This is a genomic window from Bradyrhizobium icense (genome assembly GCF_001693385.1).
GTDB lineage: Bacteria > Pseudomonadota > Alphaproteobacteria > Rhizobiales > Xanthobacteraceae > Bradyrhizobium > Bradyrhizobium icense.
Map to the genome: position 1 here is coordinate 2,262,435 of NZ_CP016428.1, position 57,671 is coordinate 2,320,105.

At 59.2% G+C, this 57,671-nt stretch carries 49 protein-coding genes and 1 pseudogene (2 of these 50 cut by a window edge); 24 read left to right on the forward strand and 26 right to left on the reverse strand.

The window, feature by feature from the left end:
- The 5 genes from LMTR13_RS10655 to LMTR13_RS10675 form a co-directional block, all read left to right on the forward strand.
- Nucleotides 1–1,349: the 3' portion of a M10 family metallopeptidase C-terminal domain-containing protein gene (locus LMTR13_RS10655; RefSeq protein ID WP_065727833.1), read on the forward strand. It extends 1,039 nt beyond the left edge of the window; only the last 1,349 of its 2,388 coding nucleotides appear in the window; the start codon falls outside the window, past its left edge; the stop codon is at nt 1,347–1,349.
- Between the two features lie 228 nt (nt 1,350–1,577).
- Complete coding sequence (locus tag LMTR13_RS10660) at nt 1,578–1,889, forward strand: hypothetical protein (RefSeq protein ID WP_156795549.1); 312 nt, start codon at nt 1,578–1,580, stop codon at nt 1,887–1,889.
- Nucleotides 1,890–1,913: 24 nt separating this feature from the next.
- Nucleotides 1,914–2,213, forward strand: coding sequence for a hypothetical protein (locus LMTR13_RS10665; protein WP_065727835.1), 300 nt, complete (start codon nt 1,914–1,916; stop codon nt 2,211–2,213).
- A 139-nt stretch (nt 2,214–2,352) separates the two neighbouring features.
- The gene (locus tag LMTR13_RS10670; protein WP_065727836.1) at nt 2,353–3,354 is read left to right on the forward strand and encodes a glycosyltransferase family 2 protein; all 1,002 of its coding nucleotides are present in this window, start codon (nt 2,353–2,355) and stop codon (nt 3,352–3,354) included.
- Between the two features lie 58 nt (nt 3,355–3,412).
- Nucleotides 3,413–4,060 carry a class I SAM-dependent methyltransferase gene (locus LMTR13_RS10675; protein ID WP_083218975.1) on the forward strand — a complete coding sequence of 216 codons (648 nt, stop codon included), beginning with the start codon at nt 3,413–3,415 and terminating at the stop codon, nt 4,058–4,060.
- 11 nt (nt 4,061–4,071) lie between these two features.
- Here the strand turns inward: LMTR13_RS10675 and LMTR13_RS10680 are convergent, their stop codons facing one another.
- The gene (locus tag LMTR13_RS10680) at nt 4,072–4,740 is read right to left on the reverse strand and encodes an acetyltransferase (RefSeq protein WP_065727837.1); all 669 of its coding nucleotides are present in this window, start codon (nt 4,738–4,740) and stop codon (nt 4,072–4,074) included.
- A 525-nt stretch (nt 4,741–5,265) separates the two neighbouring features.
- Here LMTR13_RS10680 and LMTR13_RS10685 point away from each other — a divergent pair.
- Nucleotides 5,266–6,333, forward strand: coding sequence for a class I SAM-dependent methyltransferase (locus tag LMTR13_RS10685; protein WP_197521068.1), 1,068 nt, complete (start codon nt 5,266–5,268; stop codon nt 6,331–6,333).
- Nucleotides 6,334–6,345: 12 nt separating this feature from the next.
- Complete coding sequence (locus LMTR13_RS10690; RefSeq protein WP_065727839.1) at nt 6,346–7,158, forward strand: phytanoyl-CoA dioxygenase family protein; 813 nt, start codon at nt 6,346–6,348, stop codon at nt 7,156–7,158.
- Between the two features lie 4 nt (nt 7,159–7,162).
- Here LMTR13_RS10690 and LMTR13_RS10695 read toward each other — a convergent pair whose 3' ends face one another.
- From LMTR13_RS10695 to LMTR13_RS39060, 4 genes and pseudogenes are all read right to left on the reverse strand, one after another.
- On the reverse strand, nt 7,163–7,918 hold the full coding sequence (locus tag LMTR13_RS10695; protein ID WP_236843346.1) for a glycoside hydrolase family protein: 756 nt from the start codon (nt 7,916–7,918) through the stop codon (nt 7,163–7,165).
- Between the two features lie 164 nt (nt 7,919–8,082).
- A complete protein-coding gene (locus tag LMTR13_RS10700; protein WP_065727841.1) occupies nt 8,083–8,796 on the reverse strand; it encodes a WbqC family protein in 714 nt (237 codons plus the stop codon).
- A 262-nt stretch (nt 8,797–9,058) separates the two neighbouring features.
- Nucleotides 9,059–10,150 carry a dTDP-4-amino-4,6-dideoxygalactose transaminase gene (gene rffA, locus LMTR13_RS10705; protein WP_065727842.1) on the reverse strand — a complete coding sequence of 364 codons (1,092 nt, stop codon included), beginning with the start codon at nt 10,148–10,150 and terminating at the stop codon, nt 9,059–9,061.
- 494 nt (nt 10,151–10,644) lie between these two features.
- Nucleotides 10,645–11,305: pseudogene (locus tag LMTR13_RS39060) on the reverse strand (IS630 family transposase); the annotation flags it as partial.
- Between the two features lie 181 nt (nt 11,306–11,486).
- Between LMTR13_RS39060 and LMTR13_RS10715 the strand changes: the two are divergent.
- Together LMTR13_RS10715 and LMTR13_RS10720 are read left to right on the forward strand one after the other, a co-directional pair.
- Nucleotides 11,487–13,403 (forward strand): SDR family NAD(P)-dependent oxidoreductase, encoded by a 1,917-nt coding sequence (locus LMTR13_RS10715; RefSeq protein WP_065727843.1) that lies wholly within the window; start codon nt 11,487–11,489, stop codon nt 13,401–13,403.
- 57 nt (nt 13,404–13,460) lie between these two features.
- Entirely contained in the window at nt 13,461–14,684 is a 1,224-nt protein-coding gene (locus LMTR13_RS10720; protein WP_065732593.1) for a glycosyltransferase family 4 protein, read from the forward strand.
- 191 nt (nt 14,685–14,875) lie between these two features.
- On the opposite strand, the gene LMTR13_RS10725 is transcribed toward LMTR13_RS10720, so the two are convergent.
- Nucleotides 14,876–16,477, reverse strand: a complete 1,602-nt coding sequence (locus LMTR13_RS10725) for a hypothetical protein (RefSeq protein ID WP_065727844.1) — start codon at nt 16,475–16,477, stop codon at nt 14,876–14,878.
- Nucleotides 16,478–17,039: 562 nt separating this feature from the next.
- On the opposite strand from LMTR13_RS10725, the gene LMTR13_RS42365 reads away from it, so the two are divergent.
- On the forward strand, nt 17,040–18,839 hold the full coding sequence (locus LMTR13_RS42365; protein WP_065727845.1) for a hypothetical protein: 1,800 nt from the start codon (nt 17,040–17,042) through the stop codon (nt 18,837–18,839).
- Between the two features lie 344 nt (nt 18,840–19,183).
- Here the strand turns inward: LMTR13_RS42365 and rfbA are convergent, their stop codons facing one another.
- Complete coding sequence (rfbA, locus tag LMTR13_RS10735) at nt 19,184–20,080, reverse strand: glucose-1-phosphate thymidylyltransferase RfbA (RefSeq protein ID WP_418219766.1); 897 nt, start codon at nt 20,078–20,080, stop codon at nt 19,184–19,186.
- Entirely contained in the window at nt 20,077–21,144 is a 1,068-nt protein-coding gene (gene rfbB / locus LMTR13_RS10740) for a dTDP-glucose 4,6-dehydratase (protein ID WP_065727846.1), read from the reverse strand. The genes rfbA and rfbB overlap by 4 nt, the downstream gene beginning before the upstream one ends.
- A gap of 543 nt (nt 21,145–21,687) precedes the next feature.
- Between rfbB and LMTR13_RS10745 the strand changes: the two genes are divergently transcribed.
- On the forward strand, nt 21,688–23,142 hold the full coding sequence (locus LMTR13_RS10745) for an O-antigen ligase family protein (RefSeq protein WP_065727847.1): 1,455 nt from the start codon (nt 21,688–21,690) through the stop codon (nt 23,140–23,142).
- Between the two features lie 9 nt (nt 23,143–23,151).
- On the opposite strand, the gene LMTR13_RS10750 is transcribed toward LMTR13_RS10745, so the two are convergent.
- Together LMTR13_RS10750 and LMTR13_RS10755 are read right to left on the reverse strand one after the other, a co-directional pair.
- Nucleotides 23,152–24,165, reverse strand: coding sequence for an ABC transporter substrate-binding protein (locus tag LMTR13_RS10750; RefSeq protein ID WP_065727848.1), 1,014 nt, complete (start codon nt 24,163–24,165; stop codon nt 23,152–23,154).
- Between the two features lie 10 nt (nt 24,166–24,175).
- The gene (locus LMTR13_RS10755) at nt 24,176–25,525 is read right to left on the reverse strand and encodes a hypothetical protein (protein ID WP_065727849.1); all 1,350 of its coding nucleotides are present in this window, start codon (nt 25,523–25,525) and stop codon (nt 24,176–24,178) included.
- A 391-nt stretch (nt 25,526–25,916) separates the two neighbouring features.
- On the opposite strand from LMTR13_RS10755, the gene LMTR13_RS10760 reads away from it, so the two are divergent.
- Genes LMTR13_RS10760 through LMTR13_RS10805 form a run of 10 tightly spaced genes read left to right on the forward strand, consistent with a single transcriptional unit; the run spans nt 25,917 to nt 36,568 of the window.
- On the forward strand, nt 25,917–26,921 hold the full coding sequence (locus LMTR13_RS10760; RefSeq protein WP_236843347.1) for a Gfo/Idh/MocA family protein: 1,005 nt from the start codon (nt 25,917–25,919) through the stop codon (nt 26,919–26,921).
- The gene (locus tag LMTR13_RS10765) at nt 26,918–27,382 is read left to right on the forward strand and encodes an acyltransferase (protein ID WP_065727851.1); all 465 of its coding nucleotides are present in this window, start codon (nt 26,918–26,920) and stop codon (nt 27,380–27,382) included. The genes LMTR13_RS10760 and LMTR13_RS10765 overlap by 4 nt, the downstream gene beginning before the upstream one ends.
- A gap of 12 nt (nt 27,383–27,394) precedes the next feature.
- The gene (locus tag LMTR13_RS10770; protein ID WP_065727852.1) at nt 27,395–28,492 is read left to right on the forward strand and encodes a DegT/DnrJ/EryC1/StrS family aminotransferase; all 1,098 of its coding nucleotides are present in this window, start codon (nt 27,395–27,397) and stop codon (nt 28,490–28,492) included.
- Between the two features lie 40 nt (nt 28,493–28,532).
- Entirely contained in the window at nt 28,533–30,086 is a 1,554-nt protein-coding gene (locus tag LMTR13_RS10775; RefSeq protein WP_065727853.1) for a lipopolysaccharide biosynthesis protein, read from the forward strand.
- 23 nt (nt 30,087–30,109) lie between these two features.
- Nucleotides 30,110–31,924, forward strand: a complete 1,815-nt coding sequence (gene asnB, locus LMTR13_RS10780) for an asparagine synthase (glutamine-hydrolyzing) (protein WP_236843348.1) — start codon at nt 30,110–30,112, stop codon at nt 31,922–31,924.
- Nucleotide 31,925: 1 nt separating this feature from the next.
- A complete protein-coding gene (locus tag LMTR13_RS43230; RefSeq protein ID WP_065727855.1) occupies nt 31,926–32,516 on the forward strand; it encodes an acyltransferase in 591 nt (196 codons plus the stop codon).
- Nucleotides 32,517–32,519: 3 nt separating this feature from the next.
- A complete protein-coding gene (locus tag LMTR13_RS10790) occupies nt 32,520–33,587 on the forward strand; it encodes a glycosyltransferase family protein (protein ID WP_065727856.1) in 1,068 nt (355 codons plus the stop codon).
- A 25-nt stretch (nt 33,588–33,612) separates the two neighbouring features.
- The gene (locus LMTR13_RS10795) at nt 33,613–34,470 is read left to right on the forward strand and encodes a class I SAM-dependent methyltransferase (protein ID WP_065727857.1); all 858 of its coding nucleotides are present in this window, start codon (nt 33,613–33,615) and stop codon (nt 34,468–34,470) included.
- The gene (locus LMTR13_RS10800) at nt 34,467–35,396 is read left to right on the forward strand and encodes an NAD-dependent epimerase/dehydratase family protein (RefSeq protein ID WP_065727858.1); all 930 of its coding nucleotides are present in this window, start codon (nt 34,467–34,469) and stop codon (nt 35,394–35,396) included. The genes LMTR13_RS10795 and LMTR13_RS10800 overlap by 4 nt, the downstream gene beginning before the upstream one ends.
- Nucleotides 35,393–36,568, forward strand: a complete 1,176-nt coding sequence (locus LMTR13_RS10805) for a glycosyltransferase family 4 protein (protein WP_236843349.1) — start codon at nt 35,393–35,395, stop codon at nt 36,566–36,568. Before LMTR13_RS10800 ends, LMTR13_RS10805 begins: the two co-directional genes overlap by 4 nt.
- Before the next feature lie 30 nt (nt 36,569–36,598).
- On the opposite strand, the gene LMTR13_RS10810 is transcribed toward LMTR13_RS10805, so the two are convergent.
- The 4 genes from LMTR13_RS10810 to LMTR13_RS10825 form a co-directional block, all read right to left on the reverse strand.
- The gene (locus LMTR13_RS10810) at nt 36,599–37,564 is read right to left on the reverse strand and encodes an NAD-dependent epimerase/dehydratase family protein (RefSeq protein ID WP_065727859.1); all 966 of its coding nucleotides are present in this window, start codon (nt 37,562–37,564) and stop codon (nt 36,599–36,601) included.
- A gap of 141 nt (nt 37,565–37,705) precedes the next feature.
- Nucleotides 37,706–38,665, reverse strand: coding sequence for a GDP-L-fucose synthase (fcl, locus tag LMTR13_RS10815; protein ID WP_065727860.1), 960 nt, complete (start codon nt 38,663–38,665; stop codon nt 37,706–37,708).
- On the reverse strand, nt 38,646–39,731 hold the full coding sequence (gene gmd, locus LMTR13_RS10820; RefSeq protein WP_156795550.1) for a GDP-mannose 4,6-dehydratase: 1,086 nt from the start codon (nt 39,729–39,731) through the stop codon (nt 38,646–38,648). The genes fcl and gmd overlap by 20 nt, the downstream gene beginning before the upstream one ends.
- A 132-nt stretch (nt 39,732–39,863) precedes the next feature.
- Nucleotides 39,864–40,397: a D-glycero-alpha-D-manno-heptose-1,7-bisphosphate 7-phosphatase gene (locus LMTR13_RS10825; protein WP_065727862.1), complete on the reverse strand. Its 534-nt coding sequence runs from the start codon at nt 40,395–40,397 to the stop codon at nt 39,864–39,866.
- A gap of 1,704 nt (nt 40,398–42,101) precedes the next feature.
- Between LMTR13_RS10825 and LMTR13_RS10835 the strand changes: the two genes are divergently transcribed.
- Nucleotides 42,102–42,290: a hypothetical protein gene (locus tag LMTR13_RS10835; protein WP_065727864.1), complete on the forward strand. Its 189-nt coding sequence runs from the start codon at nt 42,102–42,104 to the stop codon at nt 42,288–42,290.
- 79 nt (nt 42,291–42,369) lie between these two features.
- On the opposite strand, the gene LMTR13_RS10840 is transcribed toward LMTR13_RS10835, so the two are convergent.
- On the reverse strand, nt 42,370–43,593 hold the full coding sequence (locus tag LMTR13_RS10840) for a phenylacetate--CoA ligase family protein (protein WP_065727865.1): 1,224 nt from the start codon (nt 43,591–43,593) through the stop codon (nt 42,370–42,372).
- Nucleotides 43,594–43,685: 92 nt separating this feature from the next.
- On the opposite strand from LMTR13_RS10840, the gene LMTR13_RS10845 reads away from it, so the two are divergent.
- Nucleotides 43,686–44,846: an AGE family epimerase/isomerase gene (locus tag LMTR13_RS10845; RefSeq protein WP_065727866.1), complete on the forward strand. Its 1,161-nt coding sequence runs from the start codon at nt 43,686–43,688 to the stop codon at nt 44,844–44,846.
- A gap of 100 nt (nt 44,847–44,946) precedes the next feature.
- Here LMTR13_RS10845 and LMTR13_RS10850 read toward each other — a convergent pair whose 3' ends face one another.
- The 6 genes from LMTR13_RS10850 to LMTR13_RS10875 form a co-directional block, all read right to left on the reverse strand.
- Nucleotides 44,947–45,786 carry an ABC transporter ATP-binding protein gene (locus tag LMTR13_RS10850; RefSeq protein ID WP_065727867.1) on the reverse strand — a complete coding sequence of 280 codons (840 nt, stop codon included), beginning with the start codon at nt 45,784–45,786 and terminating at the stop codon, nt 44,947–44,949.
- A 135-nt stretch (nt 45,787–45,921) separates the two neighbouring features.
- Nucleotides 45,922–47,202 (reverse strand): ABC transporter substrate-binding protein, encoded by a 1,281-nt coding sequence (locus LMTR13_RS10855; protein WP_065727868.1) that lies wholly within the window; start codon nt 47,200–47,202, stop codon nt 45,922–45,924.
- A gap of 58 nt (nt 47,203–47,260) precedes the next feature.
- The gene (locus tag LMTR13_RS10860) at nt 47,261–48,334 is read right to left on the reverse strand and encodes a branched-chain amino acid ABC transporter permease (protein WP_065727869.1); all 1,074 of its coding nucleotides are present in this window, start codon (nt 48,332–48,334) and stop codon (nt 47,261–47,263) included.
- Nucleotides 48,335–48,437: 103 nt separating this feature from the next.
- Nucleotides 48,438–49,331 (reverse strand): branched-chain amino acid ABC transporter permease, encoded by an 894-nt coding sequence (locus tag LMTR13_RS10865; RefSeq protein ID WP_065727870.1) that lies wholly within the window; start codon nt 49,329–49,331, stop codon nt 48,438–48,440.
- A 148-nt stretch (nt 49,332–49,479) separates the two neighbouring features.
- Nucleotides 49,480–51,411, reverse strand: coding sequence for a long-chain fatty acid--CoA ligase (locus tag LMTR13_RS10870; RefSeq protein WP_065727871.1), 1,932 nt, complete (start codon nt 51,409–51,411; stop codon nt 49,480–49,482).
- Complete coding sequence (locus LMTR13_RS10875) at nt 51,408–52,229, reverse strand: ABC transporter ATP-binding protein (protein WP_065727872.1); 822 nt, start codon at nt 52,227–52,229, stop codon at nt 51,408–51,410. Before LMTR13_RS10875 ends, LMTR13_RS10870 begins: the two co-directional genes overlap by 4 nt.
- 301 nt (nt 52,230–52,530) lie before the next feature.
- Between LMTR13_RS10875 and LMTR13_RS10880 the strand changes: the two genes are divergently transcribed.
- Nucleotides 52,531–53,205 carry a Crp/Fnr family transcriptional regulator gene (locus tag LMTR13_RS10880; RefSeq protein WP_065732596.1) on the forward strand — a complete coding sequence of 225 codons (675 nt, stop codon included), beginning with the start codon at nt 52,531–52,533 and terminating at the stop codon, nt 53,203–53,205.
- Between the two features lie 53 nt (nt 53,206–53,258).
- Here the strand turns inward: LMTR13_RS10880 and LMTR13_RS10885 are convergent, their stop codons facing one another.
- The 5 genes from LMTR13_RS10885 to LMTR13_RS10905 all read right to left on the reverse strand — a co-directional run.
- A complete protein-coding gene (locus tag LMTR13_RS10885) occupies nt 53,259–53,954 on the reverse strand; it encodes an ABC transporter ATP-binding protein (protein WP_065732597.1) in 696 nt (231 codons plus the stop codon).
- A complete protein-coding gene (locus tag LMTR13_RS10890) occupies nt 53,954–54,703 on the reverse strand; it encodes an ABC transporter ATP-binding protein (protein WP_065727873.1) in 750 nt (249 codons plus the stop codon). The genes LMTR13_RS10885 and LMTR13_RS10890 overlap by 1 nt, the downstream gene beginning before the upstream one ends.
- Nucleotides 54,700–56,001: a branched-chain amino acid ABC transporter permease gene (locus LMTR13_RS10895; RefSeq protein ID WP_065727874.1), complete on the reverse strand. Its 1,302-nt coding sequence runs from the start codon at nt 55,999–56,001 to the stop codon at nt 54,700–54,702. The genes LMTR13_RS10890 and LMTR13_RS10895 overlap by 4 nt, the downstream gene beginning before the upstream one ends.
- Nucleotides 55,998–56,945, reverse strand: a complete 948-nt coding sequence (locus LMTR13_RS10900) for a branched-chain amino acid ABC transporter permease (protein ID WP_065727875.1) — start codon at nt 56,943–56,945, stop codon at nt 55,998–56,000. Before LMTR13_RS10900 ends, LMTR13_RS10895 begins: the two co-directional genes overlap by 4 nt.
- 70 nt (nt 56,946–57,015) lie before the next feature.
- A protein-coding gene (locus tag LMTR13_RS10905; protein ID WP_065727876.1) for a branched-chain amino acid ABC transporter substrate-binding protein crosses the window boundary here: on the reverse strand, nt 57,016–57,671 show its 3' portion. Its footprint extends 580 nt past the window's final position; the window shows 656 of its 1,236 coding nt (coding positions 581–1,236); the start codon falls outside the window, past its right edge; the stop codon is at nt 57,016–57,018.

Genomic DNA, 57,671 nt, shown 5'->3' on the forward strand with positions numbered 1-57,671 from the left:
TGACGGCAAGCGACACGGGCTGCACGCTAGCGGGCGGCGGCGGCAATGATACGTTGATCGGTGGAGCTGGCAATGACAGGCTGATCGGAGGGTCCGGGGTCGACACTTTGGTCGGTGGTGCCGGCGGCGACACGTTCGTGTTTGCGTTTGCCGAAAGCTCGGCTGCGAGCGGACAGCATGACCGCATCACAGATTTCACTACCGGTGTTGACTATATCGACCTCAGCGGGATCGCTGCGATCAGCAGCACGGGCGGATTTGACCTCTTCAGCTTCATCGCGACCGCAGGCTTCAACGGCTCGGCCGGGCAGCTCAACTACTTCTACAACAACTCGCTCGGGATCACCACGCTTCAGGGCGACACCAACGGAGACATGATCGCCGATTTTGCGATCGATATTGCGGGTAACATCACCTTAACCATCGCTGACTTGATCGGAGTGTGGCGCGCCTTCGCAGACGTTCCCCAGATCGATTTCAATGGTGACGGCAAGTTCGACATCCTTTGGCAGAATGACAATGGCGCGGTGTCAATTTGGGATAGCGGTCAGATCGGTGGAGCGCACTGGATTTCCAATCCTGGTGTAGTCCCAGCCAGCTCGCATATCGTAGGCAGCGGCGATTTCGATGGAAACGGTCAGGGCGATATCTTGTGGCGCGACGACAATGGCTCAATGTTCATCTGGGATAATGGCCAAGCAAGTGGCGCCCATACGATTGCTGCTGCGGGCAGCGTCCCAAGCAGTTTGACGGTCGCGGGCACCGGCGACTTCGACGGAAACGGCAGTGACGACATTCTCTGGCAGGACAACAACGGTACGGTGTCCATTTGGGACGATGGACAGCTCGCCGGCGCGCACACGGTTGCCGCCGCTGGGGTCGTGCCATCGAGCTGGGAAATCGTCGGCGTTGGCGATTTTGACGGCAATGGTCAATCAGATATCCTCTGGCAGAACGACAACGGTGCCGCGTCCATCTGGGACAACGGGCAGATCGCGAATGCTCATTGGATCGTCAACGCGGGCGTCGTTCCGAGCAGCTGGCACATTGCCGGCGTCGGCGATTTCGATGGAAACGGGCGATCGGATATTCTCTGGCAGAATGATAATGGTGCAGTGTCGATTTGGGATAATGGGCAAATCGCAAGTGCTCACTTGATCGTCAACGCGGGCGTCGTTCCGAGCAGCTGGCACATTGCCGGCGTCGGCGATTTCGATGGAAACGGGCAGTCGGATATTCTCTGGAACAATGATAACGGGGCGGTGTCGATTTGGGATGATGGGCAGATCGGAGGTGCTCATTGGGTTTCCGGTCCCGGCAGCGTCTCCAGTGACTGGCATATCGCCTGAGTTAGCGGCGACACGTACAAACGTTGGATTTGGATTTTCCGATGCGCCTAGCCCGAATCGGTAAAGAGCGTTGGGATGTTTTAGACGAGCAGCTTGCGAAGCTGGCCGTCGGTCGCGAGGGTCCGGCCGAGCGCGCTTGGCAGATCGGTTGGCGTGTTCTACTAAAGCTGAAACGCACTCAGCTGCCTAACACAGGTCATTCAGTCGAAGGGCGAGCGCGATCGTGTCGTGGATAATCTCTGTGGCAGTGATATTCGCGTTGGGATGGCGGGCCGGCTTGGCATTTTGCGCGTCTATGTACCGATGTTCATGCTCGCTTTTGATTTCTTTTCTATCCGGTCGTCCGACGTGGTGCTTGTGATCGCGTGCCCGGTCAACGCTAAAGTCCTGATCGCAGAATCGCGGGCTAACAGCAGGGATAGTGCCGCGGCAACGGTCCTCGGCCGGTCCCGGCCGAACCGGTTGTTGTCTGGGGCGGCGCATTTCCTTTTGAAATTTCATTTCCGCTCTTTCCACGACAATCCAATTCCCGAAACCTGAAATGTTTGGTCTGGGCGTTTTTACATGGGCGCCCTTTTCGGTGGCCGTAGCCGAAAAAAAGCCGACAGGGGACTGGTCTCGCGATTGCGATCCGATGAAGGCATTTTTCTGGTTGCCGATGCGGAGCAGAAGGAACCGCTAAGCCCCTATTGCGCTGAGCATTTTGAGGGACAGCATAAATTGAAGATAACAATGTTGACGACCATCCTCAAAGCGATCTGCGTGGAAGCGGGTGCCAAGCAGGCAATTAAGTGGATAGCTCGTCTGGCGGTATGCGCCGGGGTCTGGATTCGATACTTGATTCGCCGCGCCTGGTTCGCCTAAACTCTCAGATACGCCAAAGGCTTGGCCAAATCGCAGCCTTCTCACCGAATCCTTGCCGCCGATGGAATCCAGTTGTACACAATCCGCGCAATTCGATCCGATCCACAGGCGACGCGAGAGATTTGATGGGGGCTGTTGCGTGAAATTGTCAGTTGTGACGACCCTCTACCGGTCAGCTCCGACGATCCATGAATTCTATCGGCGCGTTATCGCAGCAGCGGAACCCATCACGCACGATATTGAACTGCTGATGGTCAACGACGGCTCTCCGGACGACAGCCTCGATCTTGCCCTTGCCCTGCACCGGGCCGACCCGCGGGTCGTCGTGGTCGACCTCGCGCGCAATTTCGGCCACCACAAGGCGATGATGACGGGTCTTGCCCATGCGAGGGGCGACCTTGTGTTCCTGATCGACAGCGATCTTGATGAAGATCCCGAACTTCTAACCAGCTTCCATGAGCGGTTCATGAAGGGCGACAGCGACGTCGTTTATGGCATCCAGCAGACGCGGCGAGGCGGCCCGGTCGAACGCATCAGTGGCGCAGTGTTCTTTTCGCTGGTCGATGCATTGAGCGATCATCGGATCCCGCGGAACTTGGCCACTGTCCGCCTGATGACGCGGGATTACGTGCGCGCGCTGGTCCGGCATCGCGACCGCGAGTTTGTGATTTCGCAGTTATGGCAGCTAACGGGCTTCCGCCAGATACCGGTCCCGTTCCGGAAATCATCAGGCTCGCCGACGACATACTCGCTTCGCATGCGCACCGAGATGGCGGTCAAATACCTGACCACAACATCGACGAAGCTTCTCTATTTCATTCTATACGCCGGCATTGCGATCTTCGCGTTGTCAGTGGCGACGATCCTCTTCTACATCTCCCGTTATCTTGCTTCCGGCATCGGCGTCGATGGCTTTACATCGCTGATCGTCTCGATCTGGTTCTTTGGCGGGCTGACGACATGCATTCTCGGCGTGATTGGCATCTATGTCGCCAATATCGTTTCCGAAACCAAGCGGCGTCCTTATACGGTTGTGCAGCGCGTGCATCGCAGAGAGGTCGCTGCGGTGGAAGGATCGAATGTGATTCGCGTTCCGCCCGCAGCCAGCATCTCGACGCCAGCGCTCGATCGCAAGCGATGATCGCAGTTAATTCGCCCGCCACAGAGATTCGAATTCCGTTGCTCCGGAGTAAGTTGCGGTGAGCACCGGCCCGGATCCATCGATCGTCCGTGACGTAGCTGCTTACTACAGCTCGAAGCTCGCCTTGCATGGTCCGACCCCGCAAGGCGTCGACTGGAACGGGAAGCCGTCGCACGAGCTTCGGCACGAGCAGTTTCTTCGTCTGCTCGATGGAGCCCCAGACGCATCGATTCTAGATCTCGGCTGCGGCTACGGCGATTTCATGCGTTTCTTGCGTACGGCGGGGCATCGAGGACCGTTCATTGGCTACGACATTACGCCGAACATGATCAGTGAGGCGACGCGGCTGCATGGCGAGAGCGCGGATTGCCAATGGCGGGTCGGGGCCGAGCCAACGGAGACCATGGACTTCGCGGTTGCTAGTGGAATCTTCAACGTCAAAGGAGAGGTTCCGACTGAGACCTGGGCGCGCTACGTCCACGAGACCATCGACATTCTTGCACGCGCGGGCCGGCGCGGCTTCGCCTTCAATGTCTTGAGCCTGTCGAGCGATCCCGAAAGACGTAGCGAAACATTATACTACGCCGATGCAGCCGAGATGCTATCCTATTGTCTGCATCGCTTTGGCCGATCGGTGGCGCTGCTGCAGGATTATGGGCTTTACGAATTCACCGTCGTGGTACGGCATATTGCCGCAAGCGGATAACAGGCCCGGCGTCAAAGGTTGCGCAGGCGCGTGCTCGGCACCTTGGAGCGTTCGGTTCCGCGCGGCGCCACCACCGCGTGGTCGGGCTGATCCTCAAGCACGAGGGCGCCAACCCCAATCACGCAGTTCTTTCCGATTGTGACATGATCCCGAAACGTCGCGTTGACTCCGACGAAACTGCCCTGGCCAATCTTGACGCCGCCGGAGATGACGACATGCGACGAAATGAACACGTCGTCCTCGACCGTTGAATGGTGCCCGATGTGATTGCCGCTCCAGAGTGTGACGTTGCTACCCACGCGTGCAAAAGGCTGGATAGTATTGTCTTCGAGAATGAAACAGTTTTCCTGCAGTTCGAAGCCGGCAAAGACCGTTGCATGGCTGCTCAGATAGGAAACCAACTGATACCCCTTGGCGCGGGCAGCGGCGACCTTCTCCGGACGAAGCAGGTTTAGCTTGGTGTAGCCGATCGCGACAAAGAAGCTAAAATCCTGCGGAGGAAACTTCTCTGCGACGTGCTCGAAGGGCACTACAGGGCGCCCGCGAAACTCGTTGTGGGAAAAAAATGCTTGGTCAACCGTAAATGCCGCGACTTCGTAGGTGGAGTCATTCGTAAAATAAAAGTCAGCGAGTTCAGCTATTTGACCGGAGCCAAAGATCACGATTCGTCGCGTTTTCATCTGATTTTGCTCTTCCAGTGCTGCCGCCGCTCAAACGGAACTGTGTTGCTAACCCCTTGTCAAACTTATCGAACAGCCCCTCGGCCACCGTGGCTACCACCGGGCCAACTTTTTTAAAAGTTCATTTTTCGGGTGAACCGCCACTGCACCGTCGCGGACGGAACACGACCGCGTCTGATGCGCGTGCCAACTCTGCGGATACTTCGCTCGTTGGGCCGTCGGGCTTCGCACGAAGGTCACACGGCGCCACGGCACCGCAAAACGTGCTATACGACCCGGGGTCGGCATGCCATTTCTATTCGTTGGCCAGTTTGAGGTGCGGTCGCAGACTACGGCGACCGATGAGAGCGGCGCGGGACTGATCAGAGAGCACGCTCGGCGTCTCCGGGCAATGACAGGGAAACAATGGTACTAGCGCCAACCGGCAGCGTTCAGGCAGATGAGCTCACCAAGGCCGCCGAAATATGCCCGAGCTGTGGATGCGATGAGGGCGTCAGCCTGCCCATTCCGGCAGCCGGTCGTTCCATGCTAAGTGACGGACGTATTATCGCAAGGGCGATCGATAAGATTTGGTGTCCAGTCTGTGGGCTGGTGCGCCATCGATACCCGCCGGCAGCAGCCGAAATCTCCGCGATCTACTCCGGCGCCTATGGTCTGCCTGCCTTGACTGGGGCCGGAGAACAGGCCCGGGGCAGGGCCTATGCAGCGGCAATCGTCGATGCGATCGGCGCGCGTCAAACAGGCCTGCGCATGATCGATGTGGGCTGCGGGTCCGGTGCGATGCTTCGTGCCCTCAGCGAATGCGAAGGCGGCGCGTCCTTCCGATTGATAGGCATCGATCCGGCGCTGCCGCGTGCGCTAGCGCAGGCCGGTGAACGCCTGACCCTGATGCGCGGTTTCCCTGATCGTGAGCTGGCCGGGCATGGTCCGTTCGATGTTGTAGTTTCGATCAATACGATCGAGCATACTCCGGACCCCGCGCAGTTTCTTGCTACCCTCGAAACGTTGATGGCGTCGGACGGACAGGTAATCGTCATTTGTCCGACGACGGAATTTGCCAACGATGAATTGCTGTTCTTCGACCACTTCTGGAGCATCAGCCCGGCGGCTATGATTTCCTTTGCGGCGAGGTCGGGGCTGCAGCTAATCAGCCACAAGGAGCTGGCGGCTCCGCTCGCCGGATTTCAGCTCTTCAGGTTCGCACGCTCGACATTTGCCGGATCGGAAGTCGCAGGTATTGACGTATCGCCGGATGCAATCGCCTATCTCAACGCGTGGAAAGAGCTGGACGCCTCGCTTGAACAGCAATTGGCAGCGGCAAAACTGCCGGTGCAGGCGTTCGGCGCTGGTCAGATGGCGGCCTTGTTGCGTGCCTATGCGCCATGCACCTTTGCAATGTTCGAGCGATTTTTGCTGGATCATCCGGAAGAGGCGTGGCCGCTCGGCCCGGCGGTACGCTATGATGGATTTGACACACTGGTCGGTTGGGCAACCGTTGTTGCAGTTCATCCTTCCTCACAACTCGCCGTTGCTGCCCGGATCCAGAGCGATGGCGGGTTCGCCGTCACACTGCCCGCCGCTATCAAGAACTGACCAAGACGAGCTATGATAAGATCTTATGGCATTAACGAACGTGTAGCGGCCAACAGCGACATCGATGCGGCGGTGGAAAGCCTGAGCACGCTCGGCTATGCGATCGTCGGGGGCGGCTATTCGGCTGGAGAACTCAGCGGATTTGCGCAAAGTTTCGACGCCGCGCGCTTGGCCGCGCACAGCGCCGCCGGAGGTACCGAAGCGCTGGCGCGGATCGACGAACACAATACTATCCGCACGCCATTCGCCTACGACAAAAACTTGCTGGCGCTCGCACGCAATCCCGCGATTTTGGAGATCTGCGAGCGGCTGATCGGGGGCTATCAGGTCCTGTCGCAGCAGAACGGAGTCATCAATCCGCCCGCCAAAACCTACAATCAGGGCGCGTGGCATCGCGATCTGCCGTATCAGCATGTCGTGTTCTCGCGGCCGATAGCAATCAATGCGCTGTTCTGCCTCGATGCCTTCACGATCGACAATGGCGCGACCTTGGTTCTGCCGGCGACTCACAAGCAGGAGAAATTTCCATCCGATCGCTTTGTCGAGGCATCGGCCGTGCAGGTCTGTGCGCCCGCGGGAGCCTACATCGTACTGGATTGCATGCTGTACCACAGCGGCGCGCCGAACCGCTCGGGGACCGAACGCCGGGCCGTCAACCAGGTTTACACCTCGCCGATCATCCGCCAGCAAATCGATCTGCCAGCTTTCCTTGGCGACGACTTCACCGACGATCCGGGCCTGCGCCTTCTGCTAGGATACGAAGTGACCACGCCTAGATCCGACGCCGAATATTTTGCGATGCGCCGCGCAAAACTTCTGACATAATGGTTCATTGCTCGAGAATGGCTAATCCAAATCCTTCGCGGCCGTAACCATTGCCATTGTAGAGCATGTAGCGTCGGCCGCCGTGGTCGAAGACGAAAGGATAGGTTCGTTCCTTGTCTTCCCAAGCTTCCGGTGTGCCGACAAAGATCAGATCCTGATCGCGCCGTTCCCATCGCGCGCCATCGGTGGAGCGTGCGAAGCCAAGTTCATAATGCGGGCGCCGCCGCGCATACCACATCGACAGGCTGCCATCCGGCTCACGCAACAGCGAAGGGCGCGAAATCGCAAACTCCAGAGGATCAGTAGGGCCCGCGACGTCGACCACGACGGCGTCAGACGGCGTCCACTGGACCAGATCGGGGGAGCGCGCTTCCTTGATAACGTGCAGCATTTCGAGGCCCTTCTGCCCCCAATGAAGATGAGAGCCGAACCACATGCGCCAACCCGGCCCGTCGCGCAGTACAATCGGATATCCGACCGACAGAGGATTTTCCGGACTGCGGCCGACCACCGGCACGCTGCTGCCGCGGCGGAAGGTTTTTCCGTCGTCGCTCACGGCAACACCGATGAAGTTCGTGAATGGCACATGCACCAGTACCGTCCATCCAAGATAGAAGGCATAGAGCTTTCCGTCATGCGAGACGACGCTGGAAACCGTTACGCCATCGGCGTCGAACGATCCGCGCGCGCCCGGTGTCAGCAGTGGTCCGCGCAGCCGGCCCAACATCTCGAACCGGTCACCGTCGATGGCGATATCCACGGAAGCGGCCGACGATCGGTTGGAGGTGTCACGCGTCGAAAAGAAGATCCGCACATTTCCATCGGCAAGCGCCAGGGCCGTCGGGTTCGCTGCATGGCTGGCGCACCAAGGCTCACCGGCGGCTGGTGAAAAGACCCTTCCGAGAGGACGCCAGAGGTTCCGCATCAGCCGGTCCTCGCGGCTTGTTCGATCGTCATCGGACCGCAATAGGATGCGGCCGCAGATCCTGTCGAGAACAGGACATCGATCACTGAGACCGCATGATCAAAGATGGGTCCCCGCTGCGGATAAGCCTGATACGGACCATAGCTCATCCATTCGACCGCGATGCCGGCCGCAGCAAACGCGGATTCGTCGAAATATTCACGCGCCGAAGGCCCGGAGAGATATCTTGTGGCGCCTGCCTTCTTGCAGATGTCGAGCAGCCTTTCGGTTCGCTGCCCCTGCGGAGAATATTCGCTGTCGCGCACCATGGTGGTTGAGATATTAAGTCGTTTAATCAGCGCTTTCAGAAACAGCGTGTTGACGTCGGTCAGCCGCTCGAGGCGGTCGGCGGCCTCGTAGATGGCTTTCAGCGCCGGGGCTTCTTCCGCGAAGAAGGGCGATTTGCGATAGGCCAGCTCGATCGATCGCCAGTGCTTATCGGCCCATGGCTCCGCGAAACCGACTTCGTCGATCGGTTGTTCGAAGCGCGATTTGGTGGCGACCGGAATTGTCAGCCAGATCGGCCCGGTTGGCGTCATGATCCGGTTGCGGTTATGCCAGTGCCGCTTCACATATTGCGCGCCGTCCAGCACTACATAATGATCGGTGCGGCCGATCAAGTCGAAGAATCCCTTCCACGGAATATAACATGATTGAATAATGGCAACGCGCATAGAAGGCTTTCCAAATCCGGATTCTGTACTGTGATCGAGTGGCGTCGGTATAGGTATTGATTTGTTCAAGGTCAGAGCGCTTTGTTCAATGAACCACCATTGCTCGAAATCACGCCGCTAACGTCGATGGGGTTGTTGTGTGACACAACGGATGCTATTATACCAAACGGTAGCCGGAAGTGTCCCGTGTGACATGTGCTGCGCTCGACCAAAAAGCAACTTGAACGGCATTATTTGATCAGTCCGTGCCGTTCCTAGCAGATTATCTTTTCACGAGCGCGGTCAGCGTTTCGCACACCCGCTGCTGCTGGCTCTCACTCAAGCCGAACCACATCGGCAGCCTGACCAGGCGCTGCGATAGCGAGGTTGTCAGTGCCAATTCACCGTGCGCGCGTCCATAGCGCCGGCCCGCCGGCGATGAATGCAGCGGGACATAGTGAAAAACCGCGCCGATCCCGTTTTGCTTTAGTCCGTCGAGCACAAGCTGGCGATCGATTTCGGATGCCAGCAGGACGTAGTACATGTGCGCGTTGTGCTGACAGTCCGCCGGGACGATCGGCCGGCGCAGCAAGCCCTGTCGTTCGAGCGGTTCGAGCATTTGATGATAGCGATGCCAGACCGCCATCCGTTCGCTGGTGATCCGCTGCGCCTCTTCGAGCTGTGCCCACAGGAATGCAGCGGTCATCTCGTTCGGTAGAAAGGAAGAACCGATATCCTGCCAGGTGTATTTATCGACTTCGCCCCGGAAAAACCGGCCGCGATCGGTTCCCTTCTCGCGAATGATTTCAGCCCTCTGCGCGAATTCTGCATCCCGCACCAGAAGGCTGCCGCCTTCACCCGAGATGATGTTCTTGGTTTCGTGAAAGCTGAAACTGCCGAGGTCCCCGATCGCCCCGAGTGCGCGGTTCTTGTAACCGGCCATGATTCCCTGCGCAGCGTCTTCAACCACTCTGAGACCGTGACGCCGGCCGATCGCGAGAATGGAATCCATTTCGCAGGAAACGCCGGCATAATGCACTGGAACGATGGCGCGGGTCCGCGTCGTGATCGCGTCCTCGATCAGCCGTTCGTCCAGGTTGAGCGTGTCTTCCCTGATATCGACGAATACCGGCACCGCTCCGCGCAGGACGAAGGCGTTCGCGGTCGATACAAACGTGTAAGAAGGCAGGATTACTTCATCGCCGCTTTCGAGGTCCAACAGCAGCGCGGTCATATCCAGAGCCGAGGTGCAGGAATGGGTCAGCAGCGCTTTCGCGCAGCCGGTGTGTTTCTCAATCCACCGGTGGCAGCGCTTTGTGAAGGGGCCGTCACCGGAAAGATGATAATTGCGCTGCGTTTCTGCAGCATAGACCATTTCCTTGCCGGTGGAGTAAGGCCGGTTGAACGGAATGTATTCTGCTGTCACGGTTTCACTGCACGGGTTTGCCGGGGCAGTTTGGCCCCTGGCCTGAGGGTGCACAAATTGGCGGTTTCCGCAGCAGGAATCAACGGTTGATCGCGGGCAAGCGTGACGACGCGCTTCTGTTAGATGCACCCTCGACATCCCGTCCTCGGGCTGATAGCTCGCTCACGATGCTCTGAGAGGTTTTCACCCTTGATCGATGAGCTTGTTGACGTACCTGGCAAAGCCAGGGCTTCGTCGAATCCTCCGGCGCCCGGTCGGGCAGAGCGGCTGTTCGCCGGGTGGTCTGCCAATCTGTTCCAGATGGGGGTTACCCAGCAGGTTGCCCTCATTCCGGTCTTGCTGCACTACTGGACGGGCGATACGCGGCAGCGTGGCTTGCGATCTTTGCCATCGGGAATCTTGCTTCATCGCGGATGCAGGCCTGCTAGTACCCGGAATCAGAGCTAAGTGATACGGCGGCCTGTGAAGCGGCGTTGGCGGACCTTTTTCTTGGTCCAGACGAAGGGATCGGCTTTTTCGTTGTACGCGTTGACGTAGGCATCGATGTGTTCCTGAAGCTGCTTGAGGCTTGTGAAGGAGGTGCCGCTGAGTGACTGTCCCTGCAAGATCGAGAACCATACCTCGACCTGATTGAGCCAGGACGCGCTTGTCGGCGTGAAATGAAATTTCACATTGGGGTGGGCCTTTTAGCCAGTGCTCGTTCTTCTGATGGGTGTCGAGGTTGTCGAGGATGACGTGAAGCTTTCGGCCCGGAAAGGCCGCGGTGACACTGTTCATGAAGTCGAGAAACTCGACACGGCGACGGCGTTTTGAATGCGTCGCGATGATCTTTCCGGTGGCGACCTCGAGCGCCGCAAACAGTGTTGTCGTGCCATGCCGCTTGTAATCGTGGCTCTGGCCGGTCAAGGCGCGGCCATTGGGCAACTTCAGATAGCCATGCGCTCGCTCCAAGGCCTGGATCGAGGGCTTCTCATCCACGCATAGCACAATGGCCTTCGCGGGCGGGGCGACGTAGAGGCCGACAACATCGGCGGCCTTGGCCGTAAAGTTCGGGTCGTTGCTCTTGCACCAGGACTTGCGAGCCGCGAGGTCGATCTTGTGGGTGGATGTATGTGCTCGGCGTTGAGTGGCCGGGCCGGTGGCATGGTGCTGCGCGCCAGATCAGAGGCGGCGGAATCTTCCGGAACAGTCCGGCCATGATCGCTGGCATGCACGCCAGAGATGAGCTATCAGCGGGCGAGGGGCGCTCTGCGAATCCCGATCGTTTCCGTAGCCGGCCAATGGAATGACGCCTCTTTCCCAACTGACCCGTCGCAACTACCTGATCGCAGCGCATGATGCGTTGGCGACCGCGCTTGCGCTGCTGGCAAGCTTCTACCTGCGCTTCGAGGGAGGCGAGGCCTTCTATGCCCGCCTGCCGCTGCTGCTGAAGATATTACCGCTGTTTGTCGCTTTCAGCATCGTTATCTGCTACGTCTTCAATCTGACAACGACGAAATGGCGTTTCATTTCGCTCCCTGATGCGCTGAACATTCTGCGCGTGGCGACCGTTCTGGCGGTTGCGCTCGTCGTGCTGGACTATGCCTTCATTTTCGCCGCATCGAACGGCAAGGCGCCGGTGCTGTTCGGCCGTATCACCATCGTGTTCTACTGGTTCCTTCAGGTGTTCGCGCTGAGCGCGCTCCGCTTCGGCTATCGCTATTTCCGTTACACGCGCGTTCGCCGACATGCCCAGACCGAAGGCGCCTCGGCGACGCTGTTGATCGGCCGTGCCGCCGACGCCGAGGTGCTGTTGCGCGCGATCGAGAGCGGCGCAGTCAAGCAGCTTTGGCCGGTCGGCGTGCTGTCGCCGTCCGCCGCGGACCGCGGGCAGTCGATCCGCAACGTGCCGGTGCTGGGCGGGATCGACGACGTCGAGGACGTGGTCCGCGATTATGCCGGACGGGGAAAGCCGATTTCGCGGGTCGTCATGACGCCGTCGGCGTTCGAACCCGAGGCGCACCCCGAGGCGGTTCTGATGCGGGCCAAGCGGCTCGGGCTGTTCGTCAGGCGCCTGCCGTCGCTCGAAGGCGGCGACGTGCCGAGGCTGACCAATGTCGCCGTCGAAGACCTTTTGCTGCGGCCAAGCGAGAAGATCGATTACGCGCGGCTTGAAGCGCTGGTGAAGGGCAAGGCGGTGATCGTCACCGGCGGCGGCGGCTCGATCGGTTCAGAGATATGCGACCGCGTCGCGACCTTTGGCGCTGGGCGGCTGTTGGTGATCGAGCACTCGGAACCGGCGCTTTACGCGGTTACGGAAGCGCTGACGGCACGCGCGGCCAATGCCGTCATCGAAGGCCGGATCGCCGACATCCGCGATCGTGACCGGATCATAAGCCTTATGCGAGAGTTCAGGCCCGATATCGTGTTCCATGCCGCCGCGCTGAAGCACGTGCCGATCCTCGAGCGCGATTGGAGCGAGGGCGTCAAGACCAACATCTTCGGTTCCGTCAACGTCGCCGACGCGGCGCAGGCGGCGGGCGCCGAAGCCATGGTGATGATCTCGACCGACAAGGCGATCGAGCCGGTCTCGATGCTGGGCCTGACCAAGCGCTTCGCCGAAATGTATTGTCAGGCGCTCGACCACGACCTGATGACGCAATCGGAGGGCAAGCCGCACATGAGGCTGATCTCGGTGCGGTTCGGCAACGTGCTGGCCTCGAACGGGTCGGTGGTGCCGAAATTCAAGGCGCAGATCGAGGCCGGCGGTCCTGTCACGGTGACGCATCCGGACATGGTCCGGTACTTCATGACGATCCGCGAAGCCTGCGATCTCGTGCTGACCGCAGCCACGCACGCACTGACGCCGGCGCGGCCCGACGTCTCCGTCTACGTCCTCAACATGGGACAGCCGGTCAAGATCGTGGAGCTTGCCGAGCGGATGATCCGCTTGTCCGGCCTCGAACCGGGCGTCGACATCGAAGTGGTGTTCACCGGCATGCGGCCGGGCGAGCGGCTGAACGAGATCCTGTTCGCCACCGAGGAGCCGGCGGTGGAGATCGGGGTCGCCGGCATCATGGCGGCGAAGCCGAATGAGCCGCCGATGCAGACCTTGCGCAAATGGCTTGCGGCGCTGGAGGATGCAATCGCGCGGGATGACCGCTCCACCATCCGTGCGGTGCTCAAGGATGCCGTGCCGGAATTCGGATCGAACGCCGCCTGATTTTGCTGCCTCGCCCGGTCGGTCCCCGCGGCCATTCGTGCCCCATCGGAAGCCATGATGCAGAAGTCCGGAAAAGTCGTCGTCGTCAGCCAGCATTATCCGCCCGATCCGAGCACGACGGCGGCGATCATGGCCGCGATTTCCGACCGCGTGGCGCCGGAGGCCGAGGTGCTGGTGCTGTCGGGAACGGCGGGCTCCGCGATATCGGCGCAAGCGGGCAAGCCTGAGGTCGTCGAGGTCAAGAACTGGATGCCGGGCAAGGGCGCGCTGGGAAAGCGCGCCGTGGCCGAATTGCTGTTCACGGTCCGGATGTTTTTCGTGTTGCTCGCGAGGTTGCGGCGCGGTGACGTCACGCTGACCGTGCCGGCGCCCTTCATGCTGCCTTACGTTTTTGCCGCCGCGGCCAAATTGAAAGGCGCGAGATCGGCGCTGATCATGCACGATCTCTATCCCGACGTCCTCGTCATGGCTGGCCTGTTGAAGCCGCAGTCGATCGTGGCGAAAGCGATGCGCGCCTTGAACGCGCCGATGTTTCGCGCGCTCGATGCCGTCGTCATCATCGGCCGCGACACCGAGAAGCTGCTGCTGCGCTATGGCGGAATGACGAGCGACAAGATCCGCTTCATTCCGAACTGGGCGACGCTTGCACGCGGCGTTCGCGCGATCGGCCCGGACAATCCGTACCGCCGTTCGCTTTCCGCGCGCTTCGTCGTCGGACTGTCAGGCAATCTCGGCTTTACCCACGATCCCGTTATCGTGTTCGAAGCGGCGCGCCTGCTGCGCGACGACAAGGATATTCACTTTCTGCTGTCGGGCTGGGGAATCGGCTTTGACCAGTTGAAGGCCATGCAGGCTGAAGCAAACCTCCCGAACGTTACCCTGGTCGACCGCGTCGAGGACGAGCAGCTAGAGGCGTTTCTTTCGGCGGCGGATGTCTGGATCATTCCCTACCGCAGGAACGTCGCCGGCGTGTCGGTGCCCAGCCGGTTCTACAATCTGCTGGCGATCGGCCGTCCGGTGATCCTGGTTTCCGAAGCGGATGCCGAGGCGGCACTGACGGTCATCGAGCACGATGTCGGCTGGGTGGTCGAGCCCGGCAACGCCGACGAACTGGCCAAAGCGGTCAGTCGCGCCGCCCGGGCCGACGACCCACAGCGCGCCGAACGCGCGGCTGAAATCTCCAGGCGTTTTGATTTTGAAGTCGCCATGGCCGACTATTGCGGCCTCATCCGCGAGCTGTCGCAGAAAAACCCGGACTCCAACCGTTTCGGTTCTGATTGAATCAGAACCGCGCTCGAAACCGATTGGAGTGTTCGGCGGGACCTTGTACTCCACGCCGCACACCACGCCCCAGACGCGCGCAGCGACGTCGCCGGAACGTCCGCGCCCGTTCACACCGGTCGACACCGAAGAACGGCGAGTCGAGCGTCCTCGACTTTTCTTCACATCGTCATCTCGCTCTAGATGCTCCGTTACCTGTAACCACCCGAAGGTACGGCCGTTTGGATATCGCATCGTGCGTTTCGGACTGTCCAACGTTTTGATTCGAATACGATGGCAGTAGCCATCTCTGCGCGAAGGTGTTCGGCACAATAGGTGCCGAGAAGCGTCAGCGATCCATCCCTCGCGGAAATCATTATGCCGTCTGCCGATTTCAGCCGCGTAACCAATCCTCTTCCTTCGGCCTCTTCCGCTCTAGCTACCGCGAACGGGGCGAACGTGAATACCCCTAAGCCGTATATTCTCAACCCGCGAAGGTCTGGATTTGTGAAGAGAAGAGGAAACGCGTGCTCGAACGGGAAGCTGTCTCCCCACACCACGATTGAATCGGACGTGCGGTAATGACTGGCTTGGACATCAGCGAGCATTCTGTCGGAGATGCGGGCTTCCGCGATTATAGTGCTAGCACTTATTAGGCTTGCTCCTGCCAGTACTATCACAATGACTACCCGCTTTAAGGAGGATGCTGCAGAGTCGAGTGCAATCGGCAAAAGAATTAGAAGCACAAGTAAGGGAAAGTAAACTCGTAACAGTCCAGGGCGCCCAACCAATCCCATAGCGACCAGACCGCACAAAAAGAGCAGCCAGGATAGTATCACCCGGCGCCGCAACTTCAGCGTCAATAGGACGATGGCCACGGCGAGCAGAGGAAACAACTGTGGTTCGGCGAGCGATGAAATGGCAGTTCGGACGGATTCGAATTGAGCGCTCACTCCAGAAGGGCCGAGTTCTGACAGGATCGACTGCAGCTGCTCGGGATTCGCGATCTGCCGATCAATAACAAACCAACCTGAGAGCAGTTCGACATCGTTTTTTGACAAATTGTGCCGGGCCATAATATCGGGCTGCGCGAGGAGCCGGGCTTTGGCATCAAAGTCCGTAAAGGGAGCGCGCGCCGCGTTCAATTGCCAGAAGTAGTTCCAGTCTGGCCCAGAAGTGGACCAGTTGCCAAAAAACCATGCTGCCAGGATGGCACATATCGTTAGCGTCAGCGCTAGTTGAACCCTGCGTTCTTTCTGGAAGAGTGCCCATGGGAGACACGGAAGAGCGACGCCCATAACGAGAGCAAACTCCCAGCTGCGAACGAGGTAACTAAGAAATGCGAATGCGCATGATGCGGCGAGGCACAAACTGCTCTGGTTTCTTGCATAAACGAGCAACCCGAGCACGGCTGCGCAAGCCAACAATCCGGCGTTTATCGTAAACTGTGGAAAGAGAACGGGTCGGAACAGAAGAAGCACAATGAGGAATGCGCTAGTGAGATAACTGGCGCCCAATCGGTACAGAAAGTATACAAACGCCGTTCCGACCAACGCGATAGTCCCCAGCGTCGCGAGAGAATAGCCGAGGACTCCGTGGACCGTTGGCAACGCGCGAACAAGGTAGCCCCAGAGAACATTTGAAAAGAGCAGATTAGGTGTGCCGTACGCTGCCAAACCGTAGCCGTGCGCCACCATTGACATGGCGACGTCGTCGTTCGTCTCCCATCGGGGATTGAACAAGATACACAGCAAAACAACGAACGTGCTAGCGAACGTCAAACCGACGATGAGGGGATGAATTTTCAGCTTCAACTTAGCAGTCTTCTCCGATGTATGCCGCCAATTACGAAGTCAAAGTGGAGCATCCAACAGCGCTCTGGCTTGGCCTGGGTCGAGCGTCATGCGTAGCTTCGGGTCGGCCAGAGCCCAATCCCCGGATCGCATAGGAGTTGAGAACGGTCGCAAGCAACCTATTTCACCGCGCGTCACAGCTTGCAACGTGCGCTTGAGGTTTAACGCGGGGTCGCCACTGAGTGGGCCTTATTTCGATCCGGCGTGGCCATTGGGCAACAGTAGCGGTGACGGTTGTTATGGATCTTGACGTGCGTTCGTCGATGCTTTCTCTTTCCGCGTGAATAACTCCAAATCTTATTCGCCCAGGTTGAGGGGATCGCTGGATGGCGCTAGCTTGCCCGGCAGACTCATTCGCTGTTGCGAACTCTACCCCAGGATAGATCCTCGCCGCGACTGAAACTGGTCTCTGTGACCTTGCTACCCTACCAGTGCGATAGAAGGCTCAGTTCTTGACTTGAGAAATGGTGCACCTCCAACGGCGCGGGCAGGCGATACGGAGACATCCCCTTTTGCGGGAGGGATGGAGCGGTTCGCGCTCGGCGCGTGCGCCGCAGCGGCCATGCTGCTGCTCGTTTGGGTTCTCTCCCGTTGTCGATCAGGTTTTGATTTCACCGATGAAGGCTTCTATCTGAATTGGATTTCATCGCCGTGGGATTACAGCGCCTCGGTCAGCCAGTTCGGATTTGCATACCATCCCCTTTACCGGCTGGTCGGCGGCGACATCGCCTTGCTTAGGCAGGCAAACGTCCTGATCATCTTCGCGTCAGCGTTTGCGCTTTGCGCGATTTTGCTTCATTCGATCGTTGCAGAACGCATCGATGGCAGATCAGCGCCGCGCATCTGGATCGTGGCATTGGCACTTGTCATAGCAGCCAGCTCGTTGACGTTTTTCGACCTGTGGCTGCCCACCCCTGGTTACAATTCGTTGACCTTCACGTCTCTGATGTTCGCAGCCATAGGCGTGCTGATGACCTCTCGTGAAGCATCGACGCTCAGCCTTATGGGATGGGTCATGATCGGAACAGCCGGCGCGCTTTCATTTCTGGCGAAACCAACATCGGCCGCACTGCTCGGATGCGCCGTGGTCGTGTATCTCGTTATCGCGCGCAAGCTTTGGATGCGCGGACTGGTGATTTCCATCCTTGCGGCGGCCGCGCTACTGGGCGTGTCGGCACTGGCGATTGACGGATCGATTGGCACGTTCGTCGATCGTGTTCTGGAAGGTGCCCGAATTGGCAGCCTACTCACGCCTGACCAACCTATCGCGCGTATGTTTCGCATAGATTCGTTCAATTTCAGCAGAGAGCAGCGAGTCAATTTTGCCTTGCTGCTCGTCGTCGCCTTTATCGCAACATCTCTGGCCACTCGTGCAAACGCCGCCGCAAGGATCGCAGCAGCGCTGCTGGCCCTGGTTTTCGCCGGGTTGAGCATCTCCGTGAGCGGAGGGGCGCTGGCGCCGCACATTTCATACGAACCGTTCCAACCCATGCAGTTTTGGGCTGTTTCCTTAGCGCTCGTCCTTTTCGCGATGTTGTCGCCGCGGCGGAGCTACCGGGCTCTGTCGCGCAACAGTCTTGCCCTGGTGGTGTTCTTTATCGTGCTGCCTCACGTCTATGCGTTCGGCACCGGCAATAACTATTGGGAGCAGGCTGGGCGTGCAGGGCTCTTCTGGTTGTTGGCCGGCCTTGTCCTCAGCATGGGGCTACTGGCAGGGAATGCAGCATGGCGCAATGTCGTTCCGATCGCCGCAGCAGCCCTGCTTGTTCCGACCGGCGTCCTGTTTGCCGCAATGGAAAATCCTTATCGACAAGCACAACCGCTGCGGCTTCAGAAGACGGCGGTCGAAATCGGCAGCGAAAAATCGAGCCTTCTTCTAACCAGGGAGGCGGCGGCCTATATTCGACAGCTCAGGAAAATTGCGGCGGAAAACGGCTTCAAGGCGGGCGATCCGACGCTCGACCTCAGTGGCGTCAGCCCTGGATCAGTCTATGCGATCGGGGCACGTGCGCCGGGTGCCGGGTGGCTGCTCGCCGGATACTCGGGAAGCAACGACTTTTTCAACGCGGCGCTTGACAGGGTGGGGTGCGAGCCAATCGTGGCGTCCTGGATACTGACGGAGCGGACTTCGCCAAATGCGCTTTCATCCGATCTGCTGCGGCGCTACGGAATCGATTTCTCACACGATTATGTCGAAGTTGGATCGCTTCGTTCTGTGCGTAGCTTCTCGCCGCGAGAGTTCGAAAGTCGCCTGCTGAAACCGGTTCGAACCTTGGACGTTGCTCGCGAGGCTTGCGAACTGGCGAAACGAGCAGCGGGGTAACAGAATTCATCACCGTTCGATCGCGTTGCCTGACAGAAGCTCATCCGTCGGGACTCCGAAGAGTACTGCAGGCGAAATTTCACCACGTAAGTATGGCTCCATCCTCCAAAAATCCTACTGCGCGCATTTTCTCGCCGCTTTCCTCGAGTTCCCAAGCTACCGGGCTGTGCGTGGTCTGGTATAGAGGATTGTTCTCACTCCGCTTCGAGACTACCGCCACAGTGTCGCAAATTAAGAAGAATGGAACGCACTGCATCGCAGACTCGCTGCTGCTGCGCCTCGCTTCACTCAAACCGAACCTGTCGGCACGTCTTCTGAACCAGCATCCATCGATCGTATGGCCACTATCTCTCAGTCAGCGGAGAGGCTTCGAGAAGCGAGCGGAGATAAAGTTGGTAATCGGTCTTGGGGTTCGGATCAATCAGACGCTCAAATGCAGACTGATCAATGAACTTCATGCGTAAGGCAACTTCCTCCGGACAGGCGATTTTGAGTCCTGTACGTTCTTCCACTACCTTCACAAATTGAGCCGCTTCGAAGAGATCGCGATGTGTTCCACCGTCCAGCCAAGCAACGCCCCGACCGAACAGCCTCACCCTCAGATCACCCATCGCCAGATACCGGCGATTCACATCTGTTATTTCGAGCTCTCCACGTGCTGAAGGCCTAATCTCATTCGAAATTTGGAGAACACGCTCGTCATAAAAATAGAGGCCCGGAATGGCGAGGCGAGATCGCGAATTTTTTGGTTTCTCCTCTATGTCGATTGCGCGGCCGCCTTCATCGAGGACGACCACTCCATAAGCCGACGGATCCGCCACCTCATAGCCGAATACCGTCGCCCCACTTTCTTGAGCCATCGCCTCTAATAACAAACGGGGGAGGCCGGCACCGAAGAAAATGTTGTCTCCAAGAGCGAGCGCGACGTTGTGCCCCGTGATGTCGCTTGCCGCTATGCGAAAGCACTCCGCTATTCCGCCTGGTCGCTCTTGCGGACGGTATACAATAGTGATCCCCCAACGCTTCCCGTCGCCAAGCAACGTGCTCATTTGATCGAGAGCTTGAGGATTGGAAATAATGACAAAGTCCCGCACCCCGCCGAGCATAAGGGTGGTGAGCGGGTAGTAAATCATCGGCTTGTCGTAGACCGGCAGTAGGTGCTTGTTCACGACGTGAGTAAGCGGAAACAAGCGGCTCCCGCTCCCTCCGGCGACAATAATGCCTTTCCATTTCCTCATCATCGGCCTTTCGATTGTCCGACCGGCAATCTTAGCCCCAGACGGTCATCGACATTCAAGTCATCCAATGTCCAATCCATGTGGTCGAGATACCAATCCACCGTCTTGGACAAGCCGGTTTGCAGACTTTCCCGAGGCAGCCAGCCAAGTTCTTGTCGAGCTTTCGTTGAATCTATTGCGTAGCGATAGTCATGCCCCGGCCGATCGGCGACAAACTGAATCAACTGCGCATAGCCTTGGCCGTCTCGGCGTGGCCGTCGTTCGTCCAAAAGCTTACAAATTTCTGTTGCCAGCGCTATGTTGCTAACTTGGCAGAGGCCTCCAATATTGTAACTGCTGCCCTCCGTACCTTTGGTGCAGATGGCCGCGATTGCTGCCACATGGTCATTCACGTAGAGCCAATCGCGGACGTTCTGACCTTGGCCATAGATTGGAATGGGTTGGCCGGCGATCGCTTTTCGGATAATCGTGGGAATCAGTTTCTCTCGGTTTTGGAATGGCCCGTAGTTGTTTGAACAATTGGAAATTATCGTGGGCAAGCCAAAGGTCGCATACCATGCTCGGACCAAGTGGTCAGCTCCCGCCTTGCTCGCCGCGTAAGGTGAATTAGGGCGGTAGGCAGTCGTTTCTTTGAAGAGCCCCTGATCGCCAAGGCTGCCGTAAACTTCATCTGTGGAAATGTGAATGAATCGGAAGGCACTCTGCTCCACCAAATTCAGATTGCTCCAAAACTGAAGAGCGCATTGTAGCATCGTAAACGTGCCAGTCACGTTCGTGTCTACGAACTTACCGGGATCCTCAATTGAGCGGTCGACGTGGGTCTCGGCAGCAAAATGCCAAACCGCTTGCGGCGCGAACCTCTGAAACAACACAGCGATGTCATCGCGGTCCAGTATATCGTGCCTCTCAAAGCGGTAATTGGGAAAGTCGGCAACAGCGGCGACAGTTCTGGAATCGCCAGCATAGGTCAGCTTGTCGATATTAAGAACCTGATGGCCGGCTTGCACCAGATATCTCACCGCCGCCGAGCCGATAAATCCGCAGCCTCCTGTAATCAGAAACCTCATCTGCGATCTACCGGTTGTTGACGGTTACTTTCGGGAAAATGGCACTGGAAGCAGAACGAAACAAAGTGGAAGGTTAGCTGAGAGCATTTTCTGATCGCTCGTACGATCCTTTGCTATCATAGATATTGCTTCGATTACGGGTCTACTCGCAAGCCCTGCATCGCAAGAACGACGTCAGTTGGTACTGCTTTGCCATTTTGCGCACTTGTATCAAGTTTGGAACGTGCGATCGCCAACCTTGAATTCATTTGCGGGACATAGTGAACGGCTAGTGCGATCACGCGCATCCGGGAACAGATGGATGCAGAGATTGCGCGCATGGGTATGTCTTCCTCCCGGTTTGTCAAGCGGAAATAGCGGGTATGCCGGTTGAGCCACCCTCTTATGTATGCGCCGCTGGCGATCCTCGATTGGCGGTCGAGGCGCTTCGATCCGAGGCTCGCGGTGAACTTGTGGATGTGCCCGAGAGGAACCCGGATTCAGGCGATCAAAGGCGCCTCCGAATGAGCTATTAAAAGCATTATCGGCTCGCCAATTGATGAGATGGCAAATCAAACGGAATCCTATCCTAACGACCGCGGCAAGAAGGAGGATAAGATCTCAGTGCTTTCGGGACCGACGGGCCTTCGATTGCGTTTTGCGCGCTTGGAGATATCATCAGGAATCGACGGATGGGGGCGGACAATGATTAGAGTGCCAAAGGCAGCGAGTTTTGGCTTCGCTTTGGCTATCTCTGCGTCGTCTATATTTGCCCTGATATACGGATCATTGGGGCTGAACGGTTACGGCGCATTTACCGCGTCGTATCTGAGCTTGACCGTGATAATGATTGCGGTTTTTGGCTCGTTGGAGGGTTTCCGCTTCTCCATCCTGGATATTCCCGTGCTCACCCTGATTGCTTGCGCGGGCATATCATTATCCAGGAATCCTCAGCAGATCGAATTCCGGGAACTTGTCTTGCTAGGCCTGACAGTAACGGCATATTTCGCCGGGCGATCGCTTGTGAAAGAGGATGTGCCTGTATTGAGAGCGGTTTGCTTTTGGATATCGCTCGCGATCCTTTCGGTAGGAACGGCGCTAACGGTCCCGTATCTAGTTTTACATGGCGAGTTGGGGCGACCGTTTGTGTTGGGGTTTGATAACGCGACAACAGCTTTTTCGGTCTCGCTCGGCATCCTTGTTATTCTGCTATTATCATCGGAATATCGGAGCCCTACCTGGGTTCGGAATGTGCTGGTCCCACTGATCGCGTTCTCGATGGCGGTTTTTGCCGCTTCAATGGTTCGGTTCTCTTTGCTCGCGATCATGGTTTGCACGGCTCTCTCTGCATTGTTGTTGAAGCAGCAGCGCCGCTTTGCGCTAAGCATGTTAGCTATCCTTGTTGCGTCAACTGCTTTCGGATTGCTTGCTCGTTTCGACAATGCAAATCTCTATGTGCGGTACGCGATCGAGGGAGCAAGGGGAGAGGTGAGCCCCGGCGGCATCAGCTCGGCAACGATCCTTCCTCCATCTTACGCTGCACGGAGAAATCCGGAAGCGACGACGGCTGATTGCGAGAGCGTGAATACGCGAAACTCGATCGCTATTCGAAAGCAGCTCATCTCGGACGCTACCAATCTTATTCCCCGCGCTGGTCTTTTTGGTTTTGGATTTATGTCGTTTGGCCGACTGGGATGTTTCGAAGGTGCGTCACCTCATAACGATCTCTTGCAAGCATTTGTCGAGTTCGGTTGGATGGGTGGTGCAGCATTTCTGACCTTGATCGCCCTGATACCCCTGTTGCTCATCAAGCCGGCTCGTTTCGATGGCGACCTGCGTTTCGTGTTCTTACTCAATGCCTTTATGATTATGCTCAGCATGGCTTACGGCCAGATCGGAAGAGATCTGCCGCTGTTCCTGGTATTGGGTTTGGCGGTCAGCGTGTTGTCCTCGAACGATGGTTCGGCAGCTAGTCGTGTGCGATTTCACATGTTGAAATGGGGCACCGGGCCAAAATAGTGCCTGAGCTCATTTCGGCTTTGGACTGGACTCGCAAGGGATGCTCGAATCGACTACTTCCCAAATATGGCCCTTGGAACGCACAACATTCAGTTCGCAACAGATCATCTCGCTGGAGCTTCGTAACGTAGATACGATAGATTTTGCCAAAACGTAGCCATAAGCAGCAGCGGCGGAGTTCCGATCTTCACGCCTCAAGTTCTTATGGCTAACGGCTGAATTGACCGCGGCGACATGGTTCGGAGTCGATACGGAGACTATGCCTGCAGAAGAGGTGAATTGTTGCAGGTCGAGCGACAATGCGGCACTGTTGACGATAAGAAGGGGGTTCCATTCCAACTTTGCAAGGTCGCTTGTCAGCTTTAGTAGCTGATCGGTGGGGCCGAACATGACCAGCAACCCCGCACGACCTCTACTTACCGGCTCGACCTGGTTCACACTTTGATCGAGACCCTTAATCTCTTGGGCATTCGTAATTGCAGTTCGCGCGTGCTCCTTTCCCAAACCTTCGTAGAATCCGTTGAGGTATTCTGTCCCAGACCTGCCCGCTGGTCTAAGCATGGCCACGGTGGCATCTGGAAAATGCTGGGATATGTAGCTTCCCAGTATTTCCGCCTCTCGGAACGCCGGTGGGGAGGGGAACAGAACGGGTATCTTCTTGAAGCGCGCATAGGGGCGGATCACTTCGTTCGCTCGGACGCTTAGATCGAACAGGAACGCTACGCGATCCTGTTCCACGAGCTGTCGTGCCAAATCCAGTGTCTTCTTTGAATCTCCCTCGTCGTCATATGAGAAGATCTCGATCGGCCGGCCGTTAATTCCGCCTTCGTTGTTGGTCTCCCTGAAGTATTCGGTGAGCACTCGCATGTGTATCTGTCGGTCTTCGGGCCGTCCATCGCGGCTGAAGATCGTTCCGAGTCTGATTTCGTTGTTACTGACGGACTGGCCGCTCCCAATTGCAGGCAGGCCAATAATCCCGAACAGCGGGACGAAGATGAGCGCAAGTGACTTAAGCACAGCCATTTGTCCTCACTTAGGGTGCGACCATTCTGTGCCATCGCAGCTTGCGGAGGCGCAGAAGGTTCCGTGCCTTGACGAAAACAAATAGCATCAACGGAATGCTAGCCAATCCGCCGCTGAGCATTGCCGATTGTATCGAGCTGAGCATGAGATGGATAATGCCGATGAATGAACACGCAAGAAGCGCGATTGTCATAGGTGACTTGCCTTCGGCAACAAAGATAACGTCAACCGTTCTACATATCGCTCCCGCCAGAACGCTGGCTGCAGCGACCCCTAAGAAAGAGAAATCCGCCCAGGCGTCGGCAATGAACATTGCGTTGCTAGTCGAGCCAGGTTGGCCCCGCCACAACAAGGAAACCTCTTCGTAAGCCGGCCTGAATTCCGTGCCAAAGAGAGCGGCCACAATGCGGATGTTGGAGCCCCAAGTGTGAGAGATGTAATATGGAATTGCGTTGAAGTATTCCAGCAGCACTTCGTTCGAGATGAAGAACGTACGCCAAAAGAAAAACTCTGTGGCCGATATCGGGCGCGAGGCCTCGGGTATCGACAGTTCGATCAGAGGATAAAATAGAAGGGGAGCCGCAACAACGGCGCCGACGATAACGGGCAAGCCAATTCGGTTCCAGAAGGAGAGCAGCGCAGCCAGGGCAATTTGCATCCCCAGCAGAACTATGGGCGCTTTGCTGAGCGTTTCCATCCGGCCAAGTAAAGTGAGGGCGAACAGCACGCAGGAGCTCCCGAGCAACAGCCAGTTGCGCTTGATCAGACCTTCGAGAAATCCCCAAATCAGGAAAAAAGGCGCGACCGACATCAGGGCGATTCGGTAGAGATAGGAATCACTGCCGGCATACGATAGGCGATAATCTGCCTTGGCCGCTTGCGAACTCGCTGTCTCAAAGTACCCCAATATCACTGCGAGATGATGTTCTCGCATGGAGGTCCAGATCATCAATGCAATCAAGCCGATATTGACCGCAATCAACCAACCGCTAAACGCGAATGCGCTCCGAGGTGGACGAGCGTTCCAGTTGTCCAGTGCTTCGGTCAGCTTTCTTGTTCGCCGCCCTGCCAAGCGATCGATCACTTCGATCCCGAAGATGCAGCACAGATATAAGATCGTGACCGCAAGGTTCAGAGATTTTACGGCGTCATCAAAGTAAGGTGCTTGCATCAGCTCTCGATAGATGAGGGAGCTTTGATTGTAATAGAGCATGTAAACGAGGTACGCTGGACCATAAAGCACCAGCAGGAAACTGAGCAGCATTGAGGCGGCCGAGATGCGGCCGCGGCACTTATAAAAGAAATATAAGGCGGCGCCGAACATGGACGAGGTGGCCAATAGGAAGGTGGCCGCAATCATGGAGCTAAAAGCCGCAGGTTGTGGTGAGGCTGGAAGTTCCAAGAGTTGAAGTCATCTTGCCACGGTGCCCGATCCGAAAGGTCGCTGTAACTGCCGCACCTAAAATCCGCCCGATTCGGGTGCTGGCACATGGGGCTTTTCATGAGACGTGCTGGCTCCTTCATGAGACGTGCTGGCTCTCTTGAGGAGTGCAGTTTCCGATACACGTCACGGGAACTCAACCCTCTTGATTGTTTTGGGCTTTTCCTAGTATTGCAGATTGCCGAAACTAGGAATTCGGCCGGATAAGCGCGGCGTCCAAGGGCCAAGCCTTTGGGCTCATAGGATAGCTCTCATGATTAGATTTGGCTTGCTCGGTTGCGGACGCATCGCCAAGCGTCATTCCGACCTCTTGGGCGGCAACCATATCGACCGCGCCCGTCTCGCGGCGGTTTGCGATCCCGTCCGCGCGCGTGCCGACGCGGTTGCGTCGAAGTTCGGTGTTCCGGCGCACTACGATATCGAGGATTTTCTTGCGCGGAAAGATATCGATGCCGTCGCGGTGCTGACGCCCAGCGGGTTACACCCACAGCACGCGATCGCCTGCGCAAGAGCAGGAAAACATGTTGTTGTCGAGAAGCCGATGGCGCTCCGCCTGCAGGATGCCGATGACATGATCCGGGCCTGTGACGAAGCCGGCATTAAGCTGTTCGTGGTTAAGCAAAACCGCTTCAACGTCCCCGTCGTCAAGGCGCGCGAGGCGCTGGACGCCGGCCGGTTCGGAAGGCTTGTTCTGGGGACCGTGCGCGTTCGTTGGTGTCGGGACCAGGCCTACTATGACCAGGATAGTTGGCGGGGCACGTGGGCCTATGACGGCGGCGTGCTGACTAATCAGGCTAGCCATCACATTGATATGCTGGAGTGGTTCTTCGGCGATGTCATCAGCGTGCATGCACGCGCGGTCACCGCGCTGGCGAAAATCGAAACGGAGGATACCGCTGTGGCGACGCTGAAATTCCGAAACGGCGCGCTTGGAATCATTGAGGCGACGACGGCGGCGCGCCCGACGGACCTCGAAGGTTCGCTTTCCATCCTGGGCGAGAGGGGCACCGTTGAGATCGCGGGCTTCGCCGTCAACCAGATCAGGCACTGGCGGTTTGCCGATGAGCTTCCTTCGGACAAGGACGTGATCGAAAAGTTTTCTGTAAATCCGCCGAACGTGTATGGCTTTGGTCACCAGGCCTATTACCAGCATGTGGTCGATTGCCTGACGAATCAACGCGCGGCGCTCGTGGACGGATTGGAAGGGCGGAAGAGTCTGGAGCTGATTTCGGCGCTTTATGAATCGATCGAAACAGGCCAGGAGGTGGCACTGCGGTTCACGCCGCGCCTGAGCCGGCTTGGTATCGCATCGTGAACCAGCCGGACCGGTATCAGGCTGGCGTCCGTGACGTCGAATTCGGCGCTCGGGTCAAGATCGTCGAGCCCTGCAATCTCTATGGATGCCAGATCGGCGACGATTGCTTTATCGGGCCTTTTACCGAGATTCAGAAAGGTGTCCGCATTGGCGCTCGCACCCGCGTGCAGTCACATGCGTTTGTCTGCGAATTGGTGACGATCGGAGATGATTGCTTCATCGGGCATGGTGTGATGTTCATCAATGATACCTTCACAACCGGTGGTCCCGCCCGCGGACGCAAGGAATTGTGGCGCGAGACGAAGATCGGCAGTCGGGTTTCGATTGGTTCGAACGCAACGATCATGCCGGTGCGCATTGCAGATGATGTCGTAATCGGAGCCGGTTCGGTGGTGACCAAGGATCTTACCGTGGCAGGGACCTATGCCGGCAATCCAGCGCGCCGGCTTGGGCGAAGATAAGGAAGACAATCAATGCCGGTACCGTTTGCCGATTTGCAACGGCAATACCAAACCATCAAGAGCGAGATCGACGGCGCCATCGCGGCAGTCATTCGCGACAGCGCGTTCATTCGCGGGCCCTATGTCGACGCATTCGAGCTGGATTTCGCCAAGGCCGTCGACGTTAAGCACTGCATATCGTGTGCCAATGGCACCGATGCGCTCTATCTCGCCATGGCCGCGCTGAAGGTTCAGCCGGGCGATGAGGTCATCACCACGGCGCATTCATGGATCAGCACCTCAGCGATGATCACCCATGCCGGCGCGAGGGTAGTGTTCGCGGACACCGACGGCATTACGTTCACGATCGATCCGGCGGCGATCGAGGCCGCGATCACGCCGCGCACCGTCGGGATCATTCCGGTGCATCTGTACGGACAGCCGGCGGACATGGATGCGATCATGGCGATCGCGCGCCGGCACAAGCTCTGGGTGGTGGAGGATTGCGCGCAGGCGCACCTGGCCCGCTATAAAGGCCAGCAGGTCGGTACCTTCGGCGCGGCCGCGACCTATTCGTTCTACCCGGGCAAAAATCTTGGCGCAATGGGCGATGCCGGTGCGGTAGTCACTAACGACAGCGCGCTCGCCGAACACATGACCATGCTCGCGCGCCACGGCGGTCTCATTAAGCACCAACATCGCACCGAGGGCATCAACAGCCGCCTCGATGGCGTCCAGGCGGCAATCCTGTCGGCCAAGTTGCCGCATCTGACTGTTTGGACGAAGGCGCGCCAGGATGCCGCGAAGGTTTATGACGCTAATCTCAATCAGATTGAGGATGTCGTTGTGCCCTCTGTCGCTACGGAGCGCACCCACGTCTATCATCTTTATACAATCAAGCATTCGCGCCGCGATGCACTGGCAGCGCATCTGGGCGCAAAAGGTATTCAGACAGCGATCAACTATCCCACGGCATTGCCATTCTTGGCCGCTTATAGCCGGCTCAAGCATCGCCCTGAACAGTTCCCCAACGCCCATGGCGATCAAAGCCGGATACTGTCACTGCCGATGTTTGCCGAGATCACGAGGGATCAACAATTCGAAGTCATCGATCTGATTCGAGCCTTCTAGATGCCGAAGTATCCGAAGCAGATTAAGGCCTGACGCTGATATGGCAGAGCCAATTAGCAGTTTTCGTCTGTTGGGAAACTCCGGATGGAATGCTGCGGCTTTTTTGATCGGCGTGGGATTGAACTTGCTGATCCTGCCGTTCGTTGTGCTTCGTCTGGGCGCGGCGTCATTTGGCGTTGCAGCTCTGGTGACGGCGTGCCTCGCGCCGGCACTAACATTCAGCAACTCACTGGCACTGTCGACGGCCCGAGAACTTGCCCTCCGGCTGGCGCCCGAGGCGCGCGACGATGCTCGCCGTTTCTTCGCCATGGCATTGCTCTTGGCGGTGGGCATAGGCGGATTGATCATGATGATCTTGTGTTTCGGAGGCCCGCCGCTTGCCCGCCTCGCGTTCAACCTAAGCGGTAAGGCCGCCGACGACCTCGGACTGGCCTTCGGGTTTGGCGCCGGGGGATGGCTATGTCAGTGCATAGCCGCGGTATTTTTGGCCCTGTTTACTGCGCGCCAGGATTATCCACGGATCGCTTCGATCAGTATCATCAGCGCAATTATCGCAACGGCATCAATGGTGGTATTGATTCCGCGCTGGCCACAGGCCTCAACGTATCTTGGCTGTCAGGCGTTAGGCTTTGCCACGAGCTTACTTGCAGTGTTTGCAGTTTCGCGCCGGGTTATCGGAGGTTGGCTGGCGCGTCCCGCGTTTCACCAGGGCCCGCTCGGCGATCTCGTCAATTTTGGAGTTTGGCAAATGGCAGCCCAAGGCGGCGGCCTGATTGCGGGACAGGCGGATCGGTACCTGCTAGGTGCGCTGCTTCAGCCCCAATTTGTCGGCTTCTACACCATCGCCCAGCGGCTCGAAGAAGCTATGTATATTGGCATTTTGAAAGTCGGCGAAATCCTGTTCCCGTTCTTTAGCGCGCTGCAAGGAGAATCCAGTGATCGGAAGGCCGATCTACTGTTTCGATCTTCATGGGTCCTCAACGTACTTGCCGCGAGTGCGCTGGGGGCACTAGTTCCCGTCGCCGGTCCGCTGCTTCATCTCTGGACTGGCGCGGAAGTGGCCGTCGAAGCTCAGCGTGTGTTGGTGGTGCTTTCGATCGCAGGAATGCTAGGGTGCAGCGCGAACGTATTCGCATTCTATCTTCTAGCCAACGGCCGATCCCGTTCCAACGCGCTAATCTCTTTTGTAACGGCCGTATTTACGCTTGGCACCAGCGCAGTGGCTTTGCCCTATTTCGGATGGCAAGCAGCGGGCTGGAGTGCCTGCATCGGCATGACGGCGCAGATCGTCACGACCATCATCTTGCTGCGGCAAAGTTTCTGTCTCGCTGGCATGTGGTCGCGGGTGGCTCACTTTGTATTGCTGCCTTTGGGGACCGGTATCGTCACGGCACTCGTGCTGCGACATTTCACTCAGGAGGGGCTGTTCGATCAAGCCCCACACTGGTGGTACGTTGGGGGTCTCTATTGCCTGGCGGCCGGTATTATCTTTGTCGTTGTTGTCACCATCTCGCGGGTCGGCCCGCACGGCGCGGCTTGCTGGAGGGATTTGCGCGTCATTGCAAGTCGCCTCCTATTTGTGAAGGCGGCCTAACCGTGTGCGGAATTGCAGGTGTCGTGAACCTCCGCGGCAACGCGGTCGAACTAACGGAAATCTCGCGGCTGACGAATCTGGTCGCGCATCGCGGTCCCTTTGGCGAGGGTAGCTGGTTCAGCGCGAACCGCGATCTGGCGTTCGGCCATCGTCGGCTGGCAATCATCGATCCCGGCGAGGGAGGCTATCAGCCGATGGTCTCCGGCGATGGCCGTCATGTGATCGTATTCAACGGCGAGATCTACAACTTCCTCGAACTGCGGCGCGAACTCGAGGCACAGGGAGTGGTTTTCCGCAGCCAGTCGGACACGGAGGTCATTCTGGCCGCATGGCGAGCGTGGCAGGAAGGCATGCTGACGCGCTTCAACGGAATGTGGGCGCTGGCGATCTTCGACACCCAAACCGAAGAATTGTTTCTGGCGCGCGACCGCTTCGGCATCAAGCCGCTATTGTATGCGTTGACATCCGAGCGCTTCGTCTTTGCATCCGAGCAGCGCGCATTGGAGCGAAGCCGTCTCATCAGCGTCTCGCTGGATGTCGATGTGGCGCGACGGCTCATGCTCGATGCCTTCGGGATCGAGGGAAGCGAGCGGACGCTCTGCCGGGAAGTCCGCCGGCTGCAGGGCGGTCACTGCATGTGGTTGCGCCGGGGAAGATTGGAGATCCGGCGCTGGTGGCGGACGGTGGATCATCTGCCGGCGATACCGAACACCGAAGCCGAACGCGTGGAGCGCTTTCGCGAGCTTTTCCAGGACGCCGTCGCCCTTCGGATGCGCAGCGATGTCCCGATCGGGACCTGCCTGTCGGGAGGATTCGATTCGTCGGCGGTGATTTGCACCATGGCCGCGCACGAAAAGGCCGGCATGGGTCCGCGGGACAGCACCTCGTGGCGTCACGCCTTCGTTGCGACGTTTCCCGGCGCCTCCAACGATGAGCGGCCGATGGCCGAACAGGCCGCGGCCTGGGCGGATGTTGCGCCGGTATTCGTCGAGATCGGCCGAGCGGATGCGTTGACCGAGCTCGACCGAATTCTCGACGACAATGATGACCTCTATATCGGGCTTCCAAGCGCGGCTTGGTTGATCTATCGAGAGCTCAGGCGGCACAACGTGACGGTGTCGCTGGACGGCCATGGCGCGGACGAATTGATGGGAGCCTATCTCCAGGAGGGACAATCGGGCGCGTTCCGGTTGCGAAACGCGGCTGTCTCCCTTGGCTCGAACTCGGCGCTGGCGAGGCGAGGCATCGATCTGCTTCGGGCGCTGATGATCAAGCGACAGGGGCACTATTTCCTGCGCGGCGGCCTGCGCGATGTCCCGGCGGAGCTTCCGCTAGTCGGCGAGGATGACGTATTGCCGCGTGAATGGCGCGCATTGAACCGGCGTCTTTATCGCATGTTCCACAGCACGGTGCTGCCGACCATCCTGAGAAACTTCGATCGCCTGTCGATGGCGCACGGCATCGAGGTCCGGATGCCTTTCATGGACTGGCGCCTCGTGACGTACACCATGGCGTTGCCGGAGCCATGCAAGTTCTCCGACGGCTATTCCAAGTTGATTGCGCGGCAGGCGATGGCCAACCTGATGCCGGAATCCATTCGCATGGGACGCCGGAAGGTGGGATTCAATTCGCCGATGCCGGAATGGCTGAACGGGCCGCTGGCCGGCTGGACCGCCAGCCTGCTCGATCAAAAGGTGCCGGCTTTCGCCGAACTGGTCGACGAGGAAGGCTTGCGACGGACGGTCGGTCGCCTGACATACTCGAAGCAATGGGACTGGGAGACGGCCAGCCGAATCTGGCCGTACCTGAATATGAAATGGATGCTGGCAAGGTCCTGACATGCGGCTCATCCTGATAGGCGTGATCGACGCCATCCTTGGCTGGAAGAGCCGACTTTCCGGGGCGGTAAGTGTCGGGCGCGGGTCGAGGATCGCATGGCGCCGGATCAGCCGAGCGGCAGGCAACGCTTTATCAGTAGGAGAAGATTCGATCGTCCACGCTGATATCAGTTTCGAGGAAACGGGAGGCAAAATTCAGATCGGAAACCGCACATTCATCGGACGAAGCCACCTGGTCTGCTATCGAAGCCTCACCATCGGCGACGATGTCGTCATGTCATGGGGCGTTACGATTGTGGATCACGATTCCCACAGCGTCGACTGGATGGATCGCCGGAACGATGTTCTCGAATGGGGCGCGGGCCGGAAGGATTGGAAGAAAATCGCGCATGCGCCGGTCGTGGTGAGCGATAGGGCCTGGGTCGGATTCAACGTGAGTGTGCTTAAGGGGGTTACGATTGGAGAGGGGGCCGTGATCGGAGCGTGTTCGGTTGTAACCCGCGATATTCCGCCGTACACTCTGGCAGTTGGGAATCCGGCCAGAATAATCCGCTCGTTCAGCCCCCCGCCAGATGCAAATCCCGCGGGTTGATGCATGCGTATTTTCCAGAACAACGGCTTGTCACGCGGATTTCGTATCCATCGTCGCCAATCGCGCTATCAAACCTTTGCCGCCGGACGCGCAGAATTTCTGGATACGAGATTCACTGCGTCTCATATCCTCCTGCCGGTACTCACCAACAGCCCGGATGCATTTTACACCAATGGAGACGATGAACAGCTGCAGTTGCTGTGGGCGAAAGAGAATGGTCTGCGGACAAAGAACCTGGAGCAAATTCTGCTCGCGCAGATCGAGCAGCATCGCACTGAAGTATTCTATAATCTTGACCCGATCCATTACGGTAGCGAATTTGTTGCGAAGTTGCCGGGGTGCGTGAAGAAATCGGTTGGCTGGCGGGCGGCGCCGTCAGGAAGCGCTGACCTGACGAAATACGACCTGATCGTGTGCAACTTTCCGTCGATCCTCGAGAGTTGGCGACAAAAAGGCTGTCGGGTGGCGTATTTCTTTCCGGCGCACGATCCTGCGATGGACGCCTTTGCCGTGGCCCGAGGTGATGAACTCGATCTCATCTTCATCGGCGGATTTTCGCGCCACCACGTCAAACGTAGCCAGGCACTCCGGGCTGTGGCTTCAACGCGGGGTGTCCGGGCACGCTTTTATCTCGAAGAGTCACGCCTGACCCGATTGGCAAACTTTCTTCCTCCTCTACCAGCGCTTCACTCATATCGTTATCCAGATGAAGTTCGCGGGATTCGCGCCAACCCGTTGTATGGCCGCGATGCGTATGCAGCGATCGCTAAGAGCCGGATCGTGTTCAATGGTGCAGTGGACATGGCGGGGGAGGATCGCGGCAATATGAGATGCTTTGAGGCGACCGGATGCGGAGCGGTCCTCCTGACCGACTCAGGACGCTATCCGGACGGTTTCGTTGATGGCGAAACCATGTTGCAATACTCCTCGCCTGAGCAAATACCGGAACTGATCGGCAAGCTGATGCGTGACGAAACCCGGGCAAAGTCCATCGCTCAGGCGGGTTGCGCGATGGTCAAAGACCGCTATAGCAAACAACTGCAATGGACGAAATTTCAGGATCTGATCTAACCGGGGCGCTGGGGATAGCAGGTTTATGGTGGCGGAGAAGCCGTTTACGACGTGGGAAGATGCCGTGCTCTGGCTCCGCAGTCAGCCGGACCAGCGCCAGCTCGTGCTCGATGCGTTCTATGACGACCCTCTGATTGATGCGGCCAAGCGCTATTCTGCCAGCACCGAATGGCAGGCGGTTTCGAAGCTTCTGCAGAACCGCACCGGCAAGGCGCTCGATGTCGGCGCCGGGCGCGGAATTGCGAGCTACGCACTGGCACGGAGCGGATTTGCGGTCACCGCGCTCGAGCCTGACCCGAGTGCCGTGGTTGGGACGGCGGCAGTCCGGGAGCTCGTCGCCGAGGCCCGTCTGCCGATCGAGGTGGTCGAGGATTTTTCCGAGCGCTTGCCCTTCAATGACGGTACATTCGATGTCGTGTTCGCGCGGGCCGTGCTGCACCATATGCGCGACCTCGACAGCGCCTGCCGGGAAATGTTCCGCGTGCTTCGCCCCGGCGGATTGCTCATCGCCCTACGCGAACACGTAATCAGCAAGGAGACTGACCTCGGCAAATTCCTCGATCAGCATCCCCTGCATCACCTCTATGGCGGTGAGCATGCGTTTCTTCTCGATCGATATGTCGGCGCGCTCAGGGGGGCGGGATTTGCCGGGATCGAGGTTCTGGCGCCGCTGAAGAGCCCGATCAACCTGTTTCCCTATACGATAGAGACGCTGCGAACGGCCGTCGTGGAAAGATTGAGCAGCAAGATCCCGGTAAAGCCTGTCTGGCGCGCCGCGCTTGCTTCCAATCGCGTTTTCATGTCGCTGCTTTCGATGGCAGAGCGCTTTGATCGCCGACCCGGTCGGCTCTATTCGTTTGTCTGTCACAAGGCGCAATCATGAACATGTGGGTCACCGGCGCCAACGGATTCATCGGCCGGCATCTCGTGCGGGTGCTGGCTGATCAGGGCAATCGCGTTCATGGCATCGGCCACGGCGCGATTGGAGAGGCCGAGAGGCGGCGCATCGGCCTGGAGCATTGGCTGAACGGCGAGATCGACGCGGCCAATCTCAATGCGCTTGCGGAGCGGTCCGAACTGCCATCCACGATTTTTCATCTGGCTGGCGGATCATCGGTCGGGCTGTCGATCGAGCAACCCTACGAGGACTTCTCGCGCACCGTCAACAGCACGGTCCGCTTGCTTGAATGGATGCGCCGCTCCGCTTCAGAATGCCGGTTGATTGTAGCCTCGAGCGCCGCTGTATACGGCGCGCATCACTCTGGAAAGATCCCGGAGCATGCCGAACTAAGGCCTGTATCGCCGTACGGTCACCATAAGCTGATGATGGAGCAGCTCTGCAAGAGCTATGCTGCCTGCTTCGCCGTAGAGTCGACTGTGGTCCGCCTCTTTTCTGTCTATGGAGCGTTTCTTCGCAAGCAGCTCTTGTGGGATATGTGTTCGCGGCTGCAAAGAGGCCAGCGTGAGCTTGTGCTCGGCGGAACGGGAGACGAATTGCGCGATTGGGTCCACGTAAACGACGTGGCTAGGCTCCTTTCAAGTTTTGCCGCACGACGGCAACAGGAAAAATTTCAGGCGATAAACGGGGGATGCGGTGAGGGTACGACGGTCGCGGAGGTTGCAGATGTCGTGACAAAAAGCTGGGGTGGGGAGGCCGGCGTACGTTTCTCCGGTGTGGTCCGTCCCGGCGATCCGTTCAGCCTTGTTGCGGATGATAGAAAGGTTCGAGCGTTGCCTTTTGCGTGGGGAGTTCCACTGTCGCAAGGAATCGCCGATTACGTCCGCTGGTTTAAGGAGGATGCTCGTTGAGCAGCGGGCACTCAATCCGTCTCGCCTTCACCATGATTTCCCGCCAGAGCTGGGCTGGGGGTTACAACTATCAGCGTAACTTATTTGCTGCCCTGTGCCAGCACTGCGCGGGAGAAATTACGCCTGTGGTGTTTGCGGGCGAGCGCGACGATGTCTCAGATCTCGAAGCACTCGGGCGGATTCCAGGCGTTGAAACTCTGCGATCAAGCGCATTCGATCGAGGAGCATTACGGTCTATCGCACCGATATGTTTTGGGCAGGACTTTGCGGCTGCGTCGGAATTCCGACGCAAACAAATTGATGCGGTTTTCGAGTCGGCGCGTTTCTTTGGCTGGTCTTCCTGTTATCCAAGTATCGCGTGGATCCCGGACATGCAGCATCTGGAACTTCCGCACCTGTTTTCCAGGCGCGCCCGATCGCGACGGGAGGTCGGCTTTCGGTTGCAGATTATGTCAGGCCGAACGATCATGCTCAGCAGCGAGAGCGCAGAGCGAGACTGCCTAAAAAGTTATCCAAATGCAAAAGGACGAACAGCCGTTGTGAAGTTCGCGAGCGAGCCTGCCCCCGAGCTCTTGCGAGTGGATCCGATTGAGGTTGCTCGCAAGTACAACCTGCCGCCAAACTACTTCTATCTTCCAAATCAATTCTGGCGCCACAAGAACCATCAGGTTGTGATCGATGCGCTTGCACTACTCTTAAATCGTGGCAAGCGTGTCGTTGTGGTGGCGTCCGGAGCGCCTGATCCAAACGAGCCGCAACTTGTTGATAAGATTATGCAACAAGTGGTCGACCGTGGGCTTGAGCAAGAATTCAGATACTTGGGAATGATTCCATTGGCTGAGGTCTATGCGCTGCTTCGGGTTAGCGCGGCTCTGCTCAATCCGTCCCGATTCGAGGGCTGGAGCACGACCGTGGAGGAGGCAAAATCATTTGGCGTGCCGATGGTCTTGTCGAGCATTGACGTACATCGTGAACAAGCAGGTGGCAAAGCTGAGTATTTCGACGTCGATGACCCTTCATCACTCGCGGATCATCTTTTGAAGGTATCGCAGAATTCTGAACCTACGATCAGAAATCTCTTGCCGGATGTCCACGCCCGCGTGGCTTCGTTTGCGTCGGACTTCGTAGCTACAGTCCAATGCGCACGACAGCGTTGTGGTAGGGCGACCTAGCTAGCTAGTGCGGCTTATCCCGGACGGAGGTCATGGCGAACGGGTCGATTGCGTCCGAGAAGTAGGGTCAGCCAGAGCATTCCGAATACCTTCGTCTAGACTAAGCGGTGGCCGCCATCCGGTCTTCAGGGCTTTAGACATGTCGATCTCCAACGACGCGGCCACACTATTGTAGGCTTCAGAACGACCGCTGATCCTGAATAACGCGTTGAGTGCAAACAATGGAAAAGGCACAATGCGCGATTTCTTGCCCAAACCCTTTCCGATCCGTCGAACAAATTCTGGCGTTGAAATTTGCTCCTCATCGGCCACCAAAAAGATGTCGAACTTGCCGTGCTGATGGGTAAGTCGGTGCACTATGAACGACGCCAAGTTTGCGACGCTTAGAAAGGCGCGCCGATTCTGGATACAACCGAACGGCAACGGGATCCCTTTATTTACCGCCGTAGCCAGCCGTTTAAAATTACCGAGTGCGCCTGCACCATAAATCAGTGGCGGGCGAATGACGGTAAAATTCATGCTGGTGTACTCCACCATAGCTTGAAGGCCTGCTTCTGCGGCAGCTTTCGACACACCGTAGACTCCGCGGGGCGTCAAAACGTCATTCTCACGAAAAGGAGGCCGACCGTCGGTGCTGCTCCCATTAGCAAGGACAGTGCTCAGGTAGACAAAATGGCTAACTCCCGCTTCGGCTGCGCACCGAGCAAGATGTAGCGTGCCATCGGTATTGATAGATTGGTAAACGTCTGCAGCATGCTCTTCGCGCGGGTGATGAACTCGGGCTGCCAAATGCACCACCGCATCGATACCGGCGAGCGCTTCTGCCCAGTTGGTGTGGGGACCGATAGTGCCGATCATTATCGAAGTTGCGTCAGGCGAGGGCTTTCGCACGGCTTGTCTAACGATCATGCCATTGCGTTTCAACACGGGGGTAAGATTCTGGCCTACGAAGCCATTCGCACCCGTTAGCAAGACAACAAGTCGACCATCTTCCATTCTGTTCTCATCTCTTTCTGAAGCCAGCGCCTCGCCATTAGAAAACACCCGTTCTTACTTGTTGGCTTTCCGACAGATGGAGATGCGCGCCAAGCTGGGGCAAGAGCGGCGTGCTTCGGAGCTTCGCTCGATTGACGACGGCTAACACTCGGCTGGCTCCCGGATTTCACTGAGATAGGCCTGATAGGCGAGCCGGATGCCGTCCTCGAGCTTCGTGCTGGCGCGCCAGCCGAGTTTTGCCAGCCGGCTGACGTCGAGCAGTTTGCGCGGCGTGCCGTCCGGGCGCGAGGCATCAAAACCGATCTCGCCGGTATAGCCGACGGTCGCCGCGACCACGCGGGCGAATTCGGCGATCGTGATGTCCTCGCCGGTGCCGATGTTGACCAGTTCGCTATCCGAATAGTTCTTCATCAAATGGATGCAGGCGTCCGCGAGGTCGTCGACATAGAGGAATTCGCGCCGCGGCGTGCCGGTGCCCCAGACCGCGACCTCTTTGGCGCCGGCGACCTTCGCTTCGTGGAAGCGGCGGATCAGGGCGGCGACGACGTGGCTGTATTCGGGATGATAATTGTCGCCGCGGCCGTAGAGATTGGTCGGCATCACGTTGATGAAGTCGGCGCCGTACTGGCTGCGATAGGCCTCCACCATCTTGAACCCGGCGATCTTGGCAATCGCATAGGGCTCGTTGGTCGGCTCCAGCGGCCCCGTCAGCATCGAGTCCTCGCGCAGCGGCTGCGGCGCCAGTTTGGGATAAATGCAGGAGGAGCCTAAGAACATCAGCTTCTCGGCGCCGTGGACATGCGCCGCATGGATCACGTTGGAAGCGATCGCCAGATTGTCGTAGAGGAATTCGGCGCGCAGCGTGTTGTTGGCGACGATGCCGCCGACCTTGGCGGCCGCCAGAAACACCGCCTGCGGGCGCCGGGTGGCAAACCACGCATTGACCGCGGCCTGATCGCGCAGGTCGACCTCGTTGCGGGGCGTCGTCAGCAGTTCGACGTGTTCCGCCGCCAGCCGGCGCACCAGCGCAGAACCGACCATGCCGCGGTGGCCGGCGACGTAGACCGTCTTGCCTCTCAGCTCAAACGGCAGGCTTGCCATTGGCGACCTCCCGCCGGGCTTCTGCCAGATCGTTCGCGACCATTTCCTTGACCATCTGGGCGAATGACGTCTTGGGCTTCCAGTCGAGTTTCTCGCGCGCCTTGCTGGCATCGCCGACCAGAAGATCGACCTCGGTCGGCCGGAAATAGACCGGATCGATCCGCACCACGGTCTTGCCGGACCTGGCGTCGACGCCGGTCTCGTCAACGCCCTGGCCGTGCCATTCGATGCGGCGGCCGACTTCGGCGAATGCCAGCTCGACGAACTCGCGCACCGAGCGGGTCTCGCCGGTCGCCAGCACGAAATCGTCGGGCGCGTCCGCCTGCAGGATCTTGTGCATGCCCTCGATATAATCCCGTGCATGGCCCCAGTCGCGCTTGGCTGCGAGGTTGCCGAGATAGAGCACCTGTTCCAGGCCGGTCTCGATGCGGGCGACGCTGCGGGTGATCTTGCGGGTGACGAAGGTCTCGCCGCGGATCGGGCTCTCATGGTTGAACAGGATGCCGTTACTGGCAAACATGCCGTAGGCCTCGCGGTAATTGACCGTAATCCAGTAGCCGTACAGCTTGGCGACGCCGTAAGGCGAGCGCGGGTAGAACGGCGTGGTCTCCTTCTGTGGCACCTCCTGCACCAGGCCGTAGAGTTCGGAGGTCGAGGCCTGATAGAACCGCGTCTCCTTCTCCATGCCGAGAATCCGGATCGCTTCCAAAAGCCGCAGCACGCCGATGGCATCGGCGTTGGCGGTATATTCCGGGCTTTCGAAGCTGACGCCGACATGGCTCTGGGCGGCGAGGTTGTAGATTTCGGTCGGCCTGATCTGCTGCATCAGCCGGATCAGGTTGGTCGAGTCGGTCATGTCGCCGTAATGCAGCAGGAACGGCACGTTGCGGGAATGCGGGTCCTGGTAGAGGTGATCGATCCGCGCGGTGTTGAACGAGGACGACCGCCGCTTGATGCCGTGGACCTCATAGCCGAGGCCGAGCAGATATTCGGCCAAGTAGGCGCCGTCCTGCCCGGTCACGCCGGTGATCAGCGCCACGCGCCGCCTAGGAACTTGTGGATGCAATGATGCCTCCTAAAAATCAGCAAAATGGCTATTGGTGTGCTCCACGGCAGCGCAGTATGCATGCATGGCCTCCTAGAGCAGATCTGAGCTGGGTGTCTATTTGGTATCGGACAGGATTGCAACGCGATCGCCTCACTCAGTTGGTCGCGTCTTATTGTGAGGCAAGAGCGGCATTACGAAGTCGGCGAGGTGGCCGCTTGCGTACAGATATCCTTTTATGCCCGCGGCGCGAGCTGCTTCTAGATCAGTAGACTTGTCGCCTATGAGAATGCTCCGACTGACATCCACGGGGAAACGTTTCAAGAGGTCGTTGATCATCCCGGGAGCAGGCTTGCGCCGATAGCTTGTCCGACGGTATCGCTCTATCGATGCGTCAGGATGAAAAGGGCAGTATTCGAACGCATCTACGTGAGCTCCGATCCTAGCCAATTCGTCCGCCATATGTTGATGCAATGCTTCGATGTGAGCTTCCTCGTAAAGACCCCTGGCAACTCCTGACTGGTTTGTCACCACGAATGCAAAGCAACCTGCATCATTGACGGCTTTCACCGCTTCGCGTGCGCCATCTATCCACTTCAGCTTTGCGATCTCGAACACATAACCGCTGTCTTCGTTCAGCACTCCGTCGCGATCGAAGAAGACTGCCGGTTTCTTTATTTCGTACATGGGGCTCGGACGATCGTTGGATTCACAAGCACAAACATCCAAAGTCTAGGCGGTAGGAGGCCGATAAAGGGGGAGGCTACTCATCGATAGCATCCTGTCGTGTCATGGAACCGGCCAGCGTTCGTTTGCATGGGCTTTTGTTGGTCTCACGACGAGGTGTTTGTACCTGACCAAGCGCATCTAGGGGAACTCTCGATGGTTGTGGAGAGTATCCTTGGCAACTATTTAAGGAAGGGGTAAATTCCAGTTCTTCGCAACGGGTCGGGCCAAGCCATGATTGAGGCAATTTTGTTAATAGTCGGCACATACATCATTGTTGCCGAGGTTGTTCGACGGTGGCGCGAGGCCGCGGATCGAGCGAAATACAGGAAAAGACGCTTATAGGATGGGGGCGCCTCATCTGTGCACGTTTTCAAATTTGATTTCCGCGATGGCCCCATCTGCCTGTGGACGAACTTCAGGTGATGCGGGTCTGAGCTACTTGTTTGCAGATTAAAAGCGGCTGACTGCGGACGAACAGGACGTGCGCTTTGCATAGCTTTCTGACGGAGCCCTTGGAGAAAGCAAGATGCCTCCCGCCCTTTTCGGGGCACGATTGGCGGATGCTTCACGTTGTGCGCTGCGTCGATTGGCTCTGCGGGTAGGGTAAATTCTCGAACCCTCCGTTGCTACGCAGTTTCGATCAACCGGCATCCCCCTCCAGCAGAGCATTCTTATGCGGGACGCAATTTTGGGGCCAAGTCAGAAGGTCATTCTCGGCGACTAAGGGAGGATCTTGCGCAGCATCTGATCCTTCGGACTGGCGGATTGGTCTCGGCTCAGTGTTGGGGAACGTTGCAGAACGCTCCTATCAATTTTGCCCCTGAAATGCATCCAGATCGTTCTCTCCTGCGTGCTCACCAACGCAACAGACCGCGTAACGGCGCGGTATATGCTGCTCCCATTCGGAGGAGAGATTCGAGAAAGCGGCCAATCTGACCAAATCCATTCGCCGGATGAGTCGGCCGCGTCCTGGTTTGATTTGGCAATTTTCTTGATTCACGGAGGGACGGATCATCTTTGTTGAGCCATTGTTGGCGACTTTAGGGCAAGCCAACCGCGATGTGCTCTCTGCCACCATCTTACCTCAAGACGATGGAACCCAGCCCTCATCCTGACTGAATTCTGCTTGGGTTCCATTGGAACATTCTTCAGTTGGGTCTTGAGTACTGAAAATGCGCAGTCTTGGTATTTCCGCGGTCGTCGTGGCAGCATTTCTCGCCACACTATCGATAATTTTCATCGGATTAGCTTATAGCGATGGATGGTCAGGCGGCGCCGCCTGCTCGGTGGCTGAGAGCCTTTGCCGACGCCCCTCTCTGTTGGCCATACCGGTCACCGTGGCGATGGCTTGGGGCCTCATGGCGCTGGCGGACGAGTAAGGCCACGGCTGAAAGCACGGAGTGCAGTCCATCCTAATTTCACATTCCGAGTATCCTATTTGGGACTGCATCGTGAATTTGCCCGTTCTGCATTTCTACTATGTCTCCGAGCAGCTAATTCGCTAATTCGGTGCCTCGGGCTGAAACTGTTGCCAATACGCCTTTGAAACTGCGGGCTTGTACTGCGCGCGCTCTGCTCAACAATACTTGCGAGAAAAATTGACTACTCTAAGTTTTAACTGACGCGATTTGAATTGCCCGCCAGCACGTCAACAGATTTCAGATGATTCCGGTCATGGCGGTTTGCACCCATCCACCAAAGGCGTTTGAGGCGCAACAAACGACGGGGCACTCCGCTCTAGGCTGTCTCTCCGACAGCGCGCGACAGCTTCCCGTTCTTCAATTGCAATTCCCGCTGTTGTTTCTGGTGGCTGAACCTGATATCGTTTTCACCGGTTTCTTGGCCATTTGACGTGGTGACACCCATGCCCGTGGTGTCGGTTGAATGCTTCTGAAGTCTTCGCGTTAGGCGTTGCCGAGGTGAGGTTTATTTATCGCTCGTCGGCGATCACCTTGCCGTCATTCGGCAGCGATCCCGCCGCGACCAGTTCGACATTGCCGCCGAGCTTCGTCACCGTGCGCAGCGTTGCCGCGAGTTCGCCCTGTAGCGTCTCGCCCGGCGCCGCCGTTTCCGCCTTCAGCGTCATCAGGTCGCTCTCGCCGGATCGCGTGACGACGAGGCGTAGTCTTCCGAGTTGCGGATGGCGCTTGCCGATCTCGGCGATCTGCTCGGGGCGCACGAACATGCCCTTGACCTTGGTGGTCTGGTCGGCGCGGCCCATCCAGCCCTTGATGCGCATGTTGGTGCGTCCGCACGGGCTTGCTCCTGGCAACGCCGCAGTAAGGTCGCCGAGCGCGAGGCGGATCCAGGGATGCTGCGGATCGAGCGAGGTGACGACGATCTCGCCGACGTCGCCGGGTGCCACCGGATCGCCGGTGCCGGGACGGACGATCTCCATGATCAGGTCCTCGTTGACGACCATGCCTTCGCGCGCCGGCGTCTCGAACGCGACCATGCCGAGGTCGGCGGTGCCGAACGCCTGATAGGCATCGATGCCGCGCGCCTCGACTTCGTCCTGCAGTGATTTCGGAAACGCCGCGCCGGAGACCAGCGCGCGCGTGATCGAGGAGACATCGCGCCCGGCATTGGCGGCGGCATCGAGCAGGATCTTGAGGAAATCAGGCGTGCCGCTATAGCCGACCGGACGATAGGCTTCGATCAGTTCGAATTGCTGCTCGGTATTGCCGGGGCCGGCTGGGATCACCGCGCAGCCCAGCGCCCGCGCCGAGGCATCGAAAATGAACCCGCCCGGCGTCAGATGGTAGCTGAAGGTGTTGAGCACGACGTCGCCGGGCCGGAAGCCCGCCGCAAACAGCGCCCGCGCGCCGCGCCAGGGATCGGCGTGAACGGGCTCGGGCTCGAAGATCGGTCCCGGCGAGGTAAACAGGCGTCCGAACGATCCAAGCGGCGCGGAGATGAGCCCGCCGAAGGGTGGCGCGGCCTTGTGCAGGGCAGGGAGTTCCGATTTGCGCAGCACCGGCAGACGCGCCAACGCGGACCGGCTGGTCATGGAAGCGGGATCGATGCCCTTCAGGCGCTCGGCATAGGCCGGTGCGGCGAGCGCCTTCCTCAGGACGTCGGGCAGGCGTGAAAACAGCTCCGCCTCGCGTTTGGCCGGCTCACGTGTTTCCAGGGCGTCATAGTGATCGGTCATGGCTGATGATCCCGCAGATGAGGGCCGATTGCGTGCAGCCTCTGACGTGCTATCAGACGGCTTCTACCGGTGGTGATGTTCCAGGGAACGCAATGGCTGAAAGAGATCTCGCTTCGGCGGCAAACACGCTTGATTCGGCCGCTATCGTCGCGAGGCTGAAGCTTCGGATGATCGACCATTGCTTGCCGCTGTGGTCGACCGAGGGGTGGGACGACAGAGCGGGCGGCTTTATCGATCGGCTCGATCGCGACGGCCGTGCAGACCGCCTGGCGCCGCGCCGGGTTTTCGTGCAGGCGCGCCAGATCTATTGCTACGCCAAGGCGGCACAGATGGGTTGGTATCCGGAAGGCCGCGCGATCGCGCTCAAGGGGCTCGAGCATTTGCTGGCGAAGGCGAAAGCTCCCGACGGCAAGCTTGGTTTTGTGCACACGCTGAAGCCTGATGGGTCCGTGCTGGACCCGTTGCGCGATTCCTATGACCACGCCTTCGTGCTGCTGGCGCTGGTAACCGTCTACGCGCTCGATCGCGATGCGCAGATCCGCTCCGAGATCGATGCGCTGTGTCATTTCATCGATACTCAGTTGCGCTCGCCGCACGGCGGCGTTCACGAGGGATTGCCGGTATCGATGCCGCGGCGGCAGAATCCGCAGATGCATCTGTTCGAAGCGATGATCGCGGCGTTCGACGCGACGCATGACCTCGTGTTCCAGAACAGGGCTGGGAATTTCTTCAGCCTGTTTCTGGCCAACCTTTACGACAAGCAGCGGCAGGTGCTCGGCGAGTATTTCGAGGAAGATTGGTCGAAGATCGAGCCGGTCAGTGTCGAGCCGGGACATCAGGCGGAATGGGCATGGCTGCTGAAAGGCTTTGAGCGCATCACCGGCTGTCCGACCGGACGCTACCGCGGCGAACTGCTGGCGTCGGCGCTGCGTTATCGCGACGAGGCGACCGGGTGCCTGATCGACGAGGGCGACGCCCGCGGCAATATCAGGCGGCACACAAGGCGGCTGTGGCCGCAGACGGAAATTGCCAAGGCGTGGATCGCGCAGGCCGAGGCGGGGGAAGCGGGAGCGGCCGATGAAGCGAGCGCGGCGCTGGCGCGGCTCGAACAGCACTATCTCAGCCATCCCGTCGCGGGCGGCTGGTACGACCAGTTCGACCGCGATGGCAACTCGCTGGTCGTCACCATCCCTGCGTCTTCGTTCTATCATGTCCTTTGCGCGGTCGCGGAAGCAGAGCAAGTGCTCACCTGAGTAATGGGCGGTTCTGATGGAATCAGAACTGCATGGACTTGTGTTTTGACGCGTTTTCTTCACGCGAACCGGTTCCCACTTCGCTCGACAACGCTATGGCTCACAGCCACCGCTTCCGCCGCTTGAAGCTCTTCAGGTTCTTGAAACTCTTGCGCTGATCGCCTGCACCGCCGAGGTAAAATTCCTTGACGTCCTCATTGTCGCGCAATTCGTCAGCCGTGCCGTCGAGCACCACCTTGCCCTGTTCCATGATGTAGCCGTGGCTCGCCACCGACAGCGCCGCGCGGGCGTTCTGCTCGACCAGCAGGATGGTGACGCCGAGATCGCGGTTGATCGCTTTGATGATCCCAAACACTTCCTTGACCAGGAGTGGCGACAGGCCCATCGATGGCTCGTCCATCAGGATCATCTTGGGGCGCGCCATCAGTGCGCGGCCGATCGCCAGCATCTGCTGTTCGCCGCCGGAGAGATAGCCGGCGAGCCCGGTGCGCTCCTTCAGGCGTGGGAAATATCTGAACACCATGTCGATGTCGGCGGCGATCTCGTTGTCGGTGCGGGTAAAGGCGCCGAGCTTCAGGTTTTCGATCGACGTCATGTCGGCGATGATGCGGCGGCCTTCCATCACCTGGAAGATGCCACGGCGGACGATCTTGTCGGGATCTATGCCGTTGATGCGCTCCCCGTCGAACATGATTTCGCCGCGGATCACTTCGCCGTCCTCGGTCTTGAGCAGGCCCGAAATCGCCTTCAGCGTCGTCGACTTGCCGGCGCCATTGGCGCCGAGCAGCGCCACGATCGCGCCCTTTGGCACTTCGAGGCTCAAGCCGCGCAGCACCAGGATGACCTTGTCGTAGACCACTTCGATGTTGCGGACGCTGAGCAGCGGGGCGGCTTGTGCCGCCGCCGTCGCGGGACGATTGAGTTCGGTTGCTTCAGTCATGTTGACCTCCTGCTGTCGTCACCCGCGAAAGCGGGTGACCCAGTATTCCAGAGGCGCCGCTGCTTTGGCCGAGAGGCCGCGGCGTACTGGATCCCCCGGTTTCGCGGGGGATGACGGTCCGTTGGTTGGCGGGGCTTACCAGCCCAGCCACTCGGGCTTGCGGGGCAGGTCGATCGTCTTCACCTTCTCCATCTTGATGCCGCCATTCTTGACGAGATCAGCGAGCGGAGCGTCGGTCGCGCCTGCGACCTTCATCCGATACAGATCGACCTTGAGCGTACCGCGGTGATCCTTCTCGGTGAAGGTGGAGGGGTTGCAGATGCCTTCGCCGCCCGCGGGCACCCAATCCTTCTTCTGGTAGAAGCCCTTCTTGACGTTCTCGCCGGTGGCGCCGCCGTTCTTGGCAGCCCACTCGACGGCTTCCTTCATGTAGAGCGCGGTGCAGACGCCGGCGAGGTAGTGCACGGGACGGTAGGCGGTACCGGCCGCGTCCGACATCTTGGAGATCTCCATGAAGGTCTTCATGCCGGGTGCGCTGCCACCCCACGCCACCGCGGTGCGCAGCGGGAACACCACGCCGTCGGCGGCAGCGCCGGCGGCTTTGGCGGCGTTCTCGTCCATGCCCCAGACGTTGCCGAGGAATTGAACGTCGATGCCGGCGGCCTTGCAGGCGTTGAGCACGGAGATGTTGGAGCCCGCGGTGTTGCCGAGATAGGCGTAGTTCGCGCCCGAGCTCTTCAGGGTCAGGCACTGCGCGCTGTAATCGCCGGGCGTCAACGCGAACACGATCGGCGGCAGCAGCTCGAAGCCCAGCTCAGCGGCAATGGCTTCACCCGCGGCCTTCGGTGCGTTCGGATATGGATGGTTGGCGCCCATGTGGACGAACTTCGGCTTGCCGGGCTTGCCCTTGGCTTTCCAGTCCTCGGCTGCCCAGGTCAGCATGCCGCGAACCGCGTCCGAGTAGCTCGGGCCATAGAAGAAGTTGTAGGGCGCGGGCTTGGCCTTGCCGCCGGCGCCGGTCGGATCGGAAAGTGCGGCGGCATAGGAGGCAGAAATATCGGGGATCTTGTCCTGAGCCAGGAAGCCTGTCAGCGCCTCGGTGTCGGCGGTGCCCCAGCCGAGAATGGCGGCAACCTTGTCGGCGCCCGACCATTTCTTGTACTGCGCGATCGCGCGTGGCACCTGATAGCCGTAATCGACGGTGTCGACATTGACCTTGGCGCCGTTGATGCCGCCGCTCTTGTTGATCCACGCATAGGTATCGGCGACTCCCTGTCCGAACGGCGTTCCGACGTCCGAGGTGGGACCCGAATAGTCGGTGAGATGCCCCAGCGAGATCGGCGCCTGGGCCAATGCCGCGCCGCTGCCCAACAGCAAAGACAGCGAGGCTGTGCTCAATAGAGTCTTCATCGTCATGGAATTAATCCTCCCGGTTAGTTCTCGAGGTCTTCTCGTTGTTCGTCCCGTTCCGACCTCAATGCGAGAACGGGTAGAGTTTCCAGTACGCCTTGATCTGCCGCCATCGGTGCGCGAGTCCATCCGGCTCGAAAACCAGAAAAACGATGATGATTATGCCGATGGCCATCTCGCGCAGGAAGGCGATGTTGTTCTTTAGTCCCAGGAACTGATCGATCGGGCTGTCGCGCAGCGCGACGCTGAGCCATTCCATCGATTCCGGCAGCAGCACCATGAACGCCGTGCCCATCAGCGTGCCCATGATGGACCCGAGCCCGCCGATGATGATCATCGCGAGAAAGATGATCGAACGATCGATGCCAAAGCCTTCGTTGGAGACCACCTGATTGTAATGCGCATAGAGTGCGCCGCCGACGCCGGCGAAGAAGGCGGCGAGGCCGAACGACAGCGTGCGGTACTTGGTCAGGTTGATGCCCATGATCTCGGCGGAAAGATAATGGTCGCGCACCGCCACCAATGCGCGCCCGTCGCGTGAACGGATCAGGTTGGTGACCAGCAGATAGCAGACGATGACATATGCCAGCACGACATAGAAATACTGCTTATCGCCGCGCAGCATGTATCCGAAGATCGAGAACGGCTCGGCGCTGGCGGGAACGCTGCCGCCGGTGAACCATTCGGCGCGGGCAAAGAAGTCAAGCAGGATGTACTGCGCCGCCAGCGTCGCGATCGCGAGATAAAGCCCCTTCAGCCGCGCGGCCGGCAGGCCGAAGATCAAGCCGACCGCAGCGGTCACGGCGCCGGCGAGCGGAATGCAGAAGAAGACGGGGATGCCGAACCGGTTCGAGAGATAGGCCGAGGTGAAGGCGCCGAAGCCGAAGAAGGCGGCGTGGCCGATCGAGATCTGGCCGGTAAAGCCGACGACGATGTTCAGCCCAAGGGCTGCGATGCCGAAGATGCCGATCTGGATCAGCAGGCTGAGCACGTAGGCGTTGACGATATGGGGCGCAAGGCAGATCAGGGCGATGCCTACGATCATCGCATTCCGACTGGTCGTGGTCGGAAACACAGTGGTATCCGCTGCGTAGCTGGTGCGGAAATCGCCGGCGGGAATGAGGGTCTGGCCTGCCATAGGCTCTACCGTCCGTGCCGATTGATAGGAGTCACTGGCCCGCCTCTTTTTGTTTGGGCATGATCGTTACCGAAAACCGGTTTCCACTTTTCGGCGATCATGCCTACACCCGCTCGATGTCTTTGGTGCCGAACAGGCCGTACGGCTTGATCATGAGGATGATGATGAGGGCATAGAACGGCGCGATCTCGTAGAGATTGCCCCAGTGCAGATATTCGCTGTCGAGAAAATGCGCGACGTTTTCCAGCAGCCCGATGATGATGCCGCCGAGCACCGCGCCGCCGACGCTGTCGAGGCCGCCCAGGATTGCCGCCGGGAACACCTTGACGCCATAGGCGGAAAGCCCGGCCGACACGCCGTTGACGACGGCCACCACCACACCCGCGACGGCGGACACCGTCGCCGAGATCGCCCAGGCCATCGCGAATACGCTTTTGACGGAAATGCCGAGCGATTGCGCCACCTGCTGGTTGAACGCGGTTGCGCGCATCGCCAGACCATATTTGGACAGGCGGAAGAACCACGCCATGCCAATCATCATCGCCACCGAGACCGCGAGGCTCATCAGATAGACCGTCTGCACCTGCAGTCCGAGAATGTTGACGTTCTGGGTCTGGAAGATGCGCGGGAACGGCTGCAAATTGACGCCGAACATCCACTTCATCAGCGCGGAGAATACCGTCGATAGCGCGATCGTCACCATGATCACGGAAATGATCGGTTCGCCGATCATCGGGCGCAGGATGACGATCTGGATCGCGATGCCGAACAGGAACATGAAGACCAGCGTGATCGGCATGCCCAGATAGAACGGCACCTGGTACTTGGTGAGCAGCCACCAGCACACCCATGCGCCGACCAGCAGCAATTCGCCCTGCGCGAAGTTTACGACCTGCGTCGCCTTGTAGATCAGCACGAACGACATCGCGACCACGCCGTAGAGCGTGCCGACCACGAGGCCGTTGACGAGGAGCTGGATCAGGAGCTGGGTGTTCATGCGAAGTCACCAGACGTGCAAGCTGTCATCGCCGGGCTTGACCCGGCGATCCATCGCCTGAAGAGGCACTTTTTCCGAAGAGGATGGATGCGCGGGTCAAGCCCGCGCATGACGAGCAGTTTTGCGGCGCCACAGGCAAACATCATCCTCATTCCGCGGCCTCCGCCATCGGCGCGGGGCCGCCGAGATCGACCACGCGGAGCGTGGTGCGGATGCGCTGGGTGGTGCCGTCCTGGAAGCGGATCACGGTATCGACGGGAATGTCGCTCCTGCCGCCATAGATCGCGTCGATGATATCGGCGTATTTCTCGTTGATAACGCTGCGGCGCACTTTTCGGGTGCGGGTCAGCTCGCCGTCGTCGGCGTCGAGCTCCTTGTAGAGCAGCAGGAAGCGGGAGATGCGCTGCGCCGGCGGCAGCGTGGCATTGACGCCCTCGACCTCCTTGCGCAACAGTTCATAGACCTCGGGACGCGAGGAGAGGTCGGTGTAGGTGGTGAACGAGATCCGTTTCTTCTCCGCCCATTTCGAGATGATCGAGTAACGAATACAGATCATCGCCGCCAGCGCGTCGCGGCCGGCGCCGAGCACCACCGTCTCGGCGATGTAGGGCGAGAATTTCAGCTTGTTTTCCAGATATTGCGGCGAGAACCGCTCGCCGCGCGAGGTCTCGGCGAGGTCCTTGATGCGGTCGATGACGACGAGCTGACCTTGATCGTTGAAATAGCCGGCGTCGCCGGAATGCATCCAGCCGTCCTTGATGTCGGCCGCCGAGGCTTCCGGATTCTTGTAATAGCCTAAGAACATGTTGGGATGGCGGACGACGATCTCGCCGACGCCATTGACGTCGGGGTGGTCGACGCGGATCTCGATGTCGGCGGCCATCGGCACGCCGGTCGTATCCGGATCGACCTTGCCCGCAGGATGCAGCGTGTAGGCACCGAGCAGTTCGGTCTGGCCATAGAGCGTGCGCAGCGGCACGCCCATGGCCTGGAAGAACTTGAACGTATCAGGACCGAGCGCGGCGCCGCCGGTCGCGGCCGAGCGCAGCCGGGTGAAGCCCAAGCGGTCGCGCAGCGCGCGGAACAGCAACTGGTCGGCAAACATCGAATGCTTGCCCTGCGCCAGCGCCGAAAGCCCCGCCTTCATGCCGATGTCGAACAGTTTTTGCTTGAGCGGCGAGGAGTCCATCACGCCGGCGCGTACATCGGCGGCGATCGATTCCCAGAGCCGCGGCGCGAACAGCACGAAGGTCGGCGCGATCTCGCGGAAATCGTGCATCATGGTCTCGGGCTCTTCGACGAAGTTGACCTTCATCCGGCACAGCAGCCCTTTGCCGAGCGCGTAGACCTGTTCCATGATCCAGGGCAGCGGCAGCACCGAGACATATTCGTCGTCCGGTCCCTTCGGATCGAAGGCGAGATAGGTCGCACAATGCTTCAGGACCCGCCCAGCCGCCAGCATCGCGAGCTTGGGATTGGCCGTGGTGCCGGACGTGGTGCAGAGGATCGCGACGTCTTCGCCGCGCGTCGCATCGACCAGCCCGTCGTAAAGGACCGGCTCGCGCGCGGCGCGGTCGCGCCCCATCGTGGCCAGCTTCTCGGCTTCCATCAGGCGCGGATCGTCGTACTTCCGCATGCCGCGTGGATCGGAATAGACGATGTGCTTGAGGTTCGGCGCGCGATCGGCCAGCGCCAGCAGCTTGTCGACCTGTTCTTCATCCTCGGCGAACACCAGCTTGGCCTCGCCGTAGCTGAGCAGGTAGGCTGCTTCCTCGTCCAGCACGTCGCGATAGAGGCCGAGGCTCATGGCGCCGATCGCATGCGTGGCGATTTCCGCCGCCACCCAGTCCGGGCGATTGTCGCCGATGATGCCGATGACGTCGCCGCGCCCAAGACCCAGTTCGATCAAGCCGAGCGCGAAATCATGGACGCGGGTCTGGTAGTTGCTCCAGGTGAAGACGCGCCACAGCCCGAGATCCTTTTCGCGTAACGCTATCTCGCCGCCATGCTCTTTCGCATTGAGGCGCAGCAGCTTTGGAAAGGTATCGGCCTGGGCGACGCGTCCGGCGTAATCCATCATGCCGCGCTCTCCCGTGAGGCCGGCGTATCGTCGGGATCGACCAGAACCTCATCTTCTTCGCCGAGATAGGCGCGCTTCACATGGGGATCGGCGAGCACGGAAGCGGGATCGCCCTCGGCGATCTTGCGGCCGAAATCCAGCACCATGACGCGGTGGGAGATATCCATCACCACGCCCATGTCGTGCTCGATCATCATCACGGTCATGCCGAACTCTTCGTTGAGGTCAACGATGTAGCGCGCCATGTCTTCCTTCTCTTCGAAGTTCATGCCGGCCATCGGCTCGTCGAGCAGGATGAGTTGCGGCTCCAGCGCCATCGCACGGGCAAGCTCGACGCGCTTGCGCAGGCCGTAGGGGAGGGTGCCGGCGGTAGCCTTGCGTACCGACTGCAGGTCGAGGAAGTCGATGATCTCCTCTACCTTGCGGCGGTGCTCGAGTTCCTCGCGCCGCGCACCGGTCAGCCAGTACAGCGAGCCCGTGATGAAGTTGTTCTTCAGGAGGTGGTGCCGCCCGACCATGATGTTGTCGAGCACGCTCATATGGTGGAACAGCGCCAGGTTCTGGAAGGTGCGCCCGATGCCGAGGGACGGCCGCGCGTTCGGATTGAGGCCGGTGATGTCTTTGCCGCGGTAGAAGAGCTCGCCTTCGGTCGGCTTGTAGCGGCCGGAAATACAATTGACGATCGAGGTCTTGCCGGCGCCGTTCGGGCCGATGATCGAGAACAATTCTCCCTCGTTCACGCCGAACGAGACCTCGGTCAGTGCACGGACGCCACCGAAGCGCAAGGAAACCCCGCGCACTTCCAACGTATGAGCCACTCATTCCCTCCAGATAAGGCGCTTGTCGCGCTCTTTATCTATCGTTCGCAATTACACCCGCAATCTTACATCCGCAGTCGCATTCCGGCCATCCGGCTAACGATGCCGACCACGGACGGCATCACGCGTGGTAACGCCGCACCCCGACCGGTCGCGCCATGGGCGCATCGGTCGAGGTGGTCCTCCTTAGGGCAATGCGATAGTTTGAAATGTCTTTTGCCTGACAATTCGTCGGGAAATTTTGCCAGGCCGCACTTCTGTTGCGGTGCAGCAAGTATGGAATGCGACGGTCGATGCAATCATGATTGCTGCAGAATATCTCAGGCGCATCGCCGCCTGGTCGCGCGAACTGAACGAGCGGGAAATCGAGGTCGCCCGTGCCGGCATCGTGGAGAAATCCTATCGTGCCAACGAGCACATCTTCATGCGCGGCGATACCTTCGACTACTGGACCGGCATCGTCACCGGCCTTGCGCGAATGAGTACCGTATCGAGCGGCGGCAAGGCGGCGACGTTCGCCGGCCTCACGGCGGGCGCCTGGTTTGGCGAAGGCACGGTGCTGAAGAGCGAGCCGCGCCGCTATGACGTGGTGGCATTGCGCGACACCAGGCTGGCACTGATGGACCGCAGCACCTTCTTCTGGCTGTTCGAGAACAGCGTCGCGTTCAACCGCTTTCTGGTCCGGCAGCTCAACGAGCGGCTCGGCCAGTTCATCGGAGCGGTGGAACATGGCCGCACGCTCGACGCAACCAGCCGCGTTGCGCGTTCCATCGCCTCGCTGTTCAACCCGATTCTCTATCCGGACATGACGCGCCACCTAGAGATCACGCAGGAAGAAATCGGAGCGCTCTCCGGCATTTCGCGGCAAAACGCCAACCAGTGCCTGAAGCGGCTCGAGAAGGAGGGCCTGCTGCGGCTCGAATATGGCGGCGTCACCATCATCGAACTCGAACGCTTGCGCCACCATGGCGAGTAGCCGGGGTCATGCCGCCGTTCCGCGTGGATGCCGAGGCCCCGCCGGCGTTGCGATCAGACCTCCAGCCATTCCTTGCGGATGGCGTCGTTGTCCCTGAGATCGGCCGGCGTGCCTTCGAACACGATGCGGCCGTGACCCATCACATAAAGCCGGTGCGAGATCCGCATTGCGATCGACAGCTTCTGCTCGACCAGCAGGATGGCGACGCCGCGGCGGGCAATTTCGGCGAGGAGATCGCCGACCTGATGCACAATGAGCGGTGCCAGCCCCTCGGTCGGTTCGTCGATCATCACCAGTTCTGGATCGCCCATCAGGGTGCGACAAATCGTCAGCATCTGCTTTTCGCCGCCCGACATCACGCCGGCCGCCGTATCGGCACGCGCGGCGAGATTGGGGAACATCTGCAGCATGTCCTCCAGCCGCCACTTGCCCGGCTTGCGCGGGTCCTTGATGCCGAGCATCAGGTTCTGCCGCACCGTGAGACCGGGAAAGATGTCGCGGTGCTCGGGAACGTAGCCGAGCCCGAGATGCGCTATCTTGTAGCTCGGCAGGCCCGCAATATTGCTGCCCTTGAACAGAATGGTGCCCTGCGGCGGAACTTCGCCCATGATGGCCTTGACGGTGGTGGAACGGCCGACGCCGTTGCGGCCGAGCAGACTGACCACCTCGCCGGCGTCGATCTTGATATCGACGCCCTGCAGGATGTGGCTCTTGCCGTAATAAGCGTGCAGATCCCTGACCTCGAGCATCATGCCGCTTCCTCGCCGAGATAGGCTTCCCTGACCTTCGGATTGCCGCGGATTTCCTCCGGTACCCCCGAAGCGATGATCTGGCCGTACACCAGCACCGAAATCTTGTCGGCAAGGCCGAACACCACGCTCATGTCGTGCTCGACGATCAGCAGGGTGCGCCCTTCGGTAAGGCGGCGGATCAGCGCTACCGCGCGTTCGGTTTCGGCGTGGCTCATGCCGGCGGTCGGTTCATCCAGCAGAATGACATCGGCGCCGCCGGCGATGGTGATGCCGATCTCGAGCGCGCGCTGCTCGGCGTAGGTCAAGAGCCCGGCCGGCACGTCGCGCCGGGCGGTGAGGTTGATATCCTCGAGGATCCGCGCCGTCCGCTCCCGTACTTCCGGCAGTCTGTCGACGTTCTTCCAGAAGGCGTAGCGGTGGCCGGTGGCCCACAGCACCGCGCAGCGCAGGTTCTCCCACACGCTCATATTGGCGAAGACGTTGGTGACCTGAAAGCTGCGCGACAGCCCGCGGCGGTTGATCTGATAAGGCGCGAGCCCCGAGACCACTTCGTCGCGCAACAGGATGCTGCCGGTGGTCGGCAGCATGTAGCCGCTAATCAGGTTGAACAAAGTGGACTTGCCGGCGCCGTTCGGTCCGATCAGGGCATGGCGCTCGCCCTGCGCCACCGCAAGGTTGACGTTGCGGATCACCGACGTGTTGCCGAAGCTCTTCTCGACGCCGCGCAATTCGATCGCGGTGCTCATGCGGCGATTCCTTTTTCGCGCGCGACGCTGGTCGCGTCATCCCAGGCGTGCCCGACGAAGGTCCATGTCTTGCGCGCCACCCAGTAGCCGCCGACCAGCAGGATCGCCGCCATCGCCCAGACGTAACGGTTCGCCGCGTCGAAGGGGACGCCAAACGCCTTGATGTGAGAATCGTCGCCGGAATGGACGGCATAATACACAATTATTTCGGTCCCGAGGATGAGGCCGATGAGCATGGCGAGCGTCGGCACGAAAGCGATCAGATAACTGGGCAGCACCTTGCCGAACGTGCCGGCCTTCAACAGCGGGCGATGCATCATCAACAGTCCGGTGATGCCACCCGGTGCGAACAGCACCACCGCGATGAAGATCAGCCCGAAATAGAGCTGCCACACCTGCGTCAGATCGCTGAGGCCGAGCGAAAGAATCGTGACGAAAATCGCCCCCACGATCGGTCCGATGAAGAACCCGACGCCGCCGATATAGGTGGCGAACAGCACGGTACCCGACTGCACGGCGCCGAGATAGGCCGAATTGGCGATTTCGAAGTTGATGGCCGCGAGCGCGCCCGCGATGCCGGCGAAGAAGCCGGAAAAACAGAACGCCAGATAGCGCACCACATGCGGATCGTAGCCGACGAACTGAACGCGTTCGGGATTGTCGCGAACGGCATTGCACATGCGCCCCAGCGGCGTGCGGGTGAGGGCGTACATTGCGATCACCGCAATCAGGGTCCACGCCGCGACCAGATAATAGATCTGGATTTGCGGCCCAAAATTCCAGTCGAACAGCCGGAACACCTTGGTGCGGTTGGCGGAGATGCCGGCTTCGCCGCCGAAAAAGGTGCGCAGGATTAGCGCCGACGAGGCGACCAGTTCGGCAACGCCGAGCGAGATCATCGCGAACGCCGTTCCGCTGCGCTGGGTCGAGACCCAGCCGAGCAATACCGCGAACAGTAATCCGGTCAGTCCGCCGATCAGCGGCACCAGCGGCAGCGGGATCGGCAGCTTGTTGGCGCCGATGATATTGATGGCGTGGATCACCAGGAAGCCGCCGAGGCCGTAATACACGGCGTGTCCGAACGACAGCATGCCGGTCTGGCCTAGCAAAATGTTGTAGGACAGCGAGAAGATGATCGAGATGCCGATCAGGCTGAACGTGGTCAGCGATCCGCCGGAACTGAACAGCTTCGGCAGCAGCAGCAGCACGACCGCGGCCCCGACCCACAATCCATAGAATTTGAGTTTTTCGGCGGCGGTCGGATAGGGAGGTGCCACGCTCGAGGTTGTCTCGGTCATGTGTCGCGTGTCCCGAGCAGGCCCATGGGGCGGAAGATCAGGATCAGGACGAGCAATACGTAGGGCATGATCGGCGCGATCTGGGCAATGGTCACGTTCCAGATATCGGCGAGCCAGGTCGCCGCGTAATCGGGGCTGAGCGGGCCGAAGGCGCCGGACAATGAGCCGTTCATCGATACCGCAAAGGTCTGCACCAGCCCGATCAGCAGCGAGGCGGCGAAGGCCCCGGGCAGCGAGCCCAGTCCGCCGACCACCACCACCACGAACAGGATCGGTCCGAGCAATCCGGCCATGTTCGCCTGCGTCACCAGCGCGGGACCGGCGATTACGCCGGCGACGGCGGCGAGCGCGGTGCCGACACCGAATACCAGCATGAAGATGCGTCCGACGTTATGGCCGAGATGGCCAACCATGTGCGGATGAGTCAGCGCCGCCTGCACGATCAGGCCGATCCGAGTCTTCTTGAGTGTGATCAGCAGGACCGCGAAGATTACGATGGAGACCAGCAGCATGAACATTTTGTAGGCGGGGTAGTTGGTCGAGAAGATCGTGAAGGCCGGAAAATCCAGCGACGACGGCACCCGGAAATCGACCGGACTCTTGCCCCAGATGATCTGCACGACTTCCTCGATCGCAAAGGCCAGGCCGAAGGTGAACAGCAGTTCGGCGACGTGGCCGTTCTTGTGCACGCGGCGCAGGCCGTAGCGCTCGACCGCGGCGCCGAGCGCGCCGGCCAGCAATGGCGCGATCAAGAGCGCGGGCCAGAAGCCGAACCAGCGGCTGATCTGGAATCCGAAGAACGCGCCGAGCATGTAGAAGCTGGCATGCGCGAAGTTCAGCACGCCGAGCATGCTGAAGATGACGGTGAGCCCGCTCGCCATCAAAAACAGCAGCATGCCGTACAACACACCGTTCAGTGTGGACATGACGATCAGTTCAAGCACGGCACACCGCCTGGGGAATAAGGGACGCGTCCGTCCCGGAGGTCGGGGCGGACGGGTTACGCGCGAATGGTTACTTCGGTCGTTCCATCTTGCAGGTTGTCGGCAGCATGGTCTGGGCGGTATCGATCTTAGCGATGAGCTTCCAGCCCCAGCCGGTCTTTTCCTCGTCGAACGGTTCCTTTTCGGTACGATCGCCGAGCGAGGAAATGTAGATCGGCTGGAAGAATTGGTGGTCGTCCTTGCGCATACTGCCCTTGCCGCCGTTGAAGACGTCGAACTCCATGCCTTCCAGCGCAAGCGCGACCTTGACCGGATCGATCGACTTGGCCTTGTCGGCGGCGGCCGCAAGCATGCGCATCTGGTTGACGGCGCGCGGGTAGAACAGGCTGAAGTCGTATTTCGCGCGGAGGGCCTTTTCGAACTCCTGCGACGGCTTATTGTCGAGGTTGGCGATGCCTTCGCCGACCTGGAATACCTGATGGTTGAGGTTGGCCTGTTTGACCGCGGTCGGGCCGCCGGTGCCGCCGGCGTAATAGGTATACCAGCTGACCTTGAGCCCGGCGTCGGCCGCGGCCTTCAGCAGGAGCGCGAAATCCTGGCCCCAATTGCCTGTCACCACGGTGTCGGCGCCCGATGCTTTGATCTTGGCGATATACGGAGCGAAATCGGTGATTTTCAGCAGCGGATGCAGTTCGTCACCGACGATCTTGATGTCCGGCCGCTTGG

Excerpts from the sequence above, each read along its gene's own strand:
- LMTR13_RS10890 (WP_065727873.1), bottom strand. The coding sequence starts at position 54,703 with ATGAGCACCGCGATCGAATTGCGCGGCGTCGAGAAGAGCTTCGGCAAC.
- LMTR13_RS10665 (WP_065727835.1), top strand. The coding sequence starts at position 1,914 with ATGGGCGCCCTTTTCGGTGGCCGTAGCCGAAAAAAAGCCGACAGGGGA.
- rfbB (WP_065727846.1), bottom strand. The coding sequence starts at position 21,144 with ATGAGGTTTCTGATTACAGGAGGCTGCGGATTTATCGGCTCGGCGGCG.
- LMTR13_RS10750 (WP_065727848.1), bottom strand. The coding sequence starts at position 24,165 with ATGGCTGTGCTTAAGTCACTTGCGCTCATCTTCGTCCCGCTGTTCGGG.
- rffA (WP_065727842.1), bottom strand. The coding sequence starts at position 10,150 with ATGGTCTATGCTGCAGAAACGCAGCGCAATTATCATCTTTCCGGTGAC.
- LMTR13_RS10860 (WP_065727869.1), bottom strand. The coding sequence starts at position 48,334 with ATGGCAGGCCAGACCCTCATTCCCGCCGGCGATTTCCGCACCAGCTAC.
- LMTR13_RS10845 (WP_065727866.1), top strand. The coding sequence starts at position 43,686 with ATGGCTGAAAGAGATCTCGCTTCGGCGGCAAACACGCTTGATTCGGCC.
- LMTR13_RS10715 (WP_065727843.1), top strand. The coding sequence starts at position 11,487 with ATGACGCCTCTTTCCCAACTGACCCGTCGCAACTACCTGATCGCAGCG.
- LMTR13_RS10870 (WP_065727871.1), bottom strand. The coding sequence starts at position 51,411 with ATGATGGATTACGCCGGACGCGTCGCCCAGGCCGATACCTTTCCAAAG.
- LMTR13_RS42365 (WP_065727845.1), top strand. The coding sequence starts at position 17,040 with ATGGAGCGGTTCGCGCTCGGCGCGTGCGCCGCAGCGGCCATGCTGCTG.
- LMTR13_RS10685 (WP_197521068.1), top strand. The coding sequence starts at position 5,266 with ATGCTAAGTGACGGACGTATTATCGCAAGGGCGATCGATAAGATTTGG.
- LMTR13_RS43230 (WP_065727855.1), top strand. The coding sequence starts at position 31,926 with ATGCGGCTCATCCTGATAGGCGTGATCGACGCCATCCTTGGCTGGAAG.
- LMTR13_RS10850 (WP_065727867.1), bottom strand. The coding sequence starts at position 45,786 with ATGACTGAAGCAACCGAACTCAATCGTCCCGCGACGGCGGCGGCACAA.
- LMTR13_RS10810 (WP_065727859.1), bottom strand. The coding sequence starts at position 37,564 with ATGGAAGATGGTCGACTTGTTGTCTTGCTAACGGGTGCGAATGGCTTC.
- LMTR13_RS10835 (WP_065727864.1), top strand. The coding sequence starts at position 42,102 with ATGATTCCGGTCATGGCGGTTTGCACCCATCCACCAAAGGCGTTTGAG.
- LMTR13_RS10855 (WP_065727868.1), bottom strand. The coding sequence starts at position 47,202 with ATGACGATGAAGACTCTATTGAGCACAGCCTCGCTGTCTTTGCTGTTG.
- LMTR13_RS10755 (WP_065727849.1), bottom strand. The coding sequence starts at position 25,525 with ATGATTGCGGCCACCTTCCTATTGGCCACCTCGTCCATGTTCGGCGCC.
- LMTR13_RS10825 (WP_065727862.1), bottom strand. The coding sequence starts at position 40,397 with ATGTACGAAATAAAGAAACCGGCAGTCTTCTTCGATCGCGACGGAGTG.
- LMTR13_RS10865 (WP_065727870.1), bottom strand. The coding sequence starts at position 49,331 with ATGAACACCCAGCTCCTGATCCAGCTCCTCGTCAACGGCCTCGTGGTC.
- LMTR13_RS10800 (WP_065727858.1), top strand. The coding sequence starts at position 34,467 with ATGAACATGTGGGTCACCGGCGCCAACGGATTCATCGGCCGGCATCTC.
- fcl (WP_065727860.1), bottom strand. The coding sequence starts at position 38,665 with ATGGCAAGCCTGCCGTTTGAGCTGAGAGGCAAGACGGTCTACGTCGCC.
- LMTR13_RS10880 (WP_065732596.1), top strand. The coding sequence starts at position 52,531 with ATGATTGCTGCAGAATATCTCAGGCGCATCGCCGCCTGGTCGCGCGAA.
- LMTR13_RS10690 (WP_065727839.1), top strand. The coding sequence starts at position 6,346 with ATGATAAGATCTTATGGCATTAACGAACGTGTAGCGGCCAACAGCGAC.
- LMTR13_RS10720 (WP_065732593.1), top strand. The coding sequence starts at position 13,461 with ATGCAGAAGTCCGGAAAAGTCGTCGTCGTCAGCCAGCATTATCCGCCC.
- LMTR13_RS10895 (WP_065727874.1), bottom strand. The coding sequence starts at position 56,001 with ATGACCGAGACAACCTCGAGCGTGGCACCTCCCTATCCGACCGCCGCC.
- LMTR13_RS10700 (WP_065727841.1), bottom strand. The coding sequence starts at position 8,796 with ATGCGCGTTGCCATTATTCAATCATGTTATATTCCGTGGAAGGGATTC.
- rfbA (WP_418219766.1), bottom strand. The coding sequence starts at position 20,080 with ATGATGAGGAAATGGAAAGGCATTATTGTCGCCGGAGGGAGCGGGAGC.
- LMTR13_RS10795 (WP_065727857.1), top strand. The coding sequence starts at position 33,613 with ATGGTGGCGGAGAAGCCGTTTACGACGTGGGAAGATGCCGTGCTCTGG.
- LMTR13_RS10790 (WP_065727856.1), top strand. The coding sequence starts at position 32,520 with ATGCGTATTTTCCAGAACAACGGCTTGTCACGCGGATTTCGTATCCAT.
- LMTR13_RS10770 (WP_065727852.1), top strand. The coding sequence starts at position 27,395 with ATGCCGGTACCGTTTGCCGATTTGCAACGGCAATACCAAACCATCAAG.
- LMTR13_RS10885 (WP_065732597.1), bottom strand. The coding sequence starts at position 53,954 with ATGCTCGAGGTCAGGGATCTGCACGCTTATTACGGCAAGAGCCACATC.
- LMTR13_RS10745 (WP_065727847.1), top strand. The coding sequence starts at position 21,688 with ATGGCAAATCAAACGGAATCCTATCCTAACGACCGCGGCAAGAAGGAG.
- LMTR13_RS10775 (WP_065727853.1), top strand. The coding sequence starts at position 28,533 with ATGGCAGAGCCAATTAGCAGTTTTCGTCTGTTGGGAAACTCCGGATGG.
- LMTR13_RS10680 (WP_065727837.1), bottom strand. The coding sequence starts at position 4,740 with ATGAAAACGCGACGAATCGTGATCTTTGGCTCCGGTCAAATAGCTGAA.
- LMTR13_RS10840 (WP_065727865.1), bottom strand. The coding sequence starts at position 43,593 with ATGACCGATCACTATGACGCCCTGGAAACACGTGAGCCGGCCAAACGC.